The 56,590-nt window shown below is 71.1% G+C and carries 54 protein-coding genes and 2 pseudogenes (1 of these 56 cut by a window edge); 24 read left to right on the top strand and 32 right to left on the bottom strand.

Going from position 1 to position 56,590, the window contains the following annotated elements:
- A protein-coding gene (locus AB0M88_RS26395; protein WP_364106662.1) for an alanine racemase crosses the window boundary here: on the bottom strand, positions 1-888 show its 5' portion. 294 nt of this gene lie to the left of the window's left edge; only the first 888 of its 1,182 coding nucleotides appear in the window; it begins with the start codon at positions 886-888; its stop codon lies off the left edge, out of view.
- Positions 889-896: 8 nt separating this feature from the next.
- Positions 897-2,444, bottom strand: a complete 1,548-nt coding sequence (locus AB0M88_RS26390; protein ID WP_364106660.1) for a beta-N-acetylhexosaminidase — start codon at positions 2,442-2,444, stop codon at positions 897-899.
- A gap of 40 nt (positions 2,445-2,484) precedes the next feature.
- Between AB0M88_RS26390 and AB0M88_RS26385 the strand changes: the two genes are divergently transcribed.
- The 9 genes from AB0M88_RS26385 (at position 2,485) to AB0M88_RS26345 (ending at position 9,893) form a co-directional block, all read left to right on the top strand.
- Positions 2,485-3,669 carry a transcriptional regulator gene (locus AB0M88_RS26385; RefSeq protein WP_364106658.1) on the top strand — a complete coding sequence of 395 codons (1,185 nt, stop codon included), beginning with the start codon at positions 2,485-2,487 and terminating at the stop codon, positions 3,667-3,669.
- The gene (locus AB0M88_RS26380) at positions 3,666-4,907 is read left to right on the top strand and encodes an amidohydrolase/deacetylase family metallohydrolase (RefSeq protein ID WP_364106656.1); all 1,242 of its coding nucleotides are present in this window, start codon (positions 3,666-3,668) and stop codon (positions 4,905-4,907) included. The genes AB0M88_RS26385 and AB0M88_RS26380 overlap by 4 nt, the downstream gene beginning before the upstream one ends.
- Positions 4,907-5,287: a RidA family protein gene (locus AB0M88_RS26375; RefSeq protein WP_364106654.1), complete on the top strand. Its 381-nt coding sequence runs from the start codon at positions 4,907-4,909 to the stop codon at positions 5,285-5,287. Before AB0M88_RS26380 ends, AB0M88_RS26375 begins: the two co-directional genes overlap by 1 nt.
- Positions 5,288-5,423: 136 nt before the next feature.
- Positions 5,424-5,726 (top strand): urease subunit gamma, encoded by a 303-nt coding sequence (locus tag AB0M88_RS26370; protein WP_364106652.1) that lies wholly within the window; start codon positions 5,424-5,426, stop codon positions 5,724-5,726.
- Positions 5,723-6,076 carry an urease subunit beta gene (locus tag AB0M88_RS26365; protein ID WP_364106650.1) on the top strand — a complete coding sequence of 118 codons (354 nt, stop codon included), beginning with the start codon at positions 5,723-5,725 and terminating at the stop codon, positions 6,074-6,076. The genes AB0M88_RS26370 and AB0M88_RS26365 overlap by 4 nt, the downstream gene beginning before the upstream one ends.
- A complete protein-coding gene (locus AB0M88_RS26360; protein WP_364106648.1) occupies positions 6,073-7,791 on the top strand; it encodes an urease subunit alpha in 1,719 nt (572 codons plus the stop codon). The genes AB0M88_RS26365 and AB0M88_RS26360 overlap by 4 nt, the downstream gene beginning before the upstream one ends.
- Complete coding sequence (locus AB0M88_RS26355; RefSeq protein WP_364106646.1) at positions 7,791-8,441, top strand: urease accessory UreF family protein; 651 nt, start codon at positions 7,791-7,793, stop codon at positions 8,439-8,441. The genes AB0M88_RS26360 and AB0M88_RS26355 overlap by 1 nt, the downstream gene beginning before the upstream one ends.
- A gap of 67 nt (positions 8,442-8,508) precedes the next feature.
- Positions 8,509-9,195 (top strand): urease accessory protein UreG, encoded by a 687-nt coding sequence (gene ureG / locus AB0M88_RS26350; protein ID WP_364106706.1) that lies wholly within the window; start codon positions 8,509-8,511, stop codon positions 9,193-9,195.
- Entirely contained in the window at positions 9,192-9,893 is a 702-nt protein-coding gene (locus AB0M88_RS26345; RefSeq protein ID WP_364106644.1) for an urease accessory protein UreD, read from the top strand. Before ureG ends, AB0M88_RS26345 begins: the two co-directional genes overlap by 4 nt.
- On the opposite strand, the gene AB0M88_RS26340 is transcribed toward AB0M88_RS26345, so the two are convergent.
- The 7 genes from AB0M88_RS26340 to AB0M88_RS26310 all read right to left on the bottom strand — a co-directional run bounded on the left by AB0M88_RS26340 (position 9,894) and on the right by AB0M88_RS26310 (position 19,781).
- Complete coding sequence (locus tag AB0M88_RS26340; protein ID WP_364106642.1) at positions 9,894-10,796, bottom strand: sigma-70 family RNA polymerase sigma factor; 903 nt, start codon at positions 10,794-10,796, stop codon at positions 9,894-9,896.
- A gap of 140 nt (positions 10,797-10,936) precedes the next feature.
- Positions 10,937-11,221, bottom strand: a complete 285-nt coding sequence (locus tag AB0M88_RS26335; protein ID WP_364106640.1) for a hypothetical protein — start codon at positions 11,219-11,221, stop codon at positions 10,937-10,939.
- Positions 11,222-11,462: 241 nt separating this feature from the next.
- Complete coding sequence (locus AB0M88_RS26330) at positions 11,463-13,544, bottom strand: serine/threonine-protein kinase (RefSeq protein ID WP_364106638.1); 2,082 nt, start codon at positions 13,542-13,544, stop codon at positions 11,463-11,465.
- 589 nt (positions 13,545-14,133) lie between these two features.
- Positions 14,134-16,875, bottom strand: coding sequence for a cyanophycin synthetase (gene cphA, locus AB0M88_RS26325; RefSeq protein ID WP_364106636.1), 2,742 nt, complete (start codon positions 16,873-16,875; stop codon positions 14,134-14,136).
- Entirely contained in the window at positions 16,872-17,672 is an 801-nt protein-coding gene (locus tag AB0M88_RS26320) for a cyanophycinase (protein ID WP_364106634.1), read from the bottom strand. Before AB0M88_RS26320 ends, cphA begins: the two co-directional genes overlap by 4 nt.
- 52 nt (positions 17,673-17,724) lie before the next feature.
- On the bottom strand, positions 17,725-19,296 hold the full coding sequence (locus AB0M88_RS26315) for an MFS transporter (protein WP_364106704.1): 1,572 nt from the start codon (positions 19,294-19,296) through the stop codon (positions 17,725-17,727).
- A complete protein-coding gene (locus AB0M88_RS26310; protein ID WP_364106632.1) occupies positions 19,293-19,781 on the bottom strand; it encodes a helix-turn-helix domain-containing protein in 489 nt (162 codons plus the stop codon). Before AB0M88_RS26310 ends, AB0M88_RS26315 begins: the two co-directional genes overlap by 4 nt.
- A gap of 55 nt (positions 19,782-19,836) precedes the next feature.
- Between AB0M88_RS26310 and AB0M88_RS26305 the strand changes: the two genes are divergently transcribed.
- Positions 19,837-20,352, top strand: a complete 516-nt coding sequence (locus AB0M88_RS26305) for a PaaI family thioesterase (RefSeq protein ID WP_364106630.1) — start codon at positions 19,837-19,839, stop codon at positions 20,350-20,352.
- 176 nt (positions 20,353-20,528) lie between these two features.
- On the opposite strand, the gene AB0M88_RS26300 is transcribed toward AB0M88_RS26305, so the two are convergent.
- On the bottom strand, positions 20,529-20,762 hold the full coding sequence (locus AB0M88_RS26300; protein ID WP_364106628.1) for a hypothetical protein: 234 nt from the start codon (positions 20,760-20,762) through the stop codon (positions 20,529-20,531).
- On the opposite strand from AB0M88_RS26300, the pseudogene AB0M88_RS26295 reads away from it, so the two are divergent.
- Positions 20,719-21,018 (top strand): annotated as a pseudogene (locus AB0M88_RS26295) (transposase); the annotation flags it as partial. The gene AB0M88_RS26300 and the pseudogene AB0M88_RS26295 sit on opposite strands and share 44 nt — an antisense overlap.
- Positions 21,019-21,318: 300 nt before the next feature.
- Here the strand turns inward: AB0M88_RS26295 and AB0M88_RS26290 are convergent.
- A complete protein-coding gene (locus AB0M88_RS26290; protein ID WP_364106626.1) occupies positions 21,319-21,846 on the bottom strand; it encodes an alpha/beta hydrolase in 528 nt (175 codons plus the stop codon).
- A gap of 77 nt (positions 21,847-21,923) precedes the next feature.
- Here AB0M88_RS26290 and AB0M88_RS26285 point away from each other — a divergent pair, with 77 nt between their 5' ends.
- Positions 21,924-22,859, top strand: coding sequence for an acyl-ACP desaturase (locus AB0M88_RS26285; RefSeq protein WP_364106702.1), 936 nt, complete (start codon positions 21,924-21,926; stop codon positions 22,857-22,859).
- On the opposite strand, the gene hisS is transcribed toward AB0M88_RS26285, so the two are convergent.
- Complete coding sequence (gene hisS / locus AB0M88_RS26280; RefSeq protein ID WP_364106624.1) at positions 22,856-24,178, bottom strand: histidine--tRNA ligase; 1,323 nt, start codon at positions 24,176-24,178, stop codon at positions 22,856-22,858. The genes AB0M88_RS26285 and hisS overlap by 4 nt on opposite strands.
- A 27-nt stretch (positions 24,179-24,205) precedes the next feature.
- On the bottom strand, positions 24,206-24,904 hold the full coding sequence (locus AB0M88_RS26275) for an MBL fold metallo-hydrolase (protein ID WP_364106622.1): 699 nt from the start codon (positions 24,902-24,904) through the stop codon (positions 24,206-24,208).
- 327 nt (positions 24,905-25,231) lie between these two features.
- On the opposite strand from AB0M88_RS26275, the gene AB0M88_RS26270 reads away from it, so the two are divergent.
- Positions 25,232-26,092, top strand: coding sequence for a peptidylprolyl isomerase (locus AB0M88_RS26270; protein WP_364106620.1), 861 nt, complete (start codon positions 25,232-25,234; stop codon positions 26,090-26,092).
- A gap of 57 nt (positions 26,093-26,149) precedes the next feature.
- A complete protein-coding gene (locus AB0M88_RS26265) occupies positions 26,150-26,992 on the top strand; it encodes a peptidylprolyl isomerase (RefSeq protein ID WP_364106618.1) in 843 nt (280 codons plus the stop codon).
- Between the two features lie 159 nt (positions 26,993-27,151).
- Here the strand turns inward: AB0M88_RS26265 and AB0M88_RS26260 are convergent, their stop codons facing one another.
- The 8 genes and pseudogenes from AB0M88_RS26260 to ruvC form a co-directional block, all read right to left on the bottom strand.
- Entirely contained in the window at positions 27,152-29,617 is a 2,466-nt protein-coding gene (locus tag AB0M88_RS26260) for a RelA/SpoT family protein (protein ID WP_364106700.1), read from the bottom strand.
- 223 nt (positions 29,618-29,840) lie between these two features.
- A complete protein-coding gene (locus AB0M88_RS26255; protein ID WP_364106698.1) occupies positions 29,841-30,359 on the bottom strand; it encodes an adenine phosphoribosyltransferase in 519 nt (172 codons plus the stop codon).
- 180 nt (positions 30,360-30,539) lie between these two features.
- On the bottom strand, positions 30,540-31,757 hold the full coding sequence (gene secF, locus AB0M88_RS26250) for a protein translocase subunit SecF (protein WP_364106616.1): 1,218 nt from the start codon (positions 31,755-31,757) through the stop codon (positions 30,540-30,542).
- A 1-nt stretch (position 31,758) separates the two neighbouring features.
- The gene (gene secD / locus AB0M88_RS26245; RefSeq protein WP_364106614.1) at positions 31,759-33,684 is read right to left on the bottom strand and encodes a protein translocase subunit SecD; all 1,926 of its coding nucleotides are present in this window, start codon (positions 33,682-33,684) and stop codon (positions 31,759-31,761) included.
- Positions 33,685-34,192: 508 nt separating this feature from the next.
- A pseudogene (gene yajC, locus AB0M88_RS26240) lies at positions 34,193-34,510 on the bottom strand (preprotein translocase subunit YajC); the annotation flags it as partial.
- A 146-nt stretch (positions 34,511-34,656) separates the two neighbouring features.
- Complete coding sequence (ruvB, locus tag AB0M88_RS26235) at positions 34,657-35,700, bottom strand: Holliday junction branch migration DNA helicase RuvB (protein WP_364106612.1); 1,044 nt, start codon at positions 35,698-35,700, stop codon at positions 34,657-34,659.
- Positions 35,697-36,299, bottom strand: a complete 603-nt coding sequence (gene ruvA, locus AB0M88_RS26230; RefSeq protein ID WP_364106610.1) for a Holliday junction branch migration protein RuvA — start codon at positions 36,297-36,299, stop codon at positions 35,697-35,699. Before ruvA ends, ruvB begins: the two co-directional genes overlap by 4 nt.
- Positions 36,296-36,871: a crossover junction endodeoxyribonuclease RuvC gene (gene ruvC / locus AB0M88_RS26225; RefSeq protein ID WP_364106696.1), complete on the bottom strand. Its 576-nt coding sequence runs from the start codon at positions 36,869-36,871 to the stop codon at positions 36,296-36,298. The genes ruvA and ruvC overlap by 4 nt, the downstream gene beginning before the upstream one ends.
- A 103-nt stretch (positions 36,872-36,974) precedes the next feature.
- Here ruvC and AB0M88_RS26220 point away from each other — a divergent pair, with 103 nt between their 5' ends.
- Positions 36,975-37,502: a hypothetical protein gene (locus AB0M88_RS26220; protein WP_364106608.1), complete on the top strand. Its 528-nt coding sequence runs from the start codon at positions 36,975-36,977 to the stop codon at positions 37,500-37,502.
- 32 nt (positions 37,503-37,534) lie between these two features.
- Here the strand turns inward: AB0M88_RS26220 and AB0M88_RS26215 are convergent, their stop codons facing one another.
- The 3 genes from AB0M88_RS26215 to pdxT form a co-directional block, all read right to left on the bottom strand.
- Positions 37,535-38,083: a Uma2 family endonuclease gene (locus AB0M88_RS26215; RefSeq protein WP_364106606.1), complete on the bottom strand. Its 549-nt coding sequence runs from the start codon at positions 38,081-38,083 to the stop codon at positions 37,535-37,537.
- Positions 38,084-38,198: 115 nt separating this feature from the next.
- A complete protein-coding gene (locus AB0M88_RS26210; RefSeq protein WP_364106604.1) occupies positions 38,199-38,951 on the bottom strand; it encodes a YebC/PmpR family DNA-binding transcriptional regulator in 753 nt (250 codons plus the stop codon).
- Between the two features lie 29 nt (positions 38,952-38,980).
- Entirely contained in the window at positions 38,981-39,574 is a 594-nt protein-coding gene (gene pdxT / locus AB0M88_RS26205) for a pyridoxal 5'-phosphate synthase glutaminase subunit PdxT (protein ID WP_364106602.1), read from the bottom strand.
- Between the two features lie 22 nt (positions 39,575-39,596).
- On the opposite strand from pdxT, the gene AB0M88_RS26200 reads away from it, so the two are divergent.
- From AB0M88_RS26200 to pdxS, 3 genes are all read left to right on the top strand, one after another.
- Entirely contained in the window at positions 39,597-40,016 is a 420-nt protein-coding gene (locus AB0M88_RS26200; RefSeq protein ID WP_364106600.1) for a helix-turn-helix transcriptional regulator, read from the top strand.
- Positions 40,013-40,438: a VOC family protein gene (locus AB0M88_RS26195; protein WP_364106598.1), complete on the top strand. Its 426-nt coding sequence runs from the start codon at positions 40,013-40,015 to the stop codon at positions 40,436-40,438. The genes AB0M88_RS26200 and AB0M88_RS26195 overlap by 4 nt, the downstream gene beginning before the upstream one ends.
- A 137-nt stretch (positions 40,439-40,575) precedes the next feature.
- Complete coding sequence (gene pdxS / locus AB0M88_RS26190) at positions 40,576-41,484, top strand: pyridoxal 5'-phosphate synthase lyase subunit PdxS (protein WP_364106596.1); 909 nt, start codon at positions 40,576-40,578, stop codon at positions 41,482-41,484.
- Between the two features lie 16 nt (positions 41,485-41,500).
- Here the strand turns inward: pdxS and AB0M88_RS26185 are convergent, their stop codons facing one another.
- Genes AB0M88_RS26185 through pgsA form a run of 4 tightly spaced genes read right to left on the bottom strand, consistent with a single transcriptional unit; the run spans position 41,501 to position 44,745 of the window.
- Positions 41,501-42,022 carry a hypothetical protein gene (locus tag AB0M88_RS26185; protein ID WP_364106694.1) on the bottom strand — a complete coding sequence of 174 codons (522 nt, stop codon included), beginning with the start codon at positions 42,020-42,022 and terminating at the stop codon, positions 41,501-41,503.
- 20 nt (positions 42,023-42,042) lie between these two features.
- Positions 42,043-43,209, bottom strand: coding sequence for a glycosyltransferase family 4 protein (locus AB0M88_RS26180; protein WP_364106692.1), 1,167 nt, complete (start codon positions 43,207-43,209; stop codon positions 42,043-42,045).
- A 25-nt stretch (positions 43,210-43,234) separates the two neighbouring features.
- Positions 43,235-44,101, bottom strand: coding sequence for a phosphatidylinositol mannoside acyltransferase (locus AB0M88_RS26175; RefSeq protein ID WP_364106690.1), 867 nt, complete (start codon positions 44,099-44,101; stop codon positions 43,235-43,237).
- A gap of 5 nt (positions 44,102-44,106) precedes the next feature.
- A complete protein-coding gene (gene pgsA, locus AB0M88_RS26170) occupies positions 44,107-44,745 on the bottom strand; it encodes a phosphatidylinositol phosphate synthase (RefSeq protein ID WP_364106594.1) in 639 nt (212 codons plus the stop codon).
- 177 nt (positions 44,746-44,922) lie between these two features.
- Here pgsA and AB0M88_RS26165 point away from each other — a divergent pair, with 177 nt between their 5' ends.
- Positions 44,923-47,082 carry an elongation factor G-like protein EF-G2 gene (locus tag AB0M88_RS26165; RefSeq protein ID WP_364106592.1) on the top strand — a complete coding sequence of 720 codons (2,160 nt, stop codon included), beginning with the start codon at positions 44,923-44,925 and terminating at the stop codon, positions 47,080-47,082.
- Here the strand turns inward: AB0M88_RS26165 and AB0M88_RS26160 are convergent, their stop codons facing one another.
- Complete coding sequence (locus AB0M88_RS26160; RefSeq protein WP_364106590.1) at positions 47,083-48,240, bottom strand: FAD-dependent monooxygenase; 1,158 nt, start codon at positions 48,238-48,240, stop codon at positions 47,083-47,085. It abuts the gene before it with no gap.
- Between the two features lie 53 nt (positions 48,241-48,293).
- Between AB0M88_RS26160 and AB0M88_RS26155 the strand changes: the two genes are divergently transcribed.
- Positions 48,294-48,860, top strand: coding sequence for a TetR/AcrR family transcriptional regulator (locus tag AB0M88_RS26155; protein ID WP_364106588.1), 567 nt, complete (start codon positions 48,294-48,296; stop codon positions 48,858-48,860).
- 146 nt (positions 48,861-49,006) lie between these two features.
- On the opposite strand, the gene AB0M88_RS26150 is transcribed toward AB0M88_RS26155, so the two are convergent.
- The 3 genes from AB0M88_RS26150 to AB0M88_RS26140 all read right to left on the bottom strand — a co-directional run bounded on the left by AB0M88_RS26150 (position 49,007) and on the right by AB0M88_RS26140 (position 51,752).
- A complete protein-coding gene (locus AB0M88_RS26150) occupies positions 49,007-49,477 on the bottom strand; it encodes an HIT domain-containing protein (RefSeq protein ID WP_364106688.1) in 471 nt (156 codons plus the stop codon).
- Between the two features lie 188 nt (positions 49,478-49,665).
- The gene (locus tag AB0M88_RS26145) at positions 49,666-50,841 is read right to left on the bottom strand and encodes a GGDEF domain-containing protein (RefSeq protein ID WP_364106586.1); all 1,176 of its coding nucleotides are present in this window, start codon (positions 50,839-50,841) and stop codon (positions 49,666-49,668) included.
- Between the two features lie 38 nt (positions 50,842-50,879).
- Positions 50,880-51,752 carry an ADP-ribosylglycohydrolase family protein gene (locus AB0M88_RS26140; RefSeq protein ID WP_364106584.1) on the bottom strand — a complete coding sequence of 291 codons (873 nt, stop codon included), beginning with the start codon at positions 51,750-51,752 and terminating at the stop codon, positions 50,880-50,882.
- Positions 51,753-51,848: 96 nt separating this feature from the next.
- On the opposite strand from AB0M88_RS26140, the gene AB0M88_RS26135 reads away from it, so the two are divergent.
- The 4 genes from AB0M88_RS26135 to AB0M88_RS26120 all read left to right on the top strand — a co-directional run bounded on the left by AB0M88_RS26135 (position 51,849) and on the right by AB0M88_RS26120 (position 56,493).
- Entirely contained in the window at positions 51,849-52,538 is a 690-nt protein-coding gene (locus AB0M88_RS26135; RefSeq protein WP_364106582.1) for a response regulator transcription factor, read from the top strand.
- 104 nt (positions 52,539-52,642) lie between these two features.
- Positions 52,643-53,941: a HAMP domain-containing sensor histidine kinase gene (locus AB0M88_RS26130; protein ID WP_364106580.1), complete on the top strand. Its 1,299-nt coding sequence runs from the start codon at positions 52,643-52,645 to the stop codon at positions 53,939-53,941.
- Between the two features lie 219 nt (positions 53,942-54,160).
- Positions 54,161-56,311, top strand: a complete 2,151-nt coding sequence (locus tag AB0M88_RS26125) for an RICIN domain-containing protein (protein WP_364106578.1) — start codon at positions 54,161-54,163, stop codon at positions 56,309-56,311.
- 29 nt (positions 56,312-56,340) lie between these two features.
- Positions 56,341-56,493, top strand: a complete 153-nt coding sequence (locus tag AB0M88_RS26120; RefSeq protein WP_364106576.1) for a hypothetical protein — start codon at positions 56,341-56,343, stop codon at positions 56,491-56,493.
- Positions 56,494-56,590: the final 97 nt, after the last annotated feature.

Here is a 56,590-nt window from a genome sequence, read left to right as displayed (position 1 = left end):
CGGGGTGGAGATGACCTGCGCCCACAGTTCGAGCGCGGCGGTCAGCGGGCCTTCCCCGGGCACCCGCCGGAACGGCGTGCGCTCCCGGTAGAAGCCGTCGTCGTGCGAGACCGAGGCGCCGCTGCGGAGCAGGACGCGCAGGCCGGACAGCCGGGCGACCACCCGGTCGAACCAGGCGCTGCCGCCGGCCGACACCAGCGGTTCGGCGGGCAGGAGGTCCTTGAGCCGGGTGACTCCGGCCGCCAGGAGGTCGAGGAACGCGTCGACCGACGCGACGTCGGGCAACTGGCCCTCATAGCCGGTGACGCCGGCGAGCGAGAGGCGCGGCGCTCCGTTGACGGCCGATGCCACCGCGTGGAGCTCGTCCAGGGAGCGCGCGCCGGTGCGCCCGCCGGCATGGCCCAGCTCGACGAAGACCCGCAGTCGGCCGGCCGGCACGGCGGCGGCCGCCGCGACCCCGGCCAGGGAATCCACCTGCAGGTAGACCTCGAAATCGGGGGCCGTGGCCAGCCACCGCAGGGCGACCGGGTCGAGGACCTCGTTGGCAATGAAGACCCGGGGCACGCCGAGCCGATGGAGCACCAGCGCCTGGTTGGGCGTGGCCACGGTCATTCCCCACGCGCCGGCCGACAGCTGGGCGGCGATCAGGCCGGGGGCCATCGTGGTTTTGGCGTGCGGGGCGAATTCGATGTCGTGGCGCCGCGAATATGCGGCCATCAGTTCAATGTTGTGGAGGGCCGCCGACTGCCGGAGGGTCAGTAGTGGCCAGGTGAATCCGCCCTCGAAGAGGCCGGGGCGGTCGGCCGCATACCAGGAGGCGGGGCGTTCCCCGTCGGGCAGCCAGAATCCCTTGCTGCGCCAGTCGACCGTCGTCTCCGGAACGTCCACCGAGCCTCCTACCGTCGCAGGTCCGCGGTCATCTCGTGCAGCTGGGCCAGGCGATCGGCGAGCGTGCGCGGATAGCCGGGTGCGTCCGGCCGAGCATCCCACGGGCGGGGCCCGGACAGTGGACGGTAGTTGACCCCCAGCGCGTCGAGCCGGGAAAGGTGCGGTTCGAGCCGGGCCGAGAAATCGGCGAAGTCGCGGTCGGCGGCCGGCGTCCACAAGGCCTCGGCGATCGCGCACAGTCTCGGATAGGCCATGTAGTCGACCCGGCGGGCCGATTCCATGTGCTCGGTCCAGATGTTGGCCTGGCCGCCGATGACCCGGGACGCCTCGGTCGCGGTGAGATCGGACGGGACCGGTTCGAAGGCGTACGCGTCGGAAAGCGTGAGCAGCGTGCCCACCGGCGTCGGTTCGCCGGGGTCCTCGGACTGGCGGTAGTCGAGGTAGGCCGCGATGTCGGGGCACGCGATGACGTCGTGCCCGGCGCGGGCGGCGATCCGGGTCGGCTCGACCCCGCGCCAGGCCGCGATGAGGGCGCCGGAGGGCGCGCCGCCGCCGAGGATCTCGTCCCAGCCGAATACGCGGCGGTCGCGGGTGGCCAGATGGGCGGCCATCTGCGCGGTGAACCACGACTGCACCTCCAGAGGCGACGGCACCCCGGCGGCGGCCCACTCGTCGGCCGGGCACTCGTCGCCGCCGATCCCGATGAACTCGGAGGGAAACAGGTCGCAGACGTGGTCGAGCACGACCCGGCAGAAGTCGAGCGCCTCGGGCCCGACGTTCAGGACGTGCGACGAGATGCCCCACTCGGTGCGGACGCCGCCCGAGAAACCGTTTCCGAGCTGGGGATAGGCGGCGATCGCGGCCTGCATGTGCCCGGGCATGTCGATCTCGGGGACGACCGTGATGAAGCGCTCGGCCGCGTACGCCACGATCTCCCGCAGGTCGTCCGAGGTGTAGAAGCCGCCGTGCGGTCGCCCGTCCTGCTTCTCGTGCATGCGTGCCCCGAGCATGCTCGACGGCCGCCACGCCCCGACCGAGGTGAGCCGCGGCCATCCGGGCACCTCGAACCGCCAGCCCTGGTCGTCGGTCAGGTGCAGGTGCAGCACGTTGAGCTTGTGGAAGGCGGCCCGGTCGAGGAAGCGGAGCACGTCCGGCACGGGCATGTAGTGGCGGGCCACGTCGAGCATGACCCCGCGCCACGCGAACCGGGGCTCGTCGGTGATCTGGACGGCCGGCAGCTCGATGGAGGCGGGCGCGAAGGCCCGGCGGAGCGTCCACGGCGGCAGCAGCTGGCGCAGCGTCTGGGCGCCGTGGAAGACCGCCTCGGGGGAGCCACCGGCGATGTCGATGCGGTCGGGGGCGACGCTCAGCGCGTACGAGAAAGGAGCTCGCGCCTCCAGGCGCAGGGTGACCCCTCCGAATCCGGGCGGGAGCTCGCCGCGGAGCCAGGCGGCGACGCCGTCGAGGGACGGCTCGGCGGTGATCGTGCCGCCGGGGAGCGGTGTGAAGACGCCGGGAAGCGACGTCACGGAAACCGGGCGCGGGATCACAGTCATGGTTCGTTTATAGTTCGTTAAACGGGCGGGAGAGTCAACGATGGTGATCGGGCTGGTCGTGCACGACGACCACCGCGCGCGCTTCGCGGCCGCGGCGGCCACCCTCACCGGCGTCGACGTGGCCTGGGCGACCTACCGCGAGGAGATCGACATCCGCGACCGGGTGGCCGAGCTGCTGCGCGACGATCGACCCGACGGCGTGCTGCTCGGTCCGGTGCCATGGGCCCGTTCGCGCGACCTGATCCCGCCCGGCCTGCCGGTCGCGATCACCCTCCCGGGCGCGCTGGATCTGGCCCTGGCCTGGGCCCGAGCCGAAGAAAAGACCCCGGTCAGCATCGACACGTTCAGCCGGGCGACCGTCGACGAGGTGGCCGCCGCACTGGAGCTCGATCCGGCGGAGATCAGGTGCCAGCCGTTCGATCCCGGCCGGCCGGTCGACGAGGTGGTCCAATTCCACCGTGAACAGGCCGCCCCGTACGTCATCAGCGTGCGCACCGGCGTCGCCGCCGCCCTGGGCAGCCGGGTGATCAGCGCCCACCCGACCCCCGAGGCCATCCGCGCCGACCTGCACGAGCTCGCCCTGCGCATCCGGGCCCACGGCCAGCGTTTCGCGGCCGCGGTCTTCGTCGAGCCCGGCCTCCGGCGACGGCTGAAGGCCATGCCCGAGTTCGCCGACGCCTGGATCGACGGCGAAAAGGTGTTCGGGCCGGCCGCGCTGTTCGAGCGGGCCACCCAGCGCTGGACCACGCTGCCGGCCGGACGGGCGGCCGGGTTCGGCATCGGCGCGACCGCCCGGCTCACCGTGGACCTGGCCGAGCGCGCGGCCGCCCGGGCCCGCGCGGAGGCCGGGCCGGCCGGCTACCTGTTCACCGACGACGGCCTGACCATCGGCCCGATCGGCGGGTCCGGGCCGCCGCTGGCCTGGTCCCACCGGGCGCACGGCGCCCACGGCGGCCTGGCCGCGCTGGCCGAACGGGCCGGGCTGAGCGCCGCCACCCTGTCGAGGCTGGCCGCGGTCGAGCGGGGCCGGGACGGGCGGCCGCTCTCCCCCGGCGAGCTGGCCCGCACCCTGGGCATCACCGATCCGAGCGGGCGGCGGCTGATCCGCAAGCTGAGCGCGGCCGACCTGGCAGTCTCGGACGGGAGCGCGCAGGCCTACCGCAAGGGCCGCCCGACCCGGCTCTACCGGCTGGCGATCAACCGGGCGCTGAAGGAGGCGAAGTGACCTGGGATCTGCTGGTCGCCGGCGGCCGGCTGGCCGACGGCGGGCAGGCCGACATCGCGATCAGCGACGGGGTGATCGCGGCGGTGGGCCCCGGCCTGCCCCGCGACGCATCGGACATCGTGGATGCCACCACCAAACTCGTCACCCCCGGGCTGATCGATCTCCACACCCACGTCGGCGCCGGCTACTGGGGCATCGACCCCGACGCGACCGCCTGGTACTCCGGCGTCACCACCTGGGTCGACGCCGGATCGGCCGGCGCCTACACGATCGACGGGCTGCGGCGGGTCGCGGCCGGCTCCGCCCTGCGCATACCGGCCCTGCTCAACATCTCGGCGGTCGGCCTGGCCGGGCGCACCGGCGAGAGCCGCGACCTCGGCAACTGCGACGTCGCACTGGCCACCGACACCCTGCAGAAACACCGCGACCTGCTGCGCGGCGTCAAGGTGCGGATCGACCGTGACACGGTCGGCGACAACGGCGTCGAGCCCCTGCGGCGCGGCCTGGCGGCGGCCGGACGAGCCGGGGTCCCGGTCATGGTCCACATCGGCACCGCCCCGCCCTCCCTCGACGAGGTGCTCGACCTGCTGAGGCCGGGCGACATCGTCACCCACTGCGCGAGCGGGATCGCGGCACCGCTCGGCCCGGCCGTCCACGCGGCGGTCGAACGCGGAGTGCTCCTCGACATCGGCCACGGCTCGGGCGCGTTCGCGTTCGACGTGCTCGAACGCCAGCTCGACGCCGGTCTGCGCCCGCACACGATCTCGACCGACCTGCACGCCCGCTCGCTGCACGGCCCGGTCTTCGACCTGCCGACCACGATGGCCAAGCTGCTCGCGGCCGGCCTCACGCTGAGCGAGGTGGTCACCGCCACCACCGAGGCACCGGCCCGCGCGCTCGGCCTGCCCGGCGGGCGGCTCGTCCCCGGCGCGCCGGCCGACCTCGCGGTCTTCGCGGTCCGGGAGGAAGAATTCGAGGTCACCGACGCTCACCGCCAGGTGCGCCGGTCACCCTTGCGGCTGGTCAATGAGCTGACGTACGCCGGGGGGCGTGCACTCATCCCCCGGCTGCCGGCCCCGGTGCCACCCTGGATCCCGCTGACCGACGCCCAACGAGCGGCGCTGGCCCGCCGCGACCGGTCGTTGCGGGCACTGCTTGCCACACCGCTGGTGGGCGTCGACGGCCTCGCCGAACAGTTCCCCCGAGAGTCCGAACCGAGAGAAAACAGGAGTTCCTGATGCCCAAGCGCGCTGTCATGACCGACCAGGCCGCCCCGCACGGAGGGCCGTACTCGCACGCGGTCGTCGCCGGCGACACCATCTACCTGGCCGGCGCGGTCCCGGCGCTGCCCGACGGCACCCGGGTGACCGGCAGCTTCACCGAGCAGGCCCACGCCGCGTTCCGCAACCTGGCCGCGGTCGCCGAGGCGGCCGGCTCCAGCCTCGACCAGGCCGTACGGGTCGGCGTCTACCTGCGTGACTTCGCCGACTTCGCCGAGCTCAACGAGGTCTACAAGCAGTACATCAAGGGCGACAACCTGCCGGTCCGCACCACGCTGCCGGTGCCGCTGGTCGGCTTCGACATCGAGATCGACGCGATCCTCTACACCGGGGCCTGACCGTACCCTTCCGGGCCTCAGCGGCGACTTTCCTCCTCGGAAGCCGCCGCTGAGTGTTCTGATCGTCCCTGAGCCGGTAACACGTCGGAAACGACGTGCTGCGAGCATCGCAGGACACCCCGCCCCGGGAGGCCCGTTGTTCCTCAGCCAGCACGAGCAGGAACGCCTGCTGATCCACGTCGCGGCGGACGTCGCCCGGCGGCGGCGGGAACGCGGCCTACGCCTCAACCATCCGGAGGCGATGGCGATCATCACGGCCTTTCTGCTCGAGGGGGCGCGCGACGGCAGTACGGTCGCCGACCTGATGGATGCCGGACGCCGTGTCCTGACCCGCGACGACGTGCTCGACGGCGTGCCCGAGATGCTGACCGAGGTGCAGGTCGAGGCCACCTTCCCGGACGGCACCAAGCTGGTCACCGTGCACGGGCCGATCTCGTGATCCCGGGCGAGATCATCCCCGGCACCGGGGACATCGAGATCAACCCGGGGCGGCCGCGACTCGCACTGACCGTACGCAACACCGGCGACCGCCCGGTCCAGGTCGGATCGCACTACCACTTCGCCGAGGCGAACGCGGCCCTAGACTTCGACCGGGCGGCCGCCTGGGGCCATCGGCTGGCGGTTCCGGCCGGCACGTCGGTCCGCTTCGAGCCGGGCATGCCCCGCGACGTCTCGCTCGTGCCGCTGGGCGGCAACCGCGTCGTGCCCGGGCTGCGCGGCCTGGCCGGCGGCCCCCTCGACGCCGGACCGGCGGTCGCGCCGGCACCCGAGCACGGGAACCCCCGGTGACCTCGCTCGATCGCGGCCGGTACGCCGCCCTCTATGGACCGACCACCGGCGACCGGGTACGCCTGGCCGACACCAACCTGCTGATCGAGATCGAGGAGGATCGCAGCTCGGGGCCGGCGCCGGGCGACGAGGTTGTCTTCGGCGGCGGCAAGGTGATCCGCGAGTCGATGGGCCAGTCCCGGGCCACTCGGGCCGAAGGCACCCCCGACACCGTGATCACGGGGGCGGTCGTCCTCGACCACTGGGGCGTGATCAAGGCGGACGTCGGCATCCGGGACGGGCGGATCGTCGCCCTCGGCAAGGCCGGCAACCCGGACACGATGGACGGTGTCCACCCGGCCCTGGTCGTCGGCCCGGGCACCGAGGTGATCGCCGGCAACGGCCGCATCCTGACCGCCGGCGCGGTCGACAGCCACGTCCACCTGATCAGTCCGACGATCCTGAACACCGCGCTGGCCTCCGGCGTCACCACGATCGTCGGTGGCGGCACCGGCCCGGCCGAGGGCACCAAGGCGACCACGGTGACGCCCAACTCGTGGCACCTGGCCCGCATGCTCGAGGCGCTCGACGTCTTCCCGGTCAATGTGCTGCTGCTCGGCAAGGGCAACACGACGTCCGAGGAAGCGATGTGGGAGCAGCTGCGGGGTGGCGCGGGCGGCTTCAAGCTCCACGAGGACTGGGGCACCACGCCCGCCGCGATCGACGCCTGCCTGCGGGTGTGCGACGCCTCCGGGGTGCAGGCGGCGATCCACACCGACACGCTCAACGAGGCCGGCTTCGTCGAGGAGACGCTGCGGGCGATCGCCGGCCGGTCGATCCACGCCTATCACACCGAAGGCGCGGGCGGCGGGCACGCGCCCGACATCATCACGGTCGCGGGCATGGGCAACGTCCTGCCGTCGTCGACCAACCCGACCCGGCCGTACACCCGCAACACCCTCAGCGAGCACCTCGACATGCTGATGGTCTGCCACCACCTCAACCCGGCCGTACCGGAGGACCTGGCTTTCGCGGAAAGCCGGATCCGCCCGTCGACCATGGCCGCCGAGGACCTTCTGCACGACCTCGGCGCGATCTCGATGATCGGCTCCGACTCGCAGGCGATGGGACGCGCCGGCGAGGTCGTCATGCGCACCTGGCAGACCGCCCACGTCATGAAGGCGCGCCGGGGCGCCCTGGCCGGCGACGGCCCGGCCGACAACCATCGCGCCCGGCGGTACGTCGCGAAATACACGATCTGCCCGGCGGTCACGCACGGCATGGCGGCCCAGATCGGTTCGGTCGAGCCGGGCAAGCTGGCCGATCTGGTGCTGTGGGACCCGGCGTTCTTCGGCGTGCGGCCCGCCCTGGTCCTCAAGGGCGGCATGATCGCCCTGGCCCAGATCGGCGATGCGAACGCCTCGATCCCGACACCCCAGCCGATGCTGCCGAGGCCCATGTTCGGTGCCTACGGCGCGGTGCCGGCCCAGACGTCGGTCGCGTTCGTGGCGCCGGCCGCCATCGATGCCATGCTGGCCGACCGGATCGGGGTGAAGCGGGCGCTCGTCGCGGTCGACGACACCCGTGCGGTGGTCAAGGCCGACCTGCCCCGCAACGACGCGACGCCCCTCATCGAGGTCGAGCCGGACACGTTCACGGTCCGCGTCGACGGCGAGGTGGTGGAGCCGGAGCCGGTCACCGAGCTGCCGATGGCCCAGCGCTACTTCCTGTTCTGATGAGCCTCGCGATGCTCCTGGTCCTGGCCGACGGCCGGCTGCCGGCGGGCGGGCACGCCCATTCGGGCGGCTTGGAGGCGGCCGCGGCGGCCGGCCGGGTTGTCGATCTGGCCTCCCTCGACGGCTTCCTCCGCGGGCGCCTGGCGACCTCCGGAGTCGTGGCGGCGGCTTTCACGGCGGCCGCTTGCGCCCGCGTTGCGGACGAGCGCCTGGATTCGCTCGACGAGGGACTCGACGCGCGCACTCCGTCGCCGGCGCTGCGGAAGGCCTCACGCGCGCAGGGCCGAGCGCTGATGCGGGCCGCCCGAGCGATGTGGCCCGTCGGCGACATCGGCCGGGAACCGCACCACCCGATCGCCCTCGGAGCGGCCGCGGCGGCCGCCGGCCTCACTCCACGCGACGCCGCGACCGCCGCCGCCTACGGATCGCTCACCGGCCCGGCAACGGCCGCGGTCCGGCTGCTCGGCCTCGACCCGTACGGCACTCATGCGCTGCTGGCCACCTTGGCGGCCGACTGCGACCGCATCGCCGGGGAAGCCGCCGATCACGCCCACGACCCGGTCGACGAACTGCCGGCGGACAGTGCTCCCTGGCTCGACATCGGTGCCGAACACCACGCCACCTGGGAGGTGCGTCTCTTTGCATCCTGACGAGCGTCCTGAGACCGAGCCCACCGGCGGCGCCTGGCCACGCCCGTCGGCCGGCTATGAACCGCACATCCATGACCCGGACGACGTCCCGCACACGCATCCGGACCCGGCGGTCGATCCCCATCAACCGCTGCGGCAAACCGGCCGCGCCCTGCGGATCGGCATCGGCGGCCCGGTCGGATCCGGCAAGACCGCCCTGGTCGCCGCCCTCTGCCGCGCTCTCGGCGAGGAACTGCGGCTCGCCGTGGTCACCAACGACATCTACACCACCGAGGACGCCGACTTCCTGCTGCGCAACGGCGTCCTCCCGGTCGAGCGGATCCGCGCCGTCGAGACCGGCTGCTGCCCGCACACCGCGATCCGGGACGACATCTCGGCCAACCTGGACGCAATCGAGGACCTGGAAGCGGGCGAGGGGCCGCTCGATCTGGTGCTGGTCGAGAGCGGCGGCGACAACCTGACCGCCACCTTCAGCCGTGGACTGATCGACCGGCAGATCTTCGTGATCGACGTGGCCGGCGGCGACAAGGTGCCGCGCAAGGGCGGCCCCGGGGTCACGAAGGCCGACCTGCTCGTCATCAACAAGACCGACCTGGCCCCGCTGGTCGGGGCCGATCTCGCGGTCATGGACGCCGACGCCAAGGCACGCCGGGGCGACCGGCCGACGATGTTCCTGTCGCTGGTCGAGGACCGTGGGGCGACCTCGGTGGCCGACTGGATCCGCGGCCTGGTCGTCAACCACGTGAACGCGTGAAAGCCCGCGCCCGCCTGGTCGCGGCACCGGGCGACCGGCTCACCGTCCTGCGCGGGGAGCCACCGCTCCTGCTCCGGCGCACCGGTCCGGCGACCGTGCACCTGGTCGGCGGCGCGGCCGGTCCGCTGCGCGGCGACGACCTGCGGCTGGAGATCGAGGTCGAGGCGGGCGCCGAGCTGACCGTCCGCGGCGTGGCCGCCCAGATCGCGCTGCCCGGCCCCGGCGAAACGCCCTCCCGCCTGGAGATCCGGGCGACGGTCGGGCCGGACGCCACGCTGCGCTGGCTGCCGGAGCCCCTGATCGCGGCGGCCGGCTGCGACCACCGCACGGTCACTCACGCCGAGGTGGCCGAGGGCGGCCGGTTGCTCTGGCGCGATGACCTGGTCTTCGGCCGGCAAGGCGAGCCGTCCGGCTCGCTGCGGAGTCGCGCTCTCTTCCGGTACGCCGGGAGCACCGTCTACCGCCAGGACCTGGCCGCCGGCCCGGACGCGACCGGGTCGGCGGGCCCGGCCGTACTCGGGAAAGCGCAAGCCCTGGGCACCCTGCTGGCCCTTCCCGGGGTGGCGACGTGGCCGCCGCACGGCGCCGGCGTGGCGTCGATGCCGCTGGCCGGCCCCGGGGTGGTCATCACCGCCCTCGGGGCCGACATCCGCGGCGTCCGAGCCGCGCTCGACCCGATCGGCCTGGAGAAGGGCTGATCAGGCCGCGACCGCGATCGGCACACCGTGGGCGTCGGTCAGCGCCAGACGCGTGTGCAGGTTGCCCTGCTGGGCGACCCGGGCGAAATACTCCGAGCGGCGCCGCTGCAGGCAGCCCTTGCGGGTGCGCGGGCCACCGGCCGCCACGGTCAGCAGCTCCGGTGCGAGCGAGCTGTTCAGGCCCTCGCGCAGCAGCTGGAGCGCCTCGGTGCGCAGCTGGGAGATCCGCGACTCGGTCACCCCAAGGCGGGCGGCGACGTCGCTGAGCGGCTGCTCCTGCAGGAACGACTCGGTGACGACGGTACGCAACCGCTCCGGCAGCGCCTGGATCGCCTGGTGCAGATAGCCCAGGCGTTCCCGCTTGAGCAGCAGGTCCTCCGGGCCCTCGGACGTCTCCGGCACCATCTCCTCGGCCGCGCCGGTCGGGAATCCCTGCAGGCTGAGCAGGGCGGCCTTCTGCACGTCGTCCTCGACCGTGGCCAGTTCGGCCACGCCGATCCCCAGCATCTCGGCGACCTCGGCGTCGGTCGGCGTACGGCCGAGCGCCGCGGTCAGTTCCTGCCGGGCGGCGGCGGTCCGCCGGGCCCGGGCGCGTACGGAACGGCTGGCCCAGTCCTGGCCGCGCAGTTCGTCCAGCAGGGCGCCGCGGATGCGTACCGCGGCGAACCGGTGGAACGGGATGCCCCTCGTCACGTCGAACGACCGGGCGGCGGACAGCAGCGCGGCGAATCCGGCCGAGGACAGGTCATCGGAATGCACATGGCCTGGTACCCGGTTGAGCAACTCCCGGACCAGATGGCCAACCATCGGCATGTTCTCGCGGATCAGGTCCTCGATGTCGCGCGCGCTGGGCGCGTCGTGGGTCACGCCGATGGTGGCGGGGAGTTCGGTCGTGGCAGTCACGTGGTCCTCCTCGCTCATACGACCGGTTGGTGAAAACCGGCTGACGAGGAGAACTTTTGCGGCCGTCGGGTGCAGCGTTGGCCGAACTCGGTTGCTTTTGTGGTGTTTTTTGCGAGAAAAGCTCAGGTGCGGGGCGGGCGCTAGCGGAGGGCGGCGGCACGTCGGGGCGCGAGGACCCCGGTGAGCTCGGAGTGCACCCAGTTCATGCGGCGCACGGCGTTGTCGGGGTGGTCGCCGAACTCGGCGGCCACGTCGGCCGCGCAACCATCGCTGCCGTGCATCAGGATCATCGCCGTGACGGCCTGCTCGACCGTTTCCCGGTTCGGACGCTCGGACGGCTGCAGGTTGGAGACGAACAGGGCCTCCGCAGCCAGGTCCCTGACGATGGTGATCATGTCGAACTCCCCGTTGAGCGACTTCTGCATCTACGCCGGAGATCTTTGCCCGGTCGGAGCCCGTTTCAGGCCAACCTCATCTTCCCCGCGCACCCGGATCCCCTCGGCAGCCACGCCGTACGGTTTTGGGGGCGAAGGATCGAAGGTCAGGGGATGCCTCCCGGAAAGTGCCTCCTGCATTCGGTTTCACCCTAACGCGGGCATCGGCCGCCCGGCGCGTGCTTTTTCGCCGGACGGCCGATGCCGTGATCGTTACGTGACCTCGCCCCCGTCAGGGAGTGGGGCAATCCTCGAAAGCCGGGTCGCAATTGACATCGTGCGAGGGCGGACCACTGGTCGGATCGGTGGTCGGAGCCGTGGTCGGATCGGTGGTCGGAGCCGTGGTCGGGTCCGCCGGGTCCGGTACAACGGGATCGCCCTCGCCACCGTCGCCACCATTGCCGTCGGCGGGGTCGCTTGGTGACGCACTGGCGCTGGTCGACGTACTGCCGCCGTTGGGCTGGGTGTGCGGCCCGTCGTTTGGCGGAGCCGTCGTCGGCTTGATGTGCACGATGCCCTTGGGGTCGACCGAGATGCCCGGCACCGGAGTGCTCGAACTCGACACCGGCGTCGGCGCCAGCCGCACCGTCCCGTTGGATAGGTGCTCGACCTGCTGGGACGGCGCTCCCGGCTTCGGCGACACGAACGTCTCGCACGTGTCACCGTTGAGCTTGAACGCCATCGGAGCCGCGTTGTTGAGCACGTAGTTGCCGGTGATCGGCATCGTCAGCGTCTTCTGCGGGTCGAGCGTCGTCGCCGACGTGACCGTGACCTGGTGCGCGTCCTGAGTCAGGTGCACGTCGTTGAGCACCCGGCCGGAGACCGTCTGGTCACCCGGCATCAGGAACCAGAGGCTCCAGTCCTTCACCGCCGAATCGGCCCGGTTGGCCACCGTCACCTGGGCGCTGAATCGGCCCTGGGTATCGGTGTAGACCGCGTAGCTGACCACGCACTTGCCGCTCACCGGCACCACCGATGGCTGCGCGTTCGGCGACGACGTGTTCGGGTTCTTGTCGGCGGCCAGGCTCCACGCGTAGGTCCCGACGGTCAGTGCCGCGACCGCCGCGGCGACGAAGAGCACCCGCCGGGTGTGCTGGTTGCGGTAACGCCCGTTGCGGGAGTTGCCGGTGTCGCCCGAGTCGCCGCCTCCGGAGCGCGGCGGCCCGCCCGGCCCCGCCCCCGCCGGAGGCTGGTTGTCATAGGCCGGCCGCAGCCCGGGGTTGCCCTCGGCCGACGGCGTGTTGATCTCGGGCCCACTCCGCAGCGCGGCGAACCGGCTGTTGCGCGCCGCCGCACCGGCCAGCGGACCGGACTGGTCCTCGGCCGCCGGCGCGGGAGCCGGCGAGATCGGGGCGGCCGGAGCGTCCGGACGCCCGAACCGGTCGGTCCACGAGCGCGCCGACGGGAGGATCGTGGTGTCCTCCGCCGACTCCGACGACCAGTCCGCGGCATAGCCACGGGCCGGCGCCGGGGCGCCCGCCGCGATGCCGGCCAGCACGTGGGCCAGCTCGGCACTCGACGGGCGGTCGGACGGCCGTTTTTCCAGGCACCGGCCGACCAGCGCCGAGACCGAGTCGGGCAGGCCTTCGACCGCCGGCAGCGGGTCGGGCTCCACGTATTGGTGGGCCCGCAGCAGCGCGGTGGTGGTGCCGACGTCCCATGGCAGCTGACCGATCAGCGTGCGGTAGATCAGCAGGCCGACCGCGTAGACGTCGGTGGCCGGGCTGACCTGGCCACCCTCGAGCCGCTCGGGCGCGAGGTAGGCCGGGGTGCCGAGCAGGCTGCCGTCGGGGTCTATGTCGTTCTCACCGATCAGGGCCGAGATGCCGAAGTCGACGACCTTGGCCCCGCTCGGGGTGAGCATGACGTTGGCCGGGGTGACGTCACGGTGCACGATGCCGCGCGCGTGCGCGGCGGCGAGCGCCGCGGCCACCTCGGAAGTTATCCGGACGACGGCCTGCCAGGGCAGGCGCCGGACCCGGGCCAGGACGGCGGCCAGCGACTCGCCGTCGATCAGTTCCATAACCACGTACGGCACGGGCTCACCGTCGACGGTGGTCGCCTCGCCGTAGTCGTAGACATTCGTGATGTGCGGATGGCTCAGCCGGGCGGCCGCCTGTGCCTCGGCACGCAGGCGGCGACGGAACGAGGGATCGGTGCTGGTCGAGGGAGGGAGAACCTTCACCGCGACCTGACGACCCAACACTTCGTCGAAACCCCGCCATACCACTGACATCCCGCCGGCGCCGAGCCGCTCGACCAGTCGGTATCGACTGGCCAGCAGGCTCGAACCGGGCAGGTCCGTCGTGCTCATGTGCCCCCACATGGCGCTTTCGAAGAAACGCCGAGCCGCACCGCCATGCCACTCGACGTCGGGGCGGTTCCGGCCCGCCATCGGACCGAAGCATTCCCCATCGACGGCGTGGATGTTAGCGGACGATCGGGCACTATCACGAGGCGCGAATGCGGGATCTACCAGCGGCTCGTTACACACCGTTCGAGTGACGCAGCCACGTGTGCGCGAGTCGCACAAGCCCCCGAAAGTCGGATCCGTGGTCCATTGACCCCAGTATTTGCCCGTCTACGTCGGACATGCCCGGAACGTCGGAACTTTCGCCCGCGCTGCTTTTCCGGGGACAGCACACGATCTTCGTACGCGCAGTCGCCAATCCGTCACCGATCGGCGGTAATCCCTGGCCAGGGTCGTTGATCGCGTCAACTGTCCACATACGGCAAATGTTGAAGCCTGGACCAGTGCAACCCCCTCTGAACGGCGGGTCCGGTCACCTGAACAGCCGATTCGATGTGCCAAATTTCGAGTACGGCGAGTCACCACCGTTCCGACGCGGAGAATCCGGACCAATCCGGCCCCCATCACCGGCATATCGGTAATGGCCCGCGGATCAGCGGCGAAGCAGGGCGGACGGTGCGCTCCCCAGCAAATCGCGGCCGGGCGACGCCATCGCACCGGGCGCCGGCATCGTCGGCAGGGAATGCACCGGCATCGCACCGGCCGGAACCGCGCCGAGCTCGGCCAGCAATTCCATTAAAGGCGAGATCTTTTCATAAAGAATGAGCACCACGTCGCCCGGCTCGGCCAGCCGCAACGCCTCGCAGACCGCATTCCGGCCGCCCTCGGTCCGCACCGCGCGCAGCTTCGGCCGGCGAGCCCGCATCTCCCTCTCGACCAGCGCCGACACCTCGCCCGGGGCGCGCCCGCGCGGGTCCTCGTCGTCGTAGAGCACGGCCCGAGACACCCCGTCGGCGATCACCTGGGCGCACGCCGCCAGCAGATCGTCGCGCCGGTCGCCGGGCAGGGTCACCGCGGCGACGCAGCGGTCCGGGCCCCACAGCCGGTGCAGGGTGCGCAGGGTGGCCGCGAGCGCGGCCGGGTTGTGCGCGTAGTCGACGAACAGCGACACGTCGCCCAGCCGCAGCAGCGTGGCCCGGCCCGGGTTGCCGGCCGGCGGGTCGAACTCGGCCAGCCGCCGCACCACCTCCTCCTGGCCGGCCCCGAGCGCCCGGGCGGCGGCCATCGCGGCGAGCGCGTTGGCGGCCGCGTGCGGCGCCGCACCCGCGTACGCCCCCGGCAGCTCGGCCACCCGCAACAGCGGGGTCCGCCGCGCCCCGGTCGCCTGCACCAGCCACCCGTCGTGCAGCAGGTACGCCGTACGCCCCTGGGCGAGATGCTCGGTGATCACCGGATGCCGCGCCTCGAGGCCGAACCAGACGATCCGCTTGCGGTCGGCCCGCACCCGGGGCCGCTCGATCAGGTTGCGCACCCACGGGTCGTCGACGTTGAGCACCAGCGTCCCGCCGTCCCGCACCCGCTCGGCGACCAGTGCCTTGACGTGCGCGATGTCGTCGATCGTGTCGAGCCCGTCCTGGCCCAGGTGGTCGGCCGTGATGTTGGTGATCACACCGACGTCCGACCAGTCGTAGCCGAGCCCGCGCCGCAGCAGGCCACCCCGGGCCGTCTCCAGCACCGCCACCTGCACCGCCGGGTCGCCGAGCACCATCTGGGCGGAGATCGGCCCGGTCGCGTCGGCCCGGAAGATCGTGCGCCCGTCGATGCTGACCCCGTCGGTGGTGGTCAGCCCGACCCGCATGCCGGTCTCGCCGAGCAGGTGCGCGGTCAGCCGGGCGACCGTGGTCTTGCCGTTGGTGCCGGTCACCGCGACGGTCGGGATGCGCCCGTCGGAGCCGGAGGGGAACATCGCCCGCACGATCGCGTCGCCCACGTCGTGCGACCGGCCCCGCACCGGGGCGAGGTGCATGCGCAGGCCGGGCACCGCGTTCACCTCGATCACCCCGGCCGAGGTGTCGACGTCGTCGGCGACCGGCGGCAGCGGTTCGCCGATGTCGGGCAGCCGCAGGTCGATGCCCGCGATGTCGAGCCCGACCAGCGCGGTCACCCGCAGGCAGAGGTCGGCGATGTCGGCGTGCACCCGGTCGGTGACGTCGCGGCTGGTCCCGCCGGTCGAGAGGTTGGCGTTGCGGCGCAGCCAGACGACCTCCCCGGAGGCCGGCACCGACGTCAGGCCGAGGCCGGCGACATCCAGCGCCCGGTGGATCGCCTCGTCGACGGAGATCCGGGTCAGCACCCGCGAGTGGCCGGGGCCTCGGCGCGGATCGGCGTTCACCCGCTCGATGAGGTCGGCAACGGTGGCCCGGCCGTCGCCGGTGACGTGGGCGGCGATCCGTTCGGCGGCCGCGACCACCTCGCCCGCCACCACGAGCACCCGGTAGTCGCGGCCGGGCAGCTGACGTTCGACGATCACGTCGCCGCCCGCTTCCCGGAACGCTCTTTCGACGTCGGACGGCGTACGCACATCGAGGGTGACATGCCGGCCCTGCCGGCCCGACCGGGGTTTGACCACCACCGGGCCGCCGATCTCCTCGAACAGCCGCACCGCCTCGTCGGTGGTGACCGCCGCGCCGCCGTCCGGGATCGGCACCCCGGCCTCGGCCAGCAGCCGCCGGGTCACCTGCTTGTCGCCCGCGATGTCGACCGCCACGCCGCTGGTCCGGTCGGTCATCGCGGCCCAGGCCAGCCGCCGCCGGTTGCCCCAGCCCAGGCGGACCAGGCTGAGGTCGCCGCTGCGCTCGACCGGGATGCCCCGGCGGCGGGCCGCCGAGATGATCGCCCGCGTGCTGGGGCCGGCCGCCTCGCGTTCCGCGCGGGCGGCCAGAGATTCGAGACCGGTCAATTCAAAGGATCCGCAAACGGTGCCGGTGACCAGGTCGACCGCCATCTGCAGCAGCCGGCGGGGAACGAGGGAGTCGGGCGCCTCGTCGAGCGGGCATTCGAGGATCACGTCGTAGTAGCCGGGCTCACCGGCCGAAACGGTGCGCCCGAAGCTGACGTCCCGGCCGATCAACTGGGAGAGCTCGATGCTGACGTGCTCGGTGACGTGCCCGAAGTAGGTGCCGTTGCGCAGCCGGCTGACGAAGCCGCCCGGCGCCCCGGCCGCACAGTGGTGCTCGGCCAGCCCGGGCAGGGTCCGCAGCAACCGCTCGGTGAAGCCGGGCAGGTCGGAGGTCTCGCGGCCGGTCAGCTCGTCGAGCCAGAGCCGGCCGACGACCGCGGGCCGGGAGAGATAGACGTTCGGGCCGCGCAGGCGGCGCAGGGTTTCGATCCTCATGCGGCTGGTCCCCGTTCTGCGACGGGCGCGTCGACGACCGGCCGGCGACCCGTGAGATGAAAGGTGTGCCCGGCGGGCAGCACGTGGATCCGGGCGCCGACCAGGGCGATCGGCCCCTGTTCGGGCACCCGGATGTCCTGCGCGGCGCCGGCGTCGACCACCGTGACCGCGCCGCTGCCCAGCACCTCGAAGCGGTCTCCGTCGGTGAGGATCGCGGTGTCCTCGTCGATGCCGAGGCCGAGCTCGTGCGGATAGAGGGCGACCGCGCTGAGCAGGCGGTTCACCCGGCCGCGCTCGGCGAAGTGCTGGTCGATCAGCACGCCGGGGAGGAACTCGAGCCCGGGCCCGGTGCGTACGCTCGCCCGGCTCACCCCGCGCCCGTCGCCCTCGACGATCATCGTGCCGCTCATCATGGCCGCGCCCGCGCTGGTGCCGGCGAGCACCACGGTTCCGGCCGCGACCAGGGACTGGAGGATCGAGTCGGTGGCCGTCCCGCCGATCACGGTGGTGATCCGCTCCTGGTCGCCCCCGGTGAAGAAGACGCCGGTGGCCTCGCGCAGCACCGGTTCGACGCCCGGGGCGTTGGCGTCGGCCCGGGCGGCGATGCGCAGGGCCCGCACCCGGCCGGCACCGAGCGCGGCGAACGCGTCGGAATGCTCGGCCTCGACGGCGTCGGGGGCCGTGCTGGCGGTCGCGATCACCACGATCCGCGCAGCGGCTCCCCCGGCCAGCTCGACGAATCGACCCAGGAGGCCCGGCCCGGCCGCACCTCCGATGATCAATAACCGGCTCGACACCGCACCTCCCCAGATATCCTGAGGTTAATCGGAACAAATACGAAACATCTGCCTAATCCGCATAGTCGGCCGGCAGCAGATGGGACACTTCGGCCGGGCCGCGGGCCAGCTTCTCCGCCTTCTCCTCGGCCTGCTCGTCGCTGCCGGTCAGCCGCCCCTCGTGCTGCCGCAGGTGCTCCTCCCAGGTCGGCACCTGATAGACCTCGACGAACTTCCCCGGCTCCGCCCCGTCGCGGAACAGACCCCAGCGGGTCGCCCCGGTGCGCAGCCGCGAACCCCGCACCGCCTTCATCGCCTCGGTGAACGCCTCGTGGTTCTCCTCCGCCACCTGATAGACCGCGGTGACCAGCACCGGGCCCTCGTCGAGGTGCGGCTGGAGCATCAGATGCGGCTCGGCCCAGTAGACCGCCGGGCTCCGGTCGGCGCCGTCCCCGTCGTGCACCGGCAGCCAGATCACGGTGACCGTGCCGGCGAGCATCGCCGCCGCCGCGATCAGGTACGTCGTGCGCAGGCCGGTCCACTCGGTCACCTGCCCCCAGAGGAAGGCCCCCACCGCCTGGCTACCCGCGAACACCACCTGATAGAGCCCGAACCCGCGGGCCCGCACCCAGTTGGGCAGGAACAGCTGGAGCGACGCGTTCATCCGGGACACCTGCGTCATCCAGGCCAGCCCGGCCGCGACCAGCGCCGGAGTCACCACATAGCGGTCGGGCACGAGAGCGACCACGATCAGCGCGCCGCCGTAGATCAGGCCGGCCGCCACGACGAGCTGATTCGCGGTGAGCAGTTCCCGCACCCGCGGCATCAGCAGAGCGCCCGCGATCGCGCCGACACCCAGCGCGGCCAGCAGGATGCCGTAGCCGCTCGCTCCCATCCCCAGCTCCTGGTGGGCGACCAGGGGCAGCAGACCCCAGATCACGCTGCCCGGGAGCACGAACAGCGCGACCCGCAGGAGCAGGCCGCGGACGACCGGCGAGTAACGCGCGTACCGCTCCCCGGCCCGCAAAGCGGGCCCGAACCGCTCGGCGTGAGTGGCCCCGGTCCGCGGCGGCCGCCGCCAGAGAAGCAGAGCCGCGGCGAAGACCGCGAAGGAGACCGCGTTGAGCCCGAACACCGCGGCCGACCCGATGTGCGCGACCAGCAGGCCGGCCACCGCCGGGCCGGCCGAACGGGCCAGGTTGGTGTTGACCGCGCCGAGCGCCGACGCCGACGGCAGCTCGTCCCGCGGCACGATCTCGGGAATCACCGCCTGCCAGGTCGGCAGGGTCAGCGCCTGACCGACGCCGAGGAGGAACGTGAAGATCAGCAGCAGCCCCGGCGGCATCCGGTCGAGCGCGGTCAGCACGGTCAGCGCGGTGCCCGCCCCGAGCAGCATGACCTGCACCGTCAGCAGCAGCCGCCGCCGGTCGAAGGTGTCGGCCAGCGTGCCCGACGGCAGCGCGAGCAGCAGCACCGGCAGCGTGGTCGCGGTCTGCACCAGGCTCACCCAGCGGGCGGCGTCGTTCTCGTGGACGACCAGCCACTGCGCGCCCACGGTCTGCATCCAGGTGCCGACGTTGCTGGCGAGCACGGCGATCCAGAGCATCCGGAAGACCGGCGCCCGCAGCGGCGCCCACGGACTCAGTTGACGCGGCGGCGTGCTCCCGGACCCGGGCGGGGCGCCAGCTCCCGATAGTCGGTCACCGCTTGCCCGTCCTCGCATCGCACCTCCAAGTGCACCGGCTCTTCGTCGACCCGGTGCACGAACTGGAGCGGCGGACCGCCGGGGTCGGCCAGATGGCGGTTGCCCCACTCGGTGACCGCGATCAGCACGGGATAGAGGTCGAGTCCCATCTTCGTCAGCCGGTATTCGTGGCGCACGCGGGCCCCCGGCGACTGATAGGGCTCGCGCCGCAGCACGCCGTGCTCGACCAGGGTATTCAGGCGATTCGCCAGCACCTGCCGGGGGATCTGGGTGCGCACCCGCATATCGTCGAACCGCCGGATGCCGTTGAACACCTCCCGCAGCACGACCATGGTCCACTTCTCGCCCAGAATCTCCATCGCCCGGCCGAGCGTGCAGTGCTCGACCGACCAGTCCAGGGCTTCGAGGTCCGCAGTGGCATGCATGACAGTGAGGCTAAGTCTCATTGACAGACTCAGCAAGCGGTGACAGCCTGCGTCCATGACGCAGACTCAGGAAGACGTGCGCACCCGCACCTTCACCTGGACCGACCCCGCGACCCACGCCGGCCTGGTCGGCGTCCGCCCCGGCCTCGAGATGCTGCAGGCCCTGGCCGCGGGCGAGATCCCCCCGCCCCCGATCATGAAACTGATCGACATGGCCGAGTTCATCGCCGAAGAGGGCAGCGTCACGGTCCGCCTGGACCCGCAGGAGTTCCACTACAACCCCCTCGGCTCAATGCACGGCGGCATCATCTCCACCCTGCTCGACACCGCCTGCGGCTGCTCCGTCCACACCCTGCTGCCGGCCGGCGTCGGCTACACCAGCCTCGACCTCACCGTAAAATTCCTGCGCCCGGTCACCCTCGCCTCCGGCCGCCTGACCTGCACCGGCTCCGTCCTCCAGCGCGGCCGCCGCACCGCCCTCGCCGAGGCCCGCCTGACCGACGCCCAGGGCCGCCTGGCCGCCCACGCGACAAGCACCTGCATGATCTTCGAAATCCCCAAAACCCTTTAACCGTACGGATTCCCCACCGGTCCCGTGCTTTGCGGCCAACCCGGGCGGCCCCCTCACGGCCGCCCCCGGCCGCCGGCCCGGCGGCCCGCCTTCCAGCTACCGCGCCCAACCCGCCGTCCACCCGTCCTGAGCCACGCCCAAAGCCCGCTCGCTGTTGGTTGTCCCCGGCCCGGGGACTACTCGATCGCCAGGCTCGGTGCACTGATCACCCTTGTCGTCGGAATGATCTGGGGCGGCGCCAGCGGACCCGGCGGTGCCAGCGGACCGCCGATAGGGACCCGGCCGCCCTGTGCGCGGGCCAGGTCTGTTCGTAGCGGGGATGCCGGCAGTCCGACGCTGTGACCGGCGACCGAGCCGTAGCGGTAGGTGAGCCAGGCTGGCAAGGCATGCACGAGGAACGACGTCTTCATCGCTCTGGACATCGGTAAGGAAGGCCATCACGCGGTCGCACCAGCCCCGGACGGCGGCACAGCGGCACGGCGACACGCTGCCGAGCACCGAGGCCGGCCCGCGGAAACTTGTTCGAGAGGCTGGCGCGGCCGGGCCGGGTCCTGATGGTGGTCGATCGGGCGGCCTCGGTCGGCGCGCTTCCGGTCGCTATTGCCCGGGCGGGCGAGCGGCCAGCAGGTGACCTACCTGCCCGGTCCGGTCATGCGCCGCCTCGCCAGTCCCCCGCCGATCGGGCGCCAGCATCCGCGGCGGGCATCCGCCCAAACAGTCCCAACGCGCGTTCGCGGCCCTGGCCCGCCCACTCAGCCGCGCCTGCTACGACCGCAAAAGGGCCCGGGCAAGAAATACAACGCCCCCTCATCCGCGTCGCCCGACGCCCAAAAAGCACAAACGCCAGAAAAGCCCCGCCTCGCAACTCACCAAACCAAACCAAGCCAAACCAAACCCCACCCGTTCTGGGTGGGGTCGATTATGGCCACCGGGTCTGACAATTTCGAGCCGTTGTCCACCGCTCCGTCAGAAGGCGTCGAGGAACTCCTCGATCGCCGTGCCGATCAGGCCCAGCACGTCGGTGTAGTTGCTCAGCCGGCCCGGCACCCGCAGATTGTGGTCGCCGTCGGGGATCACGATCACTGTCTTGCCGGTCGCCGCCGCCACCTCGGGCACCCAGAACTTGTCGGCCGTCCCGCCGATCAGCAGGGTCGGCGCGGTGGCCGCCGTGATCGCCTCGGCGATCGTCGCCTCGGTGAGCAGCGGCGTCAGCCAGATCGCCGGCAGCTGACGCTCGGCGGCGAGCACCGCCGCGAACGAGCCCAGCGACTTTCCGATGAGCACCGGCCGGTCGCTCGGCGAGCGTTCCATCGCCGAAATCACATGTGCCCGGACGAACGGCTCGGCCTGCCCGCTGCGGACCAGGCCGTAGGGCACACTCCAGCTGACCGCCTCCACCGGCGCCCGGCGGTCGCGCAGCGCGTGGTCGGCCAGGTCGAGCAGCGGTCCCTGGACGGTGTACATGCCACCCGGCACCAGAATTCCGGCGAGCATCGGGACACCCTAGCGAAGTGCGGCCGGCCGGGAAGCTACGGTAACGTAGGTTACGCAACCGTAGGGAGTTGATCGCCGTGCCCCTGGACCCGACCGCGCTGCTCATCGAGCTCGAGCCCGTGGTGGCCACCAACCTCGACCGCCACCTGTCGCTGGCCAAGGAGTGGTTCCCCCACGAATACGTTCCGTGGAGTGAGGGCCGCACCTATGACGGCGTGCTCGGTGGCGAGGCCTGGCAGGAGAGCGACGCGAAGCTGCCCGACGTCGCGCGCACCGCGCTGATCGTCAACCTGCTCACCGAGGACAACCTGCCCTCCTACCATCACGAGATCGCGACCCTGTTCGGCCGCGACGGGGCGTGGGGCAACTGGGTGCACCGGTGGACGGCCGAGGAGGGCCGGCACGGCATCGCGATCCGCGACTACCTGACCGTCACCCGCGCGGTCGACCCGATCGAGCTCGAGCGCGCCCGGATGGAGCACATGTCGGCCGGCTTCACCAACGGCCACCCCGACGAGGCGATGCACTCGATCGCGTACGTCGCTTTCCAGGAGCTCGCGACCCGCATCTCGCACCGCAACACCGGCCGGGCCACCGGCGATCCGATCGCCGAGCAGTTGCTGGCCCGGGTCGCGGCCGACGAAAACCTGCACATGGTGTTCTATCGGAACCTGCTCGCGGCGGCCTTCGACCTCGACCCGGACGGCGCGATGCAGGCCGTCACCGACGTGGTGGGCGGCTTCGAGATGCCGGGCGCCAACATCGAGGGCTTCGGCCGCAAGGCGCTGTCGATCGCGCTGGCCGGCATCTACGACCTGCGCCAGCACCGCGACGAGGTGCTCCAGCCGGTGCTCCGCCAGTGGAACGTGTTCGGCCGCACCGACCTGACCGGCGAGGGCGAGAAGGCCCGCGAGCAGCTCGCGGCGCACATGGACGAACTGGAATCCCAGGCCGCCCGTTTCGAGGAGCGCCGCGAGGCCCGCCGGCTGAGGCAAGAGGCCAAAAAGGCCTAAGCGGCGCTGATCACCGGGTGCCGGTCGGCGTCCGGCGGCGACCAGGTCGCCGCGTCGGCGTCGGCCTGGTCACCCGAGCGGATGTCCTTGACCGAGTCGGGTTCGCCGTCGGCGCCCGGGAACCAGACGTACGGGATCCCGCGCTGGTCGGCGAACTTGATCTGCTTGCCGAACTTGGCCGCGGTCGGCGCGACCTCGGTCGGGATGCCGCGCTTGCGCAACTGCCCGGCGATCCGGTCGCACTCGGCCCGCCGCTCGTCGGCCGGCAGCGCCACCACGACACAGGTCGGCACCGGGCGGGAGGCGGTCAGCGCGTTCTGCCCGAAGAGCAGGCCGAGCAGCCGGGAGACGCCGATCGAGATGCCGACGCCGGGGAACCGCTGGTTGCCGGCGGACGCCAGGTTTTCGTAGCGGCCGCCCGAGGTGATCGAGCCGAACCGCTCGTAGCCCTCGAGCTGGGTCTCGTAGACGGTGCCGGTGTAGTAGTCGAGCCCGCGGGCGATCTTCAGCTCGGCGGTGACCAGGCCGGGGGCGTGCTCGCGGGCCGCCTCGACGACCTGCACCAGCTCGTCGAGGCCCTCGTCGAGCAGGGGGTCGGTCACGCCGAGCTTGCGGACGGCGTCGACGAACGAGGCGTCCTCGGACGAGATCGCGGCCAGTTCGAGGCACGCGTCGGCCTGGGCCCGGGTGGCGCCGGCGGTCTCGACCAGTTGCTCGGCGACGCGGGCCGGGCCGATTTTGTCGAGCTTGTCGACCGTACGGAGAACCTGATCGGTATCGGCAAGGCCGAGCCCGCGGTAAAAGCCTTCGCAGACCTTCCGGTTGTTGACCTGGATGCGGACCCGCGGGATCGGCAGGCCGCCCAGCGCGTCCCCGATGATCAGCGGCATCTCGGTGTCGAAGTGGAACGGCAGGCTGTCGCGGTTGACCACGTCGATGTCGGCCTGGATGAACTCGCGGTAGCGGCCCTCCTGCGGCCGTTCGCCCCGCCACACCTTCTGGATCTGGTAGCGCCGGAACGGGAACTGCAGCTTGCCCGCGTTTTCCAGCACGTAGCGGGCGAACGGCACGGTCAGGTCGAAGTGCAGCCCGAGCTGGTCGTCGGAGGCCGGCGCGCCGGGGTCTTCCTGCAGGCGGCGCAGAAGGTAGACCTCTTTGGACGTCTCGCCCTTGGAGAGCAGGGTGTCGAGCGGCTCGACCGCCCGGGTCTCGATCGAGGCGAAACCGTACAGTTCGAAGGTGGTGCGGATGCGGTCGAGGAAGAACTGCTCGATCTGGCGCTGCGCGGGCAGCCACTCAGGAAAGCCGGAAATCGGCACTGCGTTTTCTCCTTGCAAAAAGATTATTCAGAGACCACGGCCGGGCGCGGCGACCAGTTCCCGCAGGTACGGGTTCGAGGCGCGCTCACGGCCGATGGTGGTGGCCGGTCCGTGGCCGGGCAGGACGACGGTGTCGTCGGCCAGCGGCAGGATCTTGTCCCGCAGGCTGGTCAGCATCGTCTCGGTGCTGCCGCCCGGCAGGTCGGTGCGACCGATGGAGCCGGCGAAGAGCACGTCACCGGAGAGGCAGATCTGGTCTGCGTCCCACTCGGACCGCGCGCCGGGCACCCGGAAGAGCACCGACCCGCCGGTATGGCCCGGTGCGTGGTCGACGGTGATCTCGAGGCCGGCCAGGGTCATCGTGGCCCCGTCGGTCAGCTCGGCGACGTCGTCGGGCTCGGTGTAGGTCAGCCGCCCGCCGAAGAGCTGCTCGACGCTCGCGCCGAGCCCGAGAGCGGGGTTGGCGAGCATCTCGCGGTCGGCCGGGTGCACATAGGCCGTGACACCGCGGGCGCCGCAGACCGGCGCGACCGAGAAGGTGTGATCGAAGTGCCCGTGGGTCAGCAGGACGGCGGCCGGGAACAGCCGGTGCTGCTCGAGCACCTCGTCGAGCTGGTCGAGCACGCCCACGCCGGGATCGATGATCAGGCACTGCTCGCCCGGACCCGCGGCCACCACATAGCAGTTGGTGTCGAAGGCCTCGGCCGGAAAGCCGGTCACGAGCACTTGCCGTCTCCTGTTCGCGGGCGCTCTCGGGTGGAACCCAAGGGCGTTCTCGGGTCGCAGCCAAGCCTACTTGAGGGGTTCGGACAACCCGTTATTGGTCGAGCAATCAGATTACGAGATTGCATCGATAATGACGGCAAACGATCTCCGGGCTCCCAGCAGAAACCCAGCATGCTCCTATCCTGGCTTCACACGAGGCGGATATCGTCCCGCGATGAGACGCCACGCCAACCTCGCCATCCTCTTTTCCATCCAGTGGCCGTACACTCTTGCGGGCGTGTGGCGTACCGCACCTCTTGACATGAGTTTGAGGAAGGAAAGCGTTCGGTGGCATCCAGCAAGGACCGGCAGCGCAAGCTGGCGCGGGCGAAGCTCGATCGGCAGATGGCGCGCCGGGCTGCTAGTGAGCGCCGTCGTCGACGCATCCTGGCCGGACTCGGTGCGGTGGTCGCGGTCATCGTGATCGCCGTCGGTGGCGCGTGGATCGGTGGCGCCTTCGACAGCAAGAAGACCGACACCACGGCCGAGGACATCTGCACGTGGACGCCGCAGAGCGCCTCGAGCAACACCTCCCTCAAGGAGGTCGGCACGCCTCCGACCAAGGGCATCGCGACCAGCGGCACCGAGGCGATGACGATCGGCACCAACCAGGGTGAGCCGATCGTCGTCAGCCTCGACGTGACCGATGCGCCGTGCAGCTCCGAGAGCCTGAAATACCTGGCCGGCAAGAAGTTCTACGACAACACCGACTGCCACGAGATCACCGCCGAGGGCGCGGTCCGCTGCGGCGACCCGTCCGGCACCGGCCAGGGCGGCCCGACCTACAGCATCTACAGCGAAAACCTGCCGTCCGCGCCGGACGCCTCGGCCGGGCCGTCGCCCGCCCCGAGCGCTGCCGCCGGGCAGGCTCCGCTCTATCCGAAGGGCACGGTGGCGTTGATCGGCGACCCGCCGGGCACCAACGGCAGCCAGTTCCTGATCTTCTTCAAGGACTTCAGTCCGGCCACCCCGGAATACCCGATCGTCGGCACGGTGACCAGCGGCCTCGACACGGTCACCAAGATGAGCAAGATCCCGACCGTGGCCAACGCCACCGGCGACAAGGTCAAGCCCTCGAAGAAGATCACCATCACCAGCCTGACCGTCGCCGACCCCGGCGCGGCCCCGGCGGCGAGCGCCGACTCCTAGTTCCATCCATAGCCGAGTGACTGTCAACGCCGGATAAACAGCAGCAGGAGGAACACCGTGTCGTCGATCAAAGACCGGCAGCGCGCGGCGGCGCGGGCCCGTCTCGAGAAGGAGATGGCCGAGCGCTCAGCGGCCGCCCGCAAGCGCAAGCAGCGCAACGCGATCATCGGTTCGGCGATCGGGGTGGTGATCGTGGTCGTCGCCGCGGGCCTGATCGTGACGAAGCTCCAGCACGACGACAAGAAGAAGCCCAGCGCCGCGTCCGGCAAGCCGCCGGCGGGCACGGTCTCCTGCACGTGGACGCCGGCCGACCCGAGCACCGGTGGCAAGGTCAAGGACGTCGGCACGCCGCCGACCACGGCGCCCAACGTCGGCACCGAGGTGATGACGCTCAACACCAACCTCGGCAAGATCGAGGCGACGATCGACCTCACCAAGGCGCCCTGCACCGGGGCCAGCTTCGCCTTCCTCGCGGCCAAGAAGTTCCTCGACGGCAGCAAGTGCCACCGCATGGTCAACCAGCCCGGCTTCCAGGTGCTGCAGTGCGGTGACCCGTTCGCCAAGGGCAAGGGCTACCGCGAGAGCGACGGCACCGGCGGCCCGAGTTACACGATGGCCGAGGAAAATCTGCCGACCGACGCCAACAACCCCTACCCGGCCGGCTCGATCGCGATGGCCAACACCGGCCAGCCCAACAGCACGGGCAGCCAGTTCTTCATCTGCACCGCCGACACCAAGCTGCCGGCCAGCTACACCCTGCTCGGCAAGATCACCACGGGCCTCAACATCGCCCAGCAAGTGATCAAGGCGGGCGACGACGAGGCCTTCAAGGCCCAGGCCGGCGGCGGTCACCCGAAGAAGGAACTCGACATCACCACGATGACGGTCGCCGCTTCCTGACCTGCCTCAACCGACCTGCCAGAACAGAGCGAAAGGGCGGGCCTCCTCACGGAGGACCCGCCCTTTTCCCGTTTCCGGGGTGACGGCCGGGCGCCCGGGTCGCGGTTTCCTCGCGTACGCCCGGAAGCAGCGCGAGTGGCGCACCCGGCGTGCCCCTTCTCAGGCCCCCGACGTGACCCGGTAGGCGTCGAAGACGCCGTCGACCTTGCGGACCGCGGCGACCAGGTGACCGAGGTGCTTGGGGTCGGCCATCTCGAACGTGAAGCGGCTGACCGCCACCCGGTCGCGGGTCGTGGTGACCGTCGCCGAGAGGATGTTGACCCGCTCCTCGGAGAGCACCCGGGTGACATCGGCCAGCAGCTTGTGCCGGTCGAGCGCCTCGACCTGGATGGCGACCAGGAACGTCGACGCGGACGTCGGCTTCCAGGTCACCTCGACCATGCGCTCGGTCTGATCGCGCAGGTCCTCGGCGTTGGCGCAGTCTTCCCGGTGCACGCTGACGCCGCCCGAGCGGGTCACGAAGCCGAACACCGCGTCACCCGGCACCGGGGTGCAGCAGCGGGCCAGCTTGACCCAGACGTCGCTGACGCCCTTGACCACCACGCCCGGATCCTGCGCGGTGCTGCGGTTGCGCGGCGGACGGGTCGCGACCGCGGTCTCCGCGATGTCCTCGACCGCGCCCTCCTCGCCGCCGAACCCGGCGACGAGCTTCTGCACGACCGAGGGCGCCGAGACCGTGCTCTCGCCGATCGCGGCATAGAGCGAGGCCACGTCGGCCAGGTGCAGGTCGCGGGCGATCGTCGTGAGGTTTTCGTTGGTCAGCATGCGCTGCAGGGGCAGGCCCTGCTTGCGCATCGCCTTGACGATCGCCTCCTTGCCGATCTCGATCGCTTCCTCGCGCCGCTCCTTGTTGAAGTACTGCCGGATCTTGGTGCGGGCGCGCGGGCTCTTGACGAAGCCCAGCCAGTCCTGCGTCGGGCCGGCCGTCTGCGACTTCGACGTGAAGATCTCGATCACGTCGCCGTTGGACAGCGTCGACTCCAGCGGCACCAGCTTGCCGTTGACCCGGGCGCCGATGCACTTGTGCCCGACCTCGGTGTGCACCGCGTAGGCGAAGTCGACCGGGGTCGAGCCCGTCGGCAGCGGGATCACGTCGCCCTTGGGCGTGAAGACGTAGACCTCCTGGCTCGACAGGTCGAACCGCAGGGCGTCGAGGAACTCCGACGGGTCGCTCGCCTCGCGCTGCCAGTCGAGCAGCTGCCGCAGCCAGGTCATCTCGTCGATGTGAGCCGGCGGGCCGACGATCGTCGCGCCCTTCTGCTCCTTGTATTTCCAGTGGGCGGCGATGCCGAACTCGGCCGTGCGGTGCATCGCGAACGTGCGGATCTGCATCTCGACCGGCTTGCCGGTCGGGCCGATGACCGTCGTGTGCAACGACTGGTACATGTTGAACTTCGGCATCGCGATGTAGTCCTTGAACCGGCCGGGCACCGGCTGCCAGTTCGCGTGGATGACGCCGAGCGCGGCATAGCAGTCGCGAACCGTGTCGACCAGGATGCGCACACCGACCAGGTCGTAGATGTCGTTGAAGTCGCGGCCCCGCACGATCATCTTTTGGTAGATCGAGTAGAGGTGCTTCGGGCGTCCGGTCGTCTCCGCCTTGATCTTGGCCGACTTCAGGTCGAGCGAGACCCGGTTGGTGACCTGGCGCAGCAGCGCCTCCCGCTGCGGCTGGTGCTCGCCGATCAGGCGGTTGATCTCCTCGAACCGCTTCGGGAACAGCGTGCCGAACGCGAGGTCCTCGAGCTCCCACTTGATCGTGTTCATACCGAGGCGGTGGGCCAGCGGAGCCAGGATCTCCAGCGTCTCCTTCGCCTTCTGCTCCTGCTTGGCCCGCGGGAGGAAGGTCAGGGTGCGCATGTTGTGCAGGCGGTCGGCCAGCTTGATGACCAGCACGCGCGGGTCCTTGGCCATCGCCACGACCATCTTGCGGATCGTCTCGGCCTTGGCCGCGTCGCCCAGCTTGACCCGGTCGAGCTTGGTCACGCCGTCGACCAGCAGCGACACCTCGGGACCGAAGTCGTTCTTCATCTGGTCGAGCGAGTAGTCGGTGTCCTCGATCGTGTCGTGCAGCAGGGCCGCCACCAGGGTGGTCGTGTCCATGCCGAGGTTGGCCAGGATCGTCGCGACGGCCAGCGGATGGGTGATGTAGGGGTCGCCGGACTTGCGGTATTGCCCCGAGTGCCAGCGGGCGGCCACGTCGAACGCCTTCTGCAGGGCGCGCACGTCGGCCTTGGGATGACTGGCCCGATGGGTCGCGATCAGCGGCTCGAGAACCTCGCTGACCTGCGTGCTCTGCCAGGGCGCGTTGAACCGCGCGAGCCGGGCGCGCACCCGGCGGCCGGTCGGCGCGGCAGCCAGCCCGCCGAAGGCGCCACTCGGCTCGTCGGCCGACGGCATCGGCTGGGTCACCTCGGGGTCGGCCGGCGGCACGGCCGGACGCGGCCCGACGGTGGTCACCTCGGCGCCGGCCGGCTGGACAGCAGAATCCGGCACAGCGGAGACTTCCGCCGCTGTGTTGTCGGTCGGATGCACCGTGCCCTCCGAGATCGGACCCTCTGACACCGGGACCGTGCCCTCCGCAAAGGGGGCGACGTCGCTGGACACCGGCCTCCTCACACCTTCGCCAGAGACCTCACCGGTCGTCGACGGCCGGAGAAGTCCACTTCTCCCAGGATTGCTCACCTGACTAGAAACGCCATCGTACCCGCCCGCGCTTCCCGCATGGCCCGGCCGAACCTGAAGAAAGTGCGACTCACCTGCACGAGGAGCAGTCACCGACCACGATCTACACGGTCAGGAGGGCGTGCACTTCCCGCGGGGCCAGCCGCTCGCGGCCCTTGAGGAACGCCAGCTCCATCAGCACCGTGAACCCCGCCAGCGTGCCGCCCGCCTGCTCGACCAGGTCGATGGCGGCGCTCGCGGTGCCGCCGGTGGCCAGCACGTCGTCGACGACCAGGACGCGCTGTCCGGCCACGAACGCGTCGCGGTGCACCTCGAGGGTGGCCTCGCCGTATTCCAAGGCGTAGGAGGCCGAATAGGCCGCCCGGGGCAGCTTCCCGGCCTTGCGCACCGGCACCACGCCGGTGCCGGTCGCGTAGGCGACCCCGGCGGCGACCACGAACCCGCGGGCCTCGACCCCGGCCACCACGTCGAACGTGCCCGCGCCGTAGTGCTCGACGATGCCGTCGACCACCGCGCGGAACGCCTTGCCGTCGCCGAACAGCGGCATCAGGTCCTTGAACATGACGCCGGGCTGGGGAAAATCGGGCACGTCGATGGTGCCGGCGGCGACCACCGCGGCCAGTTCGGGCCCGCTGTCGCCGGTCGGCCGGTCACTGGTCGGCCGGTCACTGGTCGGCCCGTCGCCGGTCGCCGGGTCACCGGTCGCCGAACGCGTCTCATCCGTCACGGCGGTCAGCCTAGCGAGAACGCGACGGCCCGCCACCCCGGGTGGGCGGCGGGCCGTCGAAGGCACAGCGGGTGATCAGTGGCGCTTGCCGCCGCCCCCGGGGCGGTTGGTCGAGCCGCCGGGACGGCCGCCCCGGTTGGTGTTGCGCTTGGCCGCCGGCCGGGCACCCGGCCGCGGGGCTCCAGTGGCAGTGGGGGCGGCCGCGCTTCCGGACGACGCCAGAGCCGGCACGTCGGAGTCGGTCGCGTTGGCGTCGCGGGTGCGCTCGCCGCGCGGTGCGACGTCGCTCGAACGGGCCGCGCGCCGGGCCAGCACCCGCGCGTTGTGCGCCTTGATCTTCGGGTCGCTGTCCTTGAGCGCGGTCAGCGTCGGCGCCGCGAACATGATCGACGAGATGACCCCGAAGCCCATGCCGACGAAGAGCACCAGACCGAGGTCCTTCAGCGTGCCCGCGTGGAGCAGGCCGGCACCGATGAACAGCAGGCCGCCGACCGGCAGGAGCGCCACCAGGCCGGTGTTGAGCGACCGCATCAGCGTCTGGTTGACCGCCAGGTTGGCCGCCTCGCTGTAGGTGCGGACACTGCCCGCGGTGATGCCGCGGGTGTTCTCCTGCACCTTGTCGAAGACCACCACCACGTCATAGAGCGAGTAACCGAGGATCGTCAGGAAGCCGATCACCGTGGACGGTGAGACCTCGAAACCGACCAGCGAATAGACACCGGCCGTGAGAATCAGGTCGAGTAACAGCGACGAGAGCGCGGCCACCGCCATCCGCCACTCGAACCGGATGACCAGATAGGCCATCACCAGCACCAGGAACACGACCAGGCCGATGATCGCCTGCCGGGTCACCTGGCCGCCCCAGGCCGCCGACACCTGGTTGTCACTGACCTGGGACGCCGGAACCCCGAGATCGGCCACCAGCTTGGTCTTGGCCTGCTCGGCCTCGGCCGCGGTCATCGCCTCGGCGTTGATCGTCCACTGTTCCTTGCCGCCCGAGCCGACCTTCTGGGCCGCCTGGACGTCGTTGCCCGGGACGACCGAGTGGATCGCCTTGGTGACCTCGTTCTGCGCGTCCACCTGGTTCAGCGTCTGGGTCGCGGTCTTGGCCGGGATGCTGAACGAGGTGCCGCCGGCGAACTCGATGCCGAGGCTGAAACCGCGGATCGCGATGCTGCCGACCGCGATCACCACGAGCGCCGCGGCGACGATGAACCACGTCTTCCGCCGGCCGACGATGTTGACGTTCGCCTCGCCCGCGTACAGGCGGGCGGCGAGACCGGAGCTGGCCATGTCAGGCCTCCTTGACGTCGGTCTGGGCGCGGCGCAGGACGCGGCCGAGGCCGCTGACCCGCGGCGAGAGGAACGCCCGGGTGTTCGCGAACATGGTCATGATCGGGTGCCGGAAGAGGAACACCACGATCAGGTCGAGGATCGTGGCCAGCCCCAGCGCGAACGCGAAGCCCTGCACGGCGCCGATCGACACGATGTAGAGCACCACGGCCGCCATGATGGTGATCGTGTTGGCCGAGATGATCGTGCGCCGGGCCCGGGCCCAGGCCCGTGGCACCGCACTGCGTGGGCTGCGACCCTCGTGGATCTCGTCCTTCAGACGTTCGAAATAGATGACGAACGAGTCGGCGGCGACACCGAGCGACACGATGAAACCGGCGATGCCGGCCAGGCTGAGCGTGAAGCCGATCGAACGGCCGAGCACGATCAGGGCGCCGAAGGTGAGCAGACCCGAGAGGATCAGGCTCAGGAAGATCACCGAGCCGAGCAGGCGGTAGTAGAAGAACGCGTAGATCGCGACGAGCGCCATGCCGATCGCGGCCGCCAGCAGACCGGCCTGCAACTGCTGGATGCCGAGCGTCGCGGACACCGTCTCGGCCGGGCCGGCGTCGAAGGTGACCGGGATCGCGCCGAACTTCAGCTTGTCGGCCAGGTCCTTCGCCGACGTCGCGGTGAACTGGCCGGTGATCTGCGAGGTGCCGGTCAGCACGCCCTGGATCTGCGGGGCCGACACGATCGTCTTGTCGAGCACCACCGCGACCGCGCAGTGGTCGACCTGGCCGTACATCGCGGTGGCCGCGGTGAAGCAGGGGTCGGTGCTGGTCGCGTTGAACGCGGTCTTGGTCAGCGCGGCCCACTTGGTCGAGCCTTCGCTCTTGAAGTCGAGCGAGACCACCCACTGGGACGACTGCTGGTCGAAGGCCGGGCTGGCCTTGTCGATGTCGTCACCGACCACCGGCGCCTTGTCGAGCAGGATCTTGCCGCCGTTGTAGCAGGTGACGACCTCGGTCTTGGCGTCGTCGATCGCGCCGTTGGGCCGGTTGTCGAGCTGAGTGCAGCCGATCGTCGGCACGGCGTACTGCATCTGCGCGCTGAGCGCGGCCACTTCCTTACCCGAGAGCGTGGCGAAGTTCTTGTACGCCAGGCCGGCCTGGGGGTTGGCGCTCAGGTCGACCGGTGCGGTCAGCTTGCTCGCGGCCGCCCACTCCTGGGCGCCGACCTTCTGCTCGACCTGCTCCCGGGTCACCGGCGTGTTGCTCGTCGCCGTCTCGTCGCCGGCCGACGGGGTCGGTGTGGCGTCGGCCGGGGCGGAGGCGCTGGAGCCGGTCGAGGGGGTCGTGCTCGGCGCGGGCGCCTTGACGACCTCACCGCCACCCTGTCCGCCGGACGACGCCGAAGCGCCGACCTTCGGCGCGGTCGCGCCGGCCGGCGCACTCGCTCCGGACGATGGAGCGGTGCTCGGTACGGCACCCGAGGCGGGGGCACTCGGGGTCGCGGTCGAGGGGTGCAGCGCTTGCTGAGCCACGTCGCCGGTCGCGCCGATCACCAGCCGGAAGCGCATCTGCGCGGCCTGAGCGAGGTCCTTGAGCTGGTCTTCGGCGTGGCCGGCGAGGGAGACCACGATGTCGCGGTCACCCTGGATGACGACCGAGGCCTCGGAGACGCCGAGGGCATCGACCCGGTTCTGGATGATGTTCCGGGCCTGCTCCATGCTGTCCTTCGCCGGCGCCTTGCCGGCCTGCGAGGCGACGTACGTCGCCTGCGTGCCGCCGACCAGGTCGAGGCCGAGCTTGGGGTGCAGGCGCTCGGCGAAACTGCCCTTCGCGCCGCTGCCGAAGAAGACGAACAGATAGAGGACGACGAAGATCAGGCCGAGCACGCCGAGTTGCCGTCCGGGATGCGGTTGTCCCTGTGGTGGTCGTGCCACGGCTTTCGGTCTCCCTGTTGTTGCGGCCGATGGGGACGGCCTGGGTGTTACGCCGCTGGGGGCGGCCTATTTGGTGCGTTGCGGCCGCTGCGGGCGGCTTGGTGCCTTTGCCTTGCGGCCGCTGCGGGCGGCCTTGGTACTTGTCCGGCCGCCGCGGGCGGCTGGTGTCTTGCGGCCGCGGGCGGCCTTTTTACTCGTCCGGCCGCTGCGGGCGGCCTTGGTACTTGTCCGGCCGCTGCGGCGGCGTTGGAGCGCGGTCTGGTCGCCGGGCTGCGGCCGGACGAACCGGCCCGTCGGCGAGTGCGCCGCGGGCCGGTCCGGAAAGCTGTTGTCAGTCCTTTTTACGCGCGTCGGCGACCGGGCTGTCGACCGGCTCCTCGACCGCGGGCTTGACGACGGGGTCAGCAGTCGGGTCGGCGGGCACGACCGGCTCCGTCGCCGAGGTGGCGACGGGCTCGGTGGCCGTCTCGGCGACAGGCTCGTCGGCGGCGGGCTCGTCGACGGGCTCGTCGGCGACCGCGGTGTCGGCGGCGTCACTCTCGGGGAGCCGGCGCGCGATGGCCGCCCGAGCGAACTGCACCACCACACCCGGGGCGATCTCGACCGAAGCGACGTCGCCCTCGATCTCCACGATCGTCGCGTGCAGGCCGCCGATCGTGACGATCCGGTCGCCGACACCGATCGAGTTCTGCATCTGCATGGCCTCGCGGCGGCGCTTGGTCTGCGGGCGGATCATCAGGAAATAGACGACGCCGAAGATCAGGACCAGGAAGATGACGGTGGTGATGCCGTTTCCTCCGCCCGATGCGGCTGCTGCCTGAAACACGAGAAAGCCTTCCGTAGGCCGCCGGCGCGGCTGGTCCGCGCGCGTCGGGGCGACATAAACATCCCGGTTGGAACGGCGGCGAGTCTAATCGGTCAACCTGGGAAGTCCGAATGCGGCACACATCACGTTCGCATTACGAGCGGATTTCATACGTCCCGCGCAAACAGGTCGCCCTGAAACACCCCGGAACGCCCGTCGGCCGGCGGTGTCTTGCCGAGATGCGCCCAGCCGGCCTCGGTCGCGACGCGGCCCCGCGGGGTGCGGGCGAGCAGGCCGGCGCGCACCAGGAACGGCTCGCAGACCTCCTCGACGGTGTCGGACTGTTCACCGACCGCGACCGCCAGGGTGGACAAACCGACCGGACCACCACGGAACGACTCGATCAGCGCCCGCAGTACGGCCCGGTCGAGTCGATCGAGTCCGAGAGCGTCCACGTCGTACACCTTGAGGGCCTCGCCCGCGGTCTCCTCGTTGACCACCCCGTCGGCCCGCACCTCGGCGTAGTCACGCACCCGGCGCAGCAGCCGGTTGGCGATGCGGGGCGTGCCCCGCGAGCGCCCGGCGATCTCCGCCGCGCCCGCGTCGGTGATCGGCACCCCGAGGATCCGGGCCGAACGGTGCAGCAGCGCGTCGAGGTCGGCCGGCGAATAGAAGTCGAGATGGGCGACGAAGCCGAACCGGTCACGCATCGGCCCGGAGAGCAGGCCGGCCCGCGTCGTGGCGCCGACCAGCGTGAACGGCTCCACATCGAGCGGGATCGCGGTCGCGCCCGGGCCCTTGCCGACGATCACGTCGACCCGGAAGTCTTCCATCGCGCTGTAGAGCAGTTCCTCGGCCGGCTTGGCGATCCGGTGGATCTCGTCGATGAAGAGCACGTCGCCCGGGCCGAGGCTGGTCAGGATCGCCGCCAGGTCACCCGACCGCTCGATCACCGGGCCGCTCGTGGTGCGGATGGCCGTGCCCAGCTCGGCCGCGACGATGTTGGCCAGGGTGGTCTTGCCGAGGCCGGGCGGACCCGAGAGCAGGATGTGGTCGGGCGGGGCACCGCGGCCCATCGCACCCTTGAGCAGCAGCTCGAGCTGGTCGCGCACGCGGTGCTGGGCGATGAAGTCGGCGAGCCGGCGCGGCCGGACGCTGGCCTCGGCGTCGAGGTCCTCGTCGTCGGCGTCGGGCGAGACCAGGTCGCTCATCGCGTCTTGCCCAGCAGCCGGATCGCCTGGCGCAGCAGCACCGGAACCGGCGGGACCTCGCCGTCGACCGACTCGGCGACCGCGGCGAGCGCCTGCTCGGCCTGGGCGGGCGTCCAGCCGAGCGCCAGCACACCCTGCCGCACCTGCTCCTGCCAGGCGCCATTGAGGACACCGCCCGGGCCGCCGTCGCCGATCGGCAGCGGACCGATGCGGTCGCGCAGCTCGATCACCAGCTTCTCGGCGCCCTTCTTGCCGATGCCGGGCACCCGGGTCAGCGTCGCCAGGTCGCCGCCGGCGATCGCCCGGCGCACCACGTCGGGCTGGTGCACCGCGAGAATCGCCTGGGCCAGCCGCGGGCCGACCCCGCTGGCCGTCTGCAGCAGCTCGAACAGCTGCTTCTCGTCGTCGTCGGCGAAGCCGTAGAGGGTCAGCGAGTCTTCCCGCACGACCATGCTGGTGGCCAGCCGGGCCTCGGCGCCGGTGCGCAACCCGGCCAGCGTGGCCGGCGCGCACTGCACCTGCAGGCCGACGCCGCCGACCTCGATCACGGCGCTGTCGGGGGCGATGGCGGCGACCAGGCCGCGCACGCTGGCGATCATCTGGGTGTTCCTCCCCGGCTGTTGCGGGCGGCCGGCACCTTGCGCACCGCGGCCGCCTTCCGCGCCGCGGCGACGGCGGCGGCCTGGATGCGGGCGCGGGTGCCGCCGCGCCAGATGTGGCAGATGGCGAGCGCCAGCGCGTCGGCCGCGTCGGCCGGACGGGGCGGCTCGTCGAGCTGGAGCAGCCGGGTCACCATGCCGGTCACCTGGGCCTTGCCGGCCGTGCCGGAGCCGGTGACGGCGGCCTTGACCTCGCTCGGGGTGTACGTCTGCACGGGCAGCCCGGCCCGCGCCCCGGCCAGGATGGCGACGCCGCTGGCCTGCGCGGTGCCCATCACCGTCCGCACGTTGTGCTGGGAAAACACGCGCTCGACGGCCACGCTCTCGGGCTTGTGCTCGGCGACCAGGTCACCCAGCGAACGGTCGAGGTGGAGCAGCCGCAGGGCGATGTCGTCGTCGGGCTCGGTATAGACCACGTAGTAGCCGACGAGCTTGCACGGACGGCCGGGAACACCCTCGACGACCCCGACACCGCACCGGGTGAGCCCGGGGTCGATGCCGAGCACGCGCACCACGGACCTCCCCTGTTTCACGTACGTGTGTTCGACACCCTAATACGCCCCGGCCTTGCGCCCCGCACCGACACGCCTCGACGATGGGTCCGGGAGGGTAGCGATGTACCTCATTGCTCCGATGGAAGAGGAACCGCCGGCGGCGTACATCAGCTTCGTGACCACCCACCTGGGTGAGTTACGCCGGGAGACCAGCCGTCTGGTCGGCGGTGACGCCGAAGGCGCACACCTCTACATGGACGTGCTCGCCGACCTGGCCGGCCACTGGCGGCGGCTCGGCCTGCGGGCCCGCCTGGGGCGGAGCGACGCGCGCGAACTCTATCTGCATCGCCGGATGACGACCCGCGCCCGGCACTGGCGCGACGACCAGATCTACGAGGTCGACACGCGGGTCCTGCCCGCCCCGGTCTTCACGCCGGCCGGCCCGGCCGCCAGCCTGGCGCTGCGCAAGGCGGCGGTGCTGCCGGGCACGGCCCGCGGCGGGCTGGTCGCGCTGGCCGACGCCGAGATCGCGTGGGTCCAGGCCTACCGCCGGCAGTACTGGCACCGCGTCGGCCGCACGGCGGCCGCCATCGTGATCGTGCTCGGCACCTTCATCCAGATCATGTCCTGGATCTCCACGCCGTCCTGAAAAGCACATCGACAGCGGACATTACGGAATCACTACCGCGCCCGATACTCCGCTTCCAGCTCGGACAGCCGCACCGTCCGCTGCCGCTCATAGACCGGCTTATCCACAGAGAGCGTCAGGAGATGGACGACAGCGTCGTCGTGCACACGGTCGGGCGTGCGGTCGGCGATCCAGTATTCCGGGATGCCGCGCTCCGCATACCACGTGGACTTCGCAGTGTATTCACCGTTGGGCGTGTTTTCCGAGACGACCTCGATAACCAACTGATACGCCGAACCGGGCAAGTTGGAATAGTCAGCCAAATCGGGCGGAAGGGTAGTCACTACTCCGACGTCGGGAAGCCGGGTGTCTCGAGGCAGGTCTCCCAGCACTCCAGGATCCTGGAACGCCCGGAGGCCAGCTGCGCGCAGCATGAAGTAGAGCCGACCCGCGATCTCCTTATGCCAAAAGGTGGACGGGGTCATGATGACGAGGTTTCCCCCGTGCAGTTCATAGCGATACCCCTCAGGCAAGGAGTTGAGATCGTCGACGTCGAGCGTCTCGATGGGTGGCAGATAGAGACCGTCCATAACGGCAGGCACCCCCTTACTCTACTGTGCACTCGACTAGATGTCGCTAGTCATCTAGCGCCATGCTCCCAGAAAAACGAAGGACGAGGCGCCGAAGCGCCTCGTCCAGCATGTCACCGCCCGTCGGTCACGCGTCAATAGCGGCCATGACCTCGTCGGAGACATCGAAGTTGGCGTAGATGTTCTGGACGTCGTCGCAGTCTTCGAGGGCGTCGATGAGCTTGAAGACCTTGCGCGCCGCGTCCTCGTCGACCGGGACGGTCATGGTCGGCACCAGGGAGGACTCGGCCGAGTCGTATTCGATGCCGGCGTCCTGCAGGGCCGTGCGGACCGGCACCAGGTCGGTCGGCTCGCTGACGATCTCGAAGGTGTCGCCCAGGTCGTTGATCTCCTCGGCGCCGGCGTCGAGCGAGGCCAGCATGATGTCGTCCTCGCTGAGCGCCGCCTTGGGGACGAGCACCACGCCCTTGCGGTTGAACAGGTAGGACACGCTGCCGGCGTCGGCGAACGTGCCGCCGTTGCGGGTCAGGGCCGTGCGTACCTCGGTGGCGGCGCGGTTGCGGTTGTCGGTGAGGCACTCGATCAGCAGCGCGACGCCGTTCGGGCCATACCCCTCATACATGATCGTCTGCCAGTCGGCGCCGCCCGCCTCGAGGCCGGAGCCGCGCTTGACCGCGTTGTTGATGTTGTCGTTGGGGACCGAGCTCTTCTTCGCCTTCTGGATAGCGTCGTACAGCGTCGGGTTGCCGCTCGGGTCTCCGCCCCCGGTGCGCGCCGCCACCTCGATGTTCTTGATGAGCTTGGCGAACATCTTGCCGCGCTTGGCGTCGACGACGGCCTTCTTGTGCTTGGTCGTCGCCCACTTGGAGTGGCCGGACATGCAAAACCTCCGAATTTACCCAACGTGAATTACACAGCGCGGACCATCTCGACAAAGTACCGGTGGACCCTGAGGTCGCCGGTGAGCTCCGGGTGGAAAGCTGTTGCGAGCAGGTTCCCCTGCCGGACGGCGACAATCCTACCGGCGGCGGGCCCACTGCTGACGCGGCCCAACACCCGCACGTTCTCGCCGACCTCCTCAACCCAGGGCGCGCGGATGAAGACCGCGTGAAAATCGCCGCCCGCAACCTCGTCGATGGTCACGTCGGCCTCGAACGAGTCGACCTGCCGGCCGAACGCGTTGCGCCGCACGGTCATGTCGATGCCGTTGAACGACTCCTGGTCGGGGCGGCCGTCGAGCACCGTGGCAGCCAGCATGATCATGCCGGCGCAGGAGCCGTAGACCGGCATGCCGTCGGCGATCCGCTTGCGGATCGGGTCGAGCAGGCCGAACGAGACCGCCAGGTTACTGATCGCGGTCGACTCGCCACCGGGGATCACCAGTGCCTCGACGTCGGCGAGCTCCTCGGGCCGGCGGACCGGCCGGGCCAGGACGTCGCTCTCGGCCAGCGCGGCGAGGTGTTCCCGCACGTCGCCCTGTAGGGCCAGCACTCCGATGTTCACCGGTCAACCTTATGCTTCGGCGGTGTTCGCCCTGCGCCGGGTGCGCGACCATATCGACCTCCGCTTCGCGGAGCCGATTACGCTGACCGAGCTGGCCGGGCTCGCGGGCATGTCCCGCTTTCATCTCGTACGCCGTTTCCGCGCGGCCTACGGCGAGACCCCGATCCGCTACCTGTCCCGCCGCCGGATCGAGCGCGCCCAGGATCTCCTGCGGTACGCGAACCTGACCGTCACCGAGATCTGCATGACCGTCGGCTATTCGTCGCTCGGCTCGTTCTCGTCGCGCTTCTCGGAACTGGTCGGCGAGAGCCCGCAGGCCTATCAGCGCCGCTGGGCGAACGGCACCCCGCACATTCCGGGCTGCTATCTGTTCATGCGCGGGGTGACGGAGCAATCGGGGAGAAGCCCGCATGACCGGCCCGGGCCTACTTTGACCTCATGATTGAGAACATCTCGCTGGTCACCGTCTACTGCCTCGACCAGGACAAGGCCCGCGACTTCTACGTCGAGAAGCTCGGTTTCGAGCCGCGCGTCGACACCCGGATGGGCGAGTTCCGCTGGGTCACGATCGCCCACCCCAACCAGCCCGAGCTCGAGGTCACGCTGATGGTGCCGGGGCCGCCGCTGAGCCCGGAGGCGGCCGACTTCTACCGGGGCCAGCTCGAGGCCGGGCAGATGGGCGGGCTGGGTCTGAAGGTGAGCGACTGCCGGAAGGCGTACGCCGAGCTCAGCGCGGCCGGCGTGACCTTCCTGCAGGAGCCGTCGGACCGCCCGTACGGCGTGGAGGCGGTCATGCGAGACAACACCGGCAACTGGCTCGTCCTGGTCGAGCCGAAGGAGTTCGACCCGAGCAGCATGGGCTGACCCCGGCCCGACTGGGCGGGATGACCGGTTTATCCCGCCCGGTCGCAGGCCACCGAGGGGTTGATTGGCCATCGGCCGGGCCGGTCGGCCTGAGTACGATTTGCGTACCGAATTCCTGCGTGAGGAGCCGATTCACCATGTCTGACACCCAACCCTCGAACGGGCCCTCGACCGGCACCGCCCGGGTCAAGCGGGGTATGGCGGAGATGCTCAAGGGCGGCGTGATCATGGATGTGGTCACGGCGGAGCAGGCGAAGATCGCCGAGGACGCGGGGGCCGTGGCGGTCATGGCACTGGAGCGGGTGCCGGCCGACATCCGGGCCCAGGGCGGCGTCTCCCGGATGTCCGACCCCGACATGATCGACGGCATCATCAACGCGGTGTCGATCCCGGTCATGGCCAAGGCCCGCATCGGTCACTTCGTCGAGGCTCAGGTGCTGCAGTCGCTCGGCGTCGACTACGTCGACGAGTCCGAGGTGCTTACCCCGGCCGACTACGCCAACCACATCGACAAGTGGCAGTTCACCGTGCCGTTCGTCTGCGGCGCGACCAACCTGGGCGAGGCCCTGCGCCGCATCACCGAGGGCGCCGCCATGATCCGGTCGAAGGGCGAGGCGGGCACCGGCGACGTCTCCAACGCCACCACGCACATGCGCAAGATCCGCCAGGAGATCCGCCGGCTGCAGACCCTGCCGGAGGACGAGCTGTTCGTCGCGGCCAAGGAGCTCCAGGCTCCTTACGACCTGGTCAAGGAGGTCGCGGAGGCGGGCAGTCTGCCGGTCGTGCTGTTCACCGCGGGCGGCATCGCGACCCCGGCCGACGCGGCGATGATGATGCAGCTGGGCGCCGAGGGCGTGTTCGTCGGCTCGGGCATCTTCAAGTCGGGCAACCCGGCCCAGCGCGCGTCGGCGATCGTGAAGGCGACCACCTTCCACGACGATCCCGACGTGATCGCCAAGGTGTCGCGGGGCCTCGGCGAGGCGATGGTCGGCATCAACGTCGACGAGATCCCGCAGCCGCACCGGCTCGCCGAGCGCGGCTGGTAAGCGCGAGAAGCAGCAGCTAGATGGCCTCGGCGGGCACGACCGCCGGGGCCGTCTGCGGTTCGGGCATCACCGGCTCGACGATGTCGAAGTACTGCGGGCGGGGGTAGCGCCGGGCCATGCCGGAGACGCGCACGACGACGCGGCGGCGGGACGTCAGCGCGTCGCGTACGAGATCGGTGTGCACCTGGCGGGCCAGCACCACCCGCCGTGAGGTCGCGACCAGCGTGCGGGCCGCCGCGTCGGCGGCGTCGAGCGTGACCGTCTGCAGTTGCCGGGTCAGGTCGTTCTCGGCCGACTCGCGCTCGTCGGGCGCGGCGTCGAGGGCCGCGCGGGCGGCCGAATAGAGCTCGTCGTCGTCGCGTTGCTCGGCCACCACGGCTGCGGCGGCGGCCCGGCGCATCAGGTGTGCGTCGAGGGCCCGCTCGGCCGACTGGGCGCGCACGTGCACCCGCTCGACCCGATGAGCGGTCCAGAACAGATATGCCGAGAGCAGCGCGACTGCCGCGACGACCCCGACCACCCACCACATGCCGGGCATCGTAGTGCCCCAGGACAGCGTCAAGTCAGGTCTCCGGACCGTGGTTCGGCCCACTCTTCCTTGAACGCGTCGTCCATGACCCGCCCGTCCGTCGCTTCGATCGCCGTTGCGTAAACCTCGAGAACACGCAGAGCGACATTTGGCCAGTCGAAGGCCGCGACCGCCGAGCGAGCGGCGGTAGTCAGCGAGGCACGGCGTGCGGGGTCGTCGAGCAGTTCGCCCAGCAGCTCGGCCAGCGCGGCCGAGTCGCCGGTCGGGAAGAGCGCCCCGGCTTTGCCGTTGACGAGAACCCGGCGGAACGCGTCGAGGTCGGAGGCGGCGATCGCGGTGCCGGCCGCCATCGCCTCGGTGAGGATCATGCCGAAGCTCTCGCCGCCGATGTTCGGCGCGACGTAGACGTCGACGCTGCGCAGCATGCGCGCCTTGTCGGCCTCGGAGACCAGGCCGAGGAAGGTGATGCGGCCGTGCAGGTCGGCCGGGAACTGGTCGTAGAGATCGTCCCGCTCGCCCGGGCCGGCGATGAGAAGGCGAAGCTCGGGACGGGACGGCGCCAACCGGACGAAAGCGTCACGGAGATGGTCGAAGCCCTTGCGCGACTCGGTGAACCGGCCCAGAAAGCCCAGGGCGGACCCGGGCCAGCCCGGCAGCGGGGACGCGTCGGCGAACTTCGCGACCGCCACCCCGTTCGGGATCTCGACCGCTCCCCCGCCCAGGTGCTCGACCTGCGTCTTACGGGCCAGTTCGCTCACCGCGATGCGGGCGGTGATCTTCTCGATCACCAGCTGGAGCAGACCCTGGGCGGCCGAGAGCGCCCGCGAACGGATCATCGCGGTGTGGAACGTGGCGACCACCGGGCCGCGGGCCGAGAGCACGGCCAGCATCGACAGGCTCAGCACGAACGGCTCGTGGACGTGCAGCACGTCGAACTGCCCGCGGTTGAGCCAGCGCCGCACCCGGGCGGTCGAGACCGGCCCGAAGGCGATCCGCGCGACCGACCCGTTGTAGGGGAACGGCACGGCCCGGCCCGCCGGCACGACGTACGGCGGCAGGTCGGAGTCCTCGTCGGCCGGCGCGAGCACGCTCACCGAGTGACCGAGCCCGATCAGCGCCTCGGCGAGATCCATGATGTGGTTCTGCACACCACCGGGGATGTCGAACGAGTAGGGCGAGACGATCCCGATCTTCAGGTGATCCAGGCGCACGGCCCGCCCCCTACAGCCACAGCTTCTGGAGCATGTGCCAGTCCTGCGGGTGCTCGGCGATGCCCTCGGCGTACGCGTCGGCCAGTGCCTGCGTCGTCAGCTTGACCCTCTGGTCGAGGGGCCCGTCGGCCGGCGGGACGATGCGGCGCAGGAAGGCCACGGACTGGGTCTCGGTGAACCAGAGATCCACCGCGTACAGGGGAGCGCCGTGCCGGATGGCGAGGATGGCCGGCCCGGCCGGCATCCGGGTGCGCTGCCCGAAGAAGGTCACCTCGACGCCGCTGCGGGAGAGGTCACGGTCGCTCAGCAGCGCCACCACGACGCCCTGGTCGAGCCGCTCGCCGAGCACGTCGAGCGGAGGTCGCTGGCCGCCGGTGAGCGGCAGCACCTCCATGCCGAGCTTCTCCCGGTAGGCGATGAACTGCTCGAACACGCCCTCGGGCTTGAGCCGTTCCATGACCGTGACCATCGGCCAGTCGTTGGAGACCACCCAGGCCGCGGCGGCGTCCCAGTTCCCCACGTGCGGCAGCGCCAGGATCACCCCGGTGCCCTCCTTGACCCCGGCGTTGATCCAGGCGGCCTGTTCCGGATCGAGGTGGAAGTCGGCCAGGAACTGCTCACGGGACTGCGACGGGAGCCGGAACGCCTCCATCCAGTAGCGCGCGTAGGAACGCAGACCCGCCTGGACCGTCTCTTCGAGCCGGTCCTCGGCGACCACCGGGGCCAGATTGCGGCGCAACCGCTGGGTGCCGGGTCCATTTTTCCGGTACGCCCGGTCGGCCACCGCCCGGAACAGGGCACGAGCCACCGGCAGCGGCAGCGCCCGGACCGCCCGCCAGCCGGCCGCGTAGCCGGTCTCGATCAGCCGGTCCTTCAGGGCGCTCACGCCACCGGTTCCTTCTCGGCGGCCCGGTTGGCCCGGTCGGAACGGGCGGCCGCGATCAGCCGCTGGAAGACCGTGATCACCGACAGCAGGGCGAGGACCCAGAGCGCGGCGGGCAGGCCCCAGTGCAGGCCGGCGCTGCCGAGCAGGCCGCCGATGCCGAGGATGACCAGGCGTTCCAGGCGCTCGGCGATGCCGACGTCGGCGTTCAGGCCGAGACTCTGGGCGCGGGCTTTCACGTACGAGACGACCTGGCCGGCCGCTAGGCTGATCAACGCCGCGATGGTGCCGCCGTAGGGGTTGTGCTGGGCGGCCATGTAGTAGACGACCGCGCCGAAGACGGCGGCGTCGGCGATCCGGTCCATCGACGAGTCGAGCAGGGCGCCGAACTTGCCCGACTGACCTCGCATCCGGGCCATCGTGCCGTCGAGCACGTCGGTGAGAGCGCACGCGGTGACGATCCAGGTTCCCCAGAAGAGGTGACCGCGCGCGCCGAAGTAGGAGCCGATGAGCACCCCTACGGTGCCGCCGATGGTGACGGCGTTGGGTGAGATGCCGATTCGCAGCAGGAATCGGGCGGTCGGATTGACGCCGTACGAGACGACGGCGCGGGCCGGTACTTGGACGATCTTTGCCATGGCCGTCCCACCATAACGGCGACGGCACCGCCCACGGGACTATGGCTCTCCGCAGTGCCCGTATCGTTCCCGACGCGACGTTTGACCACTACAAAGGGTTGCGGCTCCGGTAGCAGCGGGTGTGGGATTCAACAACAGCGTCGTAACAGTCACCGAATTTCGACAGGAGCGGTCGCCATGGCGCAGAAGACCTCGGAGAAGGGGCTCAACGGCGCGACGGCGCCGGTGGTGACCGAGCCCGGCAGAGTACGCAACGTGGTGCTGGTGGGTCATTCGGGTTCGGGCAAGACGACTCTCGTCGAAGCCCTGCTCGCCGCCACCGGGACGATCCCGCGAGCCGGCACGGTGACCGACGGCACCACGGTGTCCGACCACGATCCGGCGGCCCAGCGCCAGCAGCGCTCGGTGTCGCTCGCCTGCGCCCCGCTCGTCTACGAGGGCGTGAAGATCAACCTGCTCGACACTCCCGGCTACGCCGACTTCGTCGGGGAGCTGCGCGCCGGCCTGCGGGCCGCGGACGCCGCGCTCTTCGTCGTCTCGGCGGCCGACGGCGTCGACGACGCCACCGCGGCGCTCTGGGAGGAGTGCGCCTCGGTCGGCATGCCCCGGGCGGTCGCGATCACCCGCCTCGACCACCCGCGCGCCGACTACGAGCAGACCCTCGAGGTCTGCCAGGAGACCTTCGGCGAAAACGTGATGCCGATCTACCAGCCGATGCTGGGCGACGACGGCGAGTCGGTGGTCGGCCTGCTCGGGCTGGTCACGCTGCGGGTTCTGGACTACTCCGAGGGCTACCCGCCCAAGACCGGCGACGCCGACCCCGAGCATCTCAACCCGGTCGCCGACGACCGCAACACGCTGATCGAGGGGATCATCGCCGAGAGTGAGGACGAGACCCTCATGGACCGCTACCTCGGCGGCGAGCTGATCGACACCGAGGCGCTGGTGCCGGATCTGGAGAAGGCGGTCGCCCGGGGCAACTTCTACCCGGTCATCCCGGTCTGCTCGGCCACCGGCGTCGGCCTCGACGCGCTGCTCGACGGCCTGGTCAACGGCGCGCCGTCGCCGCTCGAGCACGACCTGCCGGTGGTCACCGGGGTCGACGGCTCGCCCCGGCCGCCGCTGACCTGCGACCCCGACGGCCCGCTGGTCGCCGAGGTGGTCAAGACCACGATCGACCGGCACGTCGGCCGGGTCTCGCTGGTCCGCGTCTTCTCCGGCACCCTGCGCCCGGAGCAGACCCTGCACGTCTCCGGGCACGGCCTGTCCGAACGCGGCCACCCCGACCACGACACCGACGAGCGGGTCGCCCACATCTACTCACCGCTCGGTGCCCAGCTGCGCGAGGTCGGCCAGTGCGTCGCCGGTGACCTCTGCGCGATCACCAAGTCGGGCAGCGCCGAGACCGGCGACACGCTGTCGGGCAAGGACGAGCCGCTGCTGATGTCCCCGTGGACGATGCCCGAGCCGCTGCTGCCGATCGCGGTGCTGGCCAAGTCGCGTTCCGACGAGGACGCGCTGGCGAAGAACCTGTCCCGCCTGGTCGCCGGCGACCCGACCCTGCGGCTGGAGCGCAACGCCGACACCCACCAGCTGGTGCTCTGGACGATGGGCGAGGCGCACGCCGAGGTGGTGCTCGAGCGGCTCCGCGCGGGCGGCGCCGAACTCGACACCGAACCGGTGAAGGTCTCGCTGCGGGAGACCTTCGGCTCGGGGGCCCGGGGCCACGGACGCCACGTCAAGCAGTCCGGCGGCCACGGGCAGTACGCCGTCTGCGACATCGAGGTCGAGCCGCTGCCCCGCGGCTCGGGTTTCCAGTTCGTCGACAAGGTCGTGGGCGGCGCGGTGCCCCACAACTACATCCCGTCGGTCGAGAAGGGCGTCCGCAGCCAGCTCGAACGCGGCATCGTCGCCGGCTATCCGATGGTCGACCTCAAGGTGACGCTCTTCGACGGCAAGGCCCACAGCGTCGACTCGTCGGACGCCGCGTTCCAGACCGCCGGGGCGCTGGCCCTGCGCGAGGCGGCGGCCGCGGCCCAGATGGCGCTGCTCGAACCGGTCGACGAGATCGAGGTGCGGGTCCCCGACGCCTATGTGGGCCCGGTGATGAGCGACCTCTCCGGCCGGCGGGGCCGCCCGCTCGGCACCGACACCGGCGACGACGGCCACAGCACGATCCGGGCCGAGGTGCCGGCGATCGAGCTGGTGCGATATGCCGTCGAGCTGCGCGCGATCTCCTCCGGCGCCGGCACGTTCACCCGGGCGTACCTGCGGCACGAGCCGATGCCCGGCCACCTGGCCGACGCCGTCCGCAAGGAGCACTCCGCCAAGGGGTGATCACAGCTCGATGGCGTTCGCCGCGTCGAGCATCGGCGCCAGGATCCGGTCGATCACCTGCTCCTTGCGCGGGTGGTACTTCAGGGTGCGCATGCCGTAGGAGCGGACGGCGATCGACAAACGGCCGCCGGGCACCATGTCCTTGGCCATCTTGCGGCCGAAGGCCATGTTCTTCTCGACGTACGGCCGCATCCGCCTTTCGTACTCGGCGAGTCCTCCCGGCTCGCCGAGGTGCCGGCCGAGCACGTACGCCCCGACCAGCGCCAGACTGCTGCCCTGTCCCGACGCCGGGGCCGGGCAGTAGGCGGCGTCGCCGAGCAGCGCCACCCGGCCCTTCGACCAGGCGGGCAGCTCGACCTGGCTCAACGAGTCGAAATAGAAGTCGTCGGTGCGGTCCATCCCGGCCAGGAACTCGTCGACCCGCCAGCCCGTCCCGGCGAACGCCTCGTGCAGCATCGCCTTCTGAGCGGCCACGTCGCGCCGGTCGAAGTCCAGCTCCGGTGAGGCGAAGGTGAGGCCGACCCGCGCCGGCTGGGCGGGCTCCATCGCGTACGCGAAAGCGAGCCGCTCCGGGCGGAAGTACATGAACTCCTCGCGCTCGATGCCGAGGGTGTTCGGCACCGTGAAGATCGAGATGTACGCCCCGAGATGGCGCAGCGGCACCTCGCCCATGCTCAGCCGCCGGGTGACCGAGTGCAGCCCGTCGGCCCCGACCACGTAGTCGAACTCTTGCGGTTTCCGCTGTTCGAAGGTCACGTCGCGGTCGTTTATCGAGGTGATCGTGTCGCCGAAGACATAGTCGACGTCGTCCCTGGTCGCGTCGTGCATCAGGCGACTGAGGTCCCACCGCATGATCTCCAGGTCGTCGCCGCGGCGGCCCATCAGCAGGTCGGCCGGCAGCGCCGCGAGCGGCCGCCCGTTCTTCTTCACATACGTGATCCGGCGCATGCCGGTGTCGGCCGCCTGCGCGGCCTTGAGCAGGCCCATCTTGCGCAGCACCTCGGTGCCCGCGCCGCGCACGTCCACCTTGTAGCCCGCCGTCCGCAGCTCCGGCGCCCGCTCGACGACGGTGACGTCGAAACCGCGGCGGACCAGCCAGTAGGCGAGGGCCGGGCCGGCCACGCCGGCGCCCGAGATCAGTACCCGTGAGTTCGTCATGCCGCTACCATACAAACGTCTTATACGTTTGTATAGAAGTTAGGATCGCCGTCATGGGCCACCGGGAAGAGCTGCTGAAAGGCGCGAAACGAGCGCTCTACGAGAAGGGCTACGCCCGCACCACGGCCCGCGACATCGTGGCCCTGTCCGGCACCAACCTGGGCTCGATCGGCTACCACTACGGCTCGACCGAGGCGCTGATGACGGCCGCGATGATGAGCGCGATGCAGGAGTGGGGCGATCAGGTCGCGATCGCCCTCGGCAGCCCACCCGAGGACGGCGTCGACCCGATGGTCGCCTTCTGGCGCCGGGTGATCGACTCGATCAACTCCCACCGCGCCCTCTGGCTCGCCAGCGTCGAGGTGATGATCCAGGCCGAGCACAACCCCGACCTGCGCGCCCAGCTCGCCGACGGCCTCGAACAGGGCCGCAGCGGCATGACGGCCCTGCTCACCGGCCGCCCGGAGGACCAGCTCGACCCGGAGACGGTCCGCTCCCTCGGCTCGGCCCAGATGGCCCTGATGTCCGGCGTGGTCACCCAGTGGCTCACCGACCCCGGCCACGCCCCGTCCGCCGAGCAGATCGTCACCGGGCTGAAAGCGCTGGCCGCACTGCCCTGACCCGGCCGCACAGTCGTCCCGACGCCCGTTCTCAGTTCCCGGGGGCCCACGTGCCCGTCTTCACGCCCCGCGACCGCACCCGCTCGGCGCCGACGAGGCGGCCCGCCCTCCTGACCGCCGGCCGCCCAGGAGGCGCCGGCCCCGCCTCAGCTCCAGGCCTTGGCCAGCATGACCCGGGTGTCGGCCAGCAGCTGCGGAAGCACCTTGGTGCGGCCGATCACCGGCATGAAGTTGGCGTCGCCGCCCCACCGCGGCACCACGTGCTGATGCAGGTGCGCGGCGATGCCGGCGCCGGCCACCGCGCCCTGGTTCATGCCCAGGTTGAAGCCGTGCGGGCTGCTCACCGCCCGGATCACCCGCATCGCCGTGCGGGTGAAGGCGGCCACCTCGACCGTCTCCGCCTCGGTGAGATCGGTGTAGTCGGCCACGTGACGATAGGGGCAGACCATCAGGTGGCCGGGGTTGTAGGGGTAGAGGTTGAGCACCGCGAACACCAGCTCACCGCGCGCCACGACCAGACTCTCGGCCTCGCCGGCGCCGGGCGCCCGGCAGAACGGGCAGCCGGCCGGCTTCTCGGTGTGGCTGTCGGGCCGGTTCTCCCCGGCGATATAGCTCATCCGGTGCGGCGTCCAGAGCCGCTCCAGCCCATCCGGCTCCCCGGTCTCGACCGGCCCCGCTGAATCCGCCACACCCCGAGCTTAGGACGCCGCGCGGACCGGCACGGGGCCGCCTTCGGAGGAGCGGGCCTCACGCGTACGCCGAAAAGCCCGGCCCCGAAATGGGGCCGGGCGTCCGGCGGAAGCCCTCAGGCCGAGGCGCCGTGCATCTGGTAGCGGCCGCCGCCCTGACGCTTGGCCGACGTCATCGCGGCCTCGGCCTCGCGCATCAGCTGGTCGGGGCCGTCGGTGTCGGGGTGTGACAACGCGATCCCGACGCTCGCCGGGGCGCGCACGATGCGGCCGCCGACCGGGACGCTGCGGCCCAGGGATTCGACCAGGCGTTCGGCGATGACGAGGATGTCCTGGGCGGTGCGCAGGTCCTCGGCGATCACCGCGAACTGGTCGCCGCCGAGGCGGCCGATGGTGTCCTCGGTGCGGACCCCGGCGCGGAGGCGGTCGGCGACCACCCGCAGGAGCTCGTCGCCCGCGTCGTGGCCGTGGACCTCGTTGACCTGGCGGAACCGTTGGAGGTCGAGCAGCAGCACGCCGACCGGTTTGCCACTGCGGCGGGCCCGGGCCAGCGCCGCGGTGAGCCGGTCGCGCATCGACTGGCGGTTGCCGAGGCCGGTCAGCGGGTCCCGGGTCGCGCGCCGGGTCAGCTCCGCCGCCAGGGCGTCACCCTCGAGGGCCAGGGACGCCTGGGTGCGTACGGCCTGAAGCGCGGCCGCCAGGCCCGCCGGAACCTGGTCGTCGGAGCCGGTCGCCAGCACGCCGAAGAAGCTTTCGCCGTGCACCAGCGGAAGCAGGCTGATCGGCCGTTCCGGGCCGAAACCGGTCAGGCCGAGGGCGGACGGCGTGCCGGCGCTCACGAGTTCGCCGCCGGCCAGGCGCACCAGCAGGTCGGTGGGTACCGCCTCGAGCGGCAGGTGAGCGTCGGGCGAGTCGGCGGTGAGCACCGCGAAGTCGTCGTCGGGACCGATCGACAGGACCGCCGCCCAGCCACCCGGGACGTCGCTCAGCAGCGTCGCCGCGGCGCCGGCGGTGACCCGCAGCATCCGGTCGGGATCGCCCGCGGCGAGCAGCCGGGAGCCGAGGTCGCCGAGGACCGTCTCGCGGGCCAGCGCGGAGGCCAGGTCGGCCACCGTCCGGTCGGTCCGCCGGCGATGCCGGGCGAGCACGGCCGCGCAGACCGTGGACGCGCCGGCCAGCACGGCCGCACCGGTCAGCAGCGCGCCGGCCGGGCGCAGACCGCCCAGCGTCAGCCCGCCGCCGAAGGACACCAGCAGGCCCAGGCCCGCGATTTTCTTCTCTCCTGTCCACACGGTCCTGGGATCGGCACGGGAGCGACTTGGTTGAGGATTTAGAGCCAGGCCGGCAACGGCTCACGGGAAGCCAGCCACGTCGCCGGAATGCCCTCCGGACCGGTGTATGCGGCCACGACCCCGCCGGCGATCGCGCAGGTCGTGTCGACGTCGCCGCCGGCCGCGAGGCAGGCCGCGAGGGCGCCCGGATAGTCGTCGAGGAAGTGGTCGGCGACCCAGAGAGCGAACGGCACCGTGTCCCGCGCCATCGCCCGGGTGCCGTTGCCCAGCACGTACGCCGCGTGGCCGGCGTCCCGCAGCCCGGCCGCCTCGACCAGGCCGTCGTGCACCCGGCCGGCGGGCGTGTGCGCGGCGACCGCGGCCAGCAGTCGCGGTCGTTGCCCGTCGAGCCGTCCGGCCGTCGCGACCGCGGCCGCCACGGTGACCGCCACTCCCCCGGCGATGCCGTCGGGGTGGGCGTGGGTGACCTCGGCCGCCCGGGCGCCCTGAGCGGCCGCGCGGGCGAGCGAATCGGCGTGCCAGGCCCCGAGCGGGGCGGCCCGCATGGCGGCGCCGTTGCCGGACGAGCCCTGGCCGTCGAACGCCGCCGCGGCCGCGATCGGCCACGGCAGCCCCTCGCGGATCTGGCGCAGCATCACCACCGCGCCCGGGCCGTAACCGCGGTAGGGGTCGTGGTGCCGCCCGAGAAGGTCGGCGAACCCGTCGCGGTCGAAGTCGCCCTCACCGAGGGTCGCGACCAGGCAGCACGCCTCCTCGGTGTCGTCGGTCCACGGCCAGGGGCCGGGAGGCGGGTCGGCGACATCGACCGGGGTCACGAAGTGTTGCGCGCCGAGCGCGTCGCCGACACTCAGGCCGGCGAGGCTCTCCAGGGCCAGGGCCAGGCGCGTACTGGGAAAGAGGGTGAATGACATCGGCACATCGGATGGTATTCCATCACTCTCAGTGATCGAAGAGTGTCCCTCAATCACCGGTTAGGCAGAGGTTGCCAGGGGCAGTACCTTCTTCGCATGGCCACGGTGTTGCTCGTCGAGGACGATCACGTCGTGCGTGGCGCCATGCTCCGCTCGCTCGCCGACCGGGGCCACGCCGTGCACGCCGTCGGCACGGCACTCGACGCGCTGCGCCGCGTCGCCGCCGAGACACCCGACCTGGTGGTGCTCGACCTCGGTCTGCCCGATCTGGACGGTTCCGACGCGCTGCGCATGCTGCGCGGCATCACCGACGTGCCGATCATCATCGCCACCGCGCGCGACGACGAGCAGACCGTCGTGCGCCTGCTGCGGGCGGGCGCCGACGACTACATGGTCAAACCGTTCACCGGCGCCCACCTCGACGCGCGCATCGCGACCGTGCTGCGCCGGGTCGGACGGGCCAGCCGGGCCGCCGCGCCGGCCGTGCACGAGGTCGGTGAGCTGCGGGTGGACGTGGGCGAGCGCAGCGCCACACTGGGCGTCCAGTCGCTCGCGCTCACCCGCAAGGAGTTCGACCTGCTGGCCTACCTCGCCGCCCGCCCGGGCCGAGTCGTTTCCCGTCGTGAGCTGCTGGAGGAGGTATGGCGACAGCCATCGGTGGGCGAGGACCAGACGATCGACGTCCACCTGTACTGGCTCCGGAGGAAACTGGGCGAATCAGCCGCGAAGCCGCGCTACCTGCGCACCGTGCGGGGGGTCGGATTCCGGTTGGTGGCGCCGGACTGAGGTCCCGCCTCGCCATCACCACCGCGATCACCACCGCCGTCGCCGCCGTCGTCTTCCTCGTCCCGCTCGGCTGGGAACTCCGCAACGACCACCGCGACCAGGCCATGTCGACCGCCGAGCGGGAGAGCGCCACGGTCGCCGGGGCCATCGCGGCCGGGGCGAGCAAGAAAGGCGTCGACGCCGCCATCGCCGCGGCGGGAGGTCATCCGGTGGTGCATCCGCCCGGCGGGCCGCCGGCCGGGCACGCCGACGCGAGCGACGTGCGACGCGCGGCCTCCGGGGTCGCGTCGCTCACCGCGCCGGTTCCGGGAGGTCTCGTACGCCTGGAGCCCGTCACCGTCGCCGGCAAGACGTCGGTCGTCGAAGTCTTCGTGCCCGGCGACGAACTCGGCGAGAACACCGGGCGCGACTGGTGGCTGCTGGTCGTCCTGGCCCTGCTGCTGGTCGGTGCCGCGGTGTTCGCGGTCGACCGGCTCGCCCGCGGCGCGGTCAACTCCGCCCGCAACCTCGTGCAGGCCGCACTCGCGGTCGGGGGCGGCGACCTCGGCGTACGCATCCAGCCGAGCGGACCCCGCGAGCTGGCCGAAGCCGGCTACGCCTTCAACCGGATGGCCGACCGCCTGATCACCACCCGCCGCGACGAGCGGGAACTGGTCGCCGACCTCTCGCACCGGCTGCGCACCCCGCTGACCGCGCTGCGGCTCGACGCCGAGGCGCTCGACCCCGACGACACCCAGATCGGCATCCAGTTCGACCAGGCCGAACTCGACCGGCGGCGCGGCATCCGGCGCATCCGGCAGGCCATCGTGACCCTCGAAGGCGAGGTCAACCAGCTCATCAACACCACCCGCAAGGCGGTCGCGGCCCAGGTCGCGGCCGCACCCGAACCCGGCGTCTGCGACGTCAGCGAGGTCGTGCGGGAGCGGATGACGTTCTGGTCGGCTCTCGCCGGCGACCAGAACCGGCACTACCAGGTGGTCGGCGCGCAGATGCGGATCCCGGTGCCGGTCGCGCGGGCCGAACTGGCGGCGGCGCTCGACGCCGTTCTGGGTAACGTGTTCCGCTACACCCCCCAGGGGACCGCGTTCGAGGTCGGTGTCTCCCGCCGTGACGGCTGGGTCGCGCTGCGCGTCGACGACGCCGGTCCCGGCATCCCCGACCCCGAAAAGGCCCTGCAACGTGGACAGAGCAACAAGGGATCGACCGGCCTCGGCCTCGACATCGCCCGGCGGGCCGCCCAGTCCGCCGGCGGAACGGTCAGCCTCGCCCGCGCCGCGATGGGCGGAGCCAGCGTGGTGATGATGCTCGCCGACGCGGAGGCGGCGCCGAAACAGGCCAGTCGTTTCGGCCTCGTCGGACGCCTCGCCCGGGAGCGCACCAACAGACCGGTAATGCCGGAGTGAAGCGAATTACGCCGGACGGTACAACACTTGCTTAGATCTGTATTAAGGGCATTCCCCTGGGGTCGGCGGACTGGCAGTCTTCGACCCGATCGAATCCGGCTTCCCGGCCCGAAGCCCACGATTCCCCCACACCGATCGGGCCGGAAAAGCCCCCTGGCGGTGAGAGGTGGACGCCCACAGACCACCTCCCACCGTGCCCCCGCAAGTCGAGGAGATCTCGTGCCCGCCCATCGCCGGCCCACACCGAGTGGGGAACGGCGGCCCCGCACCAATGCGCACCGTATTCTTCCGATCGCGCTCGGCCTCGCGCTGATCGGAGTCGCCGGTGCCGTGGGCCCCAGCGTGGTCGAAAACGTCACGGGCGGTGACCCGCCGAACCTGTCCCTCACCGCGCTTCCCGCCGACACCCCCGCCCAGGGACTCATCTACGCCGGCCTGCGACCGGCCAAGTCCGACTCACTGTGCGCGGGCGCCTACACGCTCGACGACGAGACCTGCACGTACGGCCCCGACACGGCCCCGGCCGGCCTCAAAGTCGGCAACGACACCGCCCCGGTGACCCCGAAATCGCCGGCCCTGGTCGCACCGACCCGCGAGACGGCGGGCGTCCCCACCGACGCCGAGATCGCGCGCGACGAGGGCGGCAGCGCGATGACCCCCGGCGCGCCCGCGATCATCCCCGACCCGGCGCCCGGCCAGGCCGACTTCGTGATGGGCGCCCACGACGTGGCCTGCGAGAGCGACGGCCACGACAGCAAGCGCGTCCAAGTGCTCTATCTGCAACAGTTCGGCACGGTCAGCCGCTACACCGACTTCCTCGGCTCGATCCGCACCTGGGCGACCGGCGTCGACCAGATCTTCGACGCGAGCGCGGCCGAAACCGGCGGCTCCCGGCACATCCGGTTCGTGACCACACCCCAGTGCCAGATCGACGTCGACGAGGTGCAGCTCCCGGTCGGCGCCCTCGACTCGTTCACCAACACGATCGCGGCGCTGCAGAAGCTCGGCTACAACCGCACCGACCGCAAATACCTGATGTTCACCGACGCCAACGTCTACTGCGGCATCGCCAGCTACGTCAACGACCGGCGGTCAGGACTGGGCAACCGCAACAACGGCGGCCCGTCGTACGGCCGCATCGACGCCGGCTGCTGGAGCTCGACGATGGCGGCCCACGAGCTCGCACACGAACTGGGCGCGGTGCTGACCGGCTCACCCAACGCCAGCGGCGCCGGCGGCTGCACCGACGGCTACGACCTGCTCTGCGCCCCCGACCGGTCGGGCAGAACGGTGCGGACGGTCTGCCCCCGCTCGCACGCCAACCGGCTCGACTGCGGGCACGACGACTACTTCAGCACCAACCCCAAGCCAGGCAGCTACCTGACCAAGAACTGGAACGTCGCGACCAGCGAGTTCCTGCTGCGCAGCGACGGCGGCGACGACATCCCCGACTCCGGCCAGGCCGACCCGGCAGCCGGCGCGCCCTCGCCGGCCGCCCCGCCGAGCACCGCCCCGGCCTCGGCCGGCCCGCCACCGTCCACCGAAGCCTCCCCGGCACCGGCCAGCACCGCCCCCGGCCCGTCCGACTCCCCGCTCCCCGGCAACACCACCACCCCGAGCGCGGAAACCCAGCCGGTCAAAGCCAAAAAGTCACCCGGCGTGCAGGTCGAAGAAGAAAGCAACGGCACGGCAGGCGCCGGACCGGTCCAGGCGGTACTCGAGATCCGCGACACGACGAGCAGCTCGGCCGAACTCAACTGGAGCGCCGCCTCCGACACCGCGACCTACCAGGTGTCAGTCGACGGCGACCCGGTCGGCGTCACCAAAGCAACCCGGGCCCGGCTGATCGGCCTCAAACCCGACGCCAAATACCAGGTGACGATCAAGTCGGGCGCGGCCTACGCGGCCAAGGGAACAGCCGAGACAGCCCCGTACGCCCGGCCGGCCGAAAACACCTGGTTCGACCTGAACAACGCCCTCACAGGCGGCGCCGCCGACCTGTACGCGGCCCGCGCCGCCAACGGCACCCCGATGACACTGGCCGAATCGGACGGCGACGCCCAACAGCAGTGGGAACTCGTGCCGGCCGGCAAAAACAGCTACTCCCTGGTGTCCCGGGCGACCGGCAAGTGCGCGGTCCCGCTCGACGGCAACCTGATCGCGGGCGTCCCGATCGTCCAGGGCGACTGCGCGTCCGACGACAGCGGCCACTGGCAGCTGCAGGCGTCCGACTACGGCTTCACCCTGCGGACCACGGCCTCCGAGCTGGTCATCGGAGTAGGCAACCAGCGTTTCGGCCAGCACCGCGTCCTCGTGCTGCAGGACGGCAACGGCCAGCGGCACCAGAGCTGGACGGCGGTACCCGACTAACTTCCGGCTACGTCGAAAAGGTGATGACAATGCCCGACACGATGAGTAGGCCGCTGGCCGGACCCGAGGAGGGGCCGGCCCGGTTCAATCGGCGCCGATTGATCCGTGTTATCGCGATCCTTGTGATCGGGATTGTGTTGGTGCTTGCGATCTGGCAGGAGCCGTTGAATGCCGGTGGTTGATTGGTCTTTCGCGGGGTGCTTTCTTGCGGTCGGACGCGATTTGGGGCGAGGGTGACCAAGGTCGAGGTAAAGCATCTAGTTCGATCTTGGTCACCCT

Source organism: Actinoplanes sp. NPDC051411 (assembly GCF_040682075.1).
Taxonomy (GTDB): Bacteria; Actinomycetota; Actinomycetes; order Mycobacteriales; family Micromonosporaceae; genus Actinoplanes.
The sequence above is the reverse complement of the archived record's forward strand: the minus strand, read 5'-3'. Positions and strand labels throughout refer to the sequence as shown.

Excerpts from the sequence above, each read along its gene's own strand:
- AB0M88_RS26390 (WP_364106660.1), bottom strand. The coding sequence starts at position 2,444 with ATGACTGTGATCCCGCGCCCGGTTTCCGTGACGTCGCTTCCCGGCGTC.
- AB0M88_RS26385 (WP_364106658.1), top strand. The coding sequence starts at position 2,485 with ATGGTGATCGGGCTGGTCGTGCACGACGACCACCGCGCGCGCTTCGCG.
- AB0M88_RS26375 (WP_364106654.1), top strand. The coding sequence starts at position 4,907 with ATGCCCAAGCGCGCTGTCATGACCGACCAGGCCGCCCCGCACGGAGGG.
- AB0M88_RS26355 (WP_364106646.1), top strand. The coding sequence starts at position 7,791 with ATGAGCCTCGCGATGCTCCTGGTCCTGGCCGACGGCCGGCTGCCGGCG.
- AB0M88_RS26335 (WP_364106640.1), bottom strand. The coding sequence starts at position 11,221 with ATGCAGAAGTCGCTCAACGGGGAGTTCGACATGATCACCATCGTCAGG.
- AB0M88_RS26330 (WP_364106638.1), bottom strand. The coding sequence starts at position 13,544 with ATGAGCACGACGGACCTGCCCGGTTCGAGCCTGCTGGCCAGTCGATAC.
- cphA (WP_364106636.1), bottom strand. The coding sequence starts at position 16,875 with ATGAGGATCGAAACCCTGCGCCGCCTGCGCGGCCCGAACGTCTATCTC.
- AB0M88_RS26310 (WP_364106632.1), bottom strand. The coding sequence starts at position 19,781 with ATGCATGCCACTGCGGACCTCGAAGCCCTGGACTGGTCGGTCGAGCAC.
- AB0M88_RS26305 (WP_364106630.1), top strand. The coding sequence starts at position 19,837 with ATGACGCAGACTCAGGAAGACGTGCGCACCCGCACCTTCACCTGGACC.
- AB0M88_RS26300 (WP_364106628.1), bottom strand. The coding sequence starts at position 20,762 with ATGAAGACGTCGTTCCTCGTGCATGCCTTGCCAGCCTGGCTCACCTAC.
- AB0M88_RS26290 (WP_364106626.1), bottom strand. The coding sequence starts at position 21,846 with ATGCTCGCCGGAATTCTGGTGCCGGGTGGCATGTACACCGTCCAGGGA.
- secF (WP_364106616.1), bottom strand. The coding sequence starts at position 31,757 with ATGGCCAGCTCCGGTCTCGCCGCCCGCCTGTACGCGGGCGAGGCGAAC.
- ruvB (WP_364106612.1), bottom strand. The coding sequence starts at position 35,700 with ATGAGCGACCTGGTCTCGCCCGACGCCGACGACGAGGACCTCGACGCC.
- ruvA (WP_364106610.1), bottom strand. The coding sequence starts at position 36,299 with ATGATCGCCAGCGTGCGCGGCCTGGTCGCCGCCATCGCCCCCGACAGC.
- AB0M88_RS26220 (WP_364106608.1), top strand. The coding sequence starts at position 36,975 with ATGTACCTCATTGCTCCGATGGAAGAGGAACCGCCGGCGGCGTACATC.
- AB0M88_RS26210 (WP_364106604.1), bottom strand. The coding sequence starts at position 38,951 with ATGTCCGGCCACTCCAAGTGGGCGACGACCAAGCACAAGAAGGCCGTC.
- AB0M88_RS26195 (WP_364106598.1), top strand. The coding sequence starts at position 40,013 with ATGATTGAGAACATCTCGCTGGTCACCGTCTACTGCCTCGACCAGGAC.
- pdxS (WP_364106596.1), top strand. The coding sequence starts at position 40,576 with ATGTCTGACACCCAACCCTCGAACGGGCCCTCGACCGGCACCGCCCGG.
- AB0M88_RS26185 (WP_364106694.1), bottom strand. The coding sequence starts at position 42,022 with ATGCCCGGCATGTGGTGGGTGGTCGGGGTCGTCGCGGCAGTCGCGCTG.
- pgsA (WP_364106594.1), bottom strand. The coding sequence starts at position 44,745 with ATGGCAAAGATCGTCCAAGTACCGGCCCGCGCCGTCGTCTCGTACGGC.
- AB0M88_RS26165 (WP_364106592.1), top strand. The coding sequence starts at position 44,923 with ATGGCGCAGAAGACCTCGGAGAAGGGGCTCAACGGCGCGACGGCGCCG.
- AB0M88_RS26160 (WP_364106590.1), bottom strand. The coding sequence starts at position 48,240 with ATGACGAACTCACGGGTACTGATCTCGGGCGCCGGCGTGGCCGGCCCG.
- AB0M88_RS26155 (WP_364106588.1), top strand. The coding sequence starts at position 48,294 with ATGGGCCACCGGGAAGAGCTGCTGAAAGGCGCGAAACGAGCGCTCTAC.
- AB0M88_RS26150 (WP_364106688.1), bottom strand. The coding sequence starts at position 49,477 with ATGAGCTATATCGCCGGGGAGAACCGGCCCGACAGCCACACCGAGAAG.
- AB0M88_RS26140 (WP_364106584.1), bottom strand. The coding sequence starts at position 51,752 with ATGTCATTCACCCTCTTTCCCAGTACGCGCCTGGCCCTGGCCCTGGAG.
- AB0M88_RS26135 (WP_364106582.1), top strand. The coding sequence starts at position 51,849 with ATGGCCACGGTGTTGCTCGTCGAGGACGATCACGTCGTGCGTGGCGCC.
- AB0M88_RS26130 (WP_364106580.1), top strand. The coding sequence starts at position 52,643 with ATGTCGACCGCCGAGCGGGAGAGCGCCACGGTCGCCGGGGCCATCGCG.
- AB0M88_RS26120 (WP_364106576.1), top strand. The coding sequence starts at position 56,341 with ATGCCCGACACGATGAGTAGGCCGCTGGCCGGACCCGAGGAGGGGCCG.